Annotated in this window: 53 protein-coding genes, 4 tRNA genes and 2 pseudogenes (2 of these 59 cut by a window edge); 9 read left to right on the top strand and 50 right to left on the bottom strand. The window is 63.3% G+C overall.

Features of this window, described 5'->3' with window-relative positions; all coding sequences use genetic code 11:
• The 29 genes and pseudogenes from aroA to moaA all read right to left on the bottom strand — a co-directional run.
• On the bottom strand, positions 1–1,299 hold the 5' portion of the coding sequence (gene aroA, locus ESZ60_RS02390) for a 3-phosphoshikimate 1-carboxyvinyltransferase (protein WP_134678815.1). Its footprint begins 33 nt before the window's first position; only the first 1,299 of its 1,332 coding nucleotides appear in the window; it begins with the start codon at positions 1,297–1,299; its stop codon lies beyond the left edge, outside the window.
• Between the two features lie 71 nt (positions 1,300–1,370).
• Positions 1,371–2,072 carry a tRNA (guanine(46)-N(7))-methyltransferase TrmB gene (trmB, locus tag ESZ60_RS02395; protein ID WP_134678816.1) on the bottom strand — a complete coding sequence of 234 codons (702 nt, stop codon included), beginning with the start codon at positions 2,070–2,072 and terminating at the stop codon, positions 1,371–1,373.
• Between the two features lie 36 nt (positions 2,073–2,108).
• The gene (locus ESZ60_RS02400; protein WP_134678817.1) at positions 2,109–3,785 is read right to left on the bottom strand and encodes a ribonuclease J; all 1,677 of its coding nucleotides are present in this window, start codon (positions 3,783–3,785) and stop codon (positions 2,109–2,111) included.
• On the bottom strand, positions 3,778–4,557 hold the full coding sequence (locus ESZ60_RS02405) for a type III pantothenate kinase (protein ID WP_134678818.1): 780 nt from the start codon (positions 4,555–4,557) through the stop codon (positions 3,778–3,780). The genes ESZ60_RS02400 and ESZ60_RS02405 overlap by 8 nt, the downstream gene beginning before the upstream one ends.
• Before the next feature lie 5 nt (positions 4,558–4,562).
• The gene (locus ESZ60_RS02410) at positions 4,563–5,321 is read right to left on the bottom strand and encodes a biotin--[acetyl-CoA-carboxylase] ligase (protein WP_209021224.1); all 759 of its coding nucleotides are present in this window, start codon (positions 5,319–5,321) and stop codon (positions 4,563–4,565) included.
• Positions 5,314–6,807: an NADH-quinone oxidoreductase subunit NuoN gene (nuoN, locus tag ESZ60_RS02415; RefSeq protein WP_134678820.1), complete on the bottom strand. Its 1,494-nt coding sequence runs from the start codon at positions 6,805–6,807 to the stop codon at positions 5,314–5,316. Before nuoN ends, ESZ60_RS02410 begins: the two co-directional genes overlap by 8 nt.
• Before the next feature lie 9 nt (positions 6,808–6,816).
• Positions 6,817–8,358 carry an NADH-quinone oxidoreductase subunit M gene (locus tag ESZ60_RS02420; RefSeq protein ID WP_134678821.1) on the bottom strand — a complete coding sequence of 514 codons (1,542 nt, stop codon included), beginning with the start codon at positions 8,356–8,358 and terminating at the stop codon, positions 6,817–6,819.
• A 1-nt stretch (position 8,359) separates the two neighbouring features.
• Entirely contained in the window at positions 8,360–10,534 is a 2,175-nt protein-coding gene (gene nuoL, locus ESZ60_RS02425) for an NADH-quinone oxidoreductase subunit L (protein WP_134678822.1), read from the bottom strand.
• 6 nt (positions 10,535–10,540) lie between these two features.
• The gene (nuoK, locus tag ESZ60_RS02430; protein ID WP_134678823.1) at positions 10,541–10,846 is read right to left on the bottom strand and encodes an NADH-quinone oxidoreductase subunit NuoK; all 306 of its coding nucleotides are present in this window, start codon (positions 10,844–10,846) and stop codon (positions 10,541–10,543) included.
• Between the two features lie 93 nt (positions 10,847–10,939).
• Entirely contained in the window at positions 10,940–11,542 is a 603-nt protein-coding gene (locus ESZ60_RS02435) for an NADH-quinone oxidoreductase subunit J (protein WP_134678824.1), read from the bottom strand.
• Positions 11,539–11,943, bottom strand: coding sequence for a carboxymuconolactone decarboxylase family protein (locus ESZ60_RS02440; RefSeq protein WP_134678825.1), 405 nt, complete (start codon positions 11,941–11,943; stop codon positions 11,539–11,541). Before ESZ60_RS02440 ends, ESZ60_RS02435 begins: the two co-directional genes overlap by 4 nt.
• Positions 11,940–12,431: an NADH-quinone oxidoreductase subunit NuoI gene (gene nuoI / locus ESZ60_RS02445; protein WP_134678826.1), complete on the bottom strand. Its 492-nt coding sequence runs from the start codon at positions 12,429–12,431 to the stop codon at positions 11,940–11,942. The genes ESZ60_RS02440 and nuoI overlap by 4 nt, the downstream gene beginning before the upstream one ends.
• A complete protein-coding gene (locus tag ESZ60_RS02450) occupies positions 12,431–12,613 on the bottom strand; it encodes a hypothetical protein (protein ID WP_134678827.1) in 183 nt (60 codons plus the stop codon). The genes nuoI and ESZ60_RS02450 overlap by 1 nt, the downstream gene beginning before the upstream one ends.
• Positions 12,614–12,617: 4 nt before the next feature.
• Complete coding sequence (gene nuoH / locus ESZ60_RS02455; RefSeq protein ID WP_134678828.1) at positions 12,618–13,655, bottom strand: NADH-quinone oxidoreductase subunit NuoH; 1,038 nt, start codon at positions 13,653–13,655, stop codon at positions 12,618–12,620.
• A gap of 18 nt (positions 13,656–13,673) precedes the next feature.
• Positions 13,674–14,432 (bottom strand): hypothetical protein, encoded by a 759-nt coding sequence (locus tag ESZ60_RS02460; protein ID WP_134678829.1) that lies wholly within the window; start codon positions 14,430–14,432, stop codon positions 13,674–13,676.
• Positions 14,433–14,438: 6 nt separating this feature from the next.
• Complete coding sequence (gene nuoG, locus ESZ60_RS02465; protein ID WP_134678830.1) at positions 14,439–16,460, bottom strand: NADH-quinone oxidoreductase subunit NuoG; 2,022 nt, start codon at positions 16,458–16,460, stop codon at positions 14,439–14,441.
• Positions 16,461–16,599: 139 nt separating this feature from the next.
• Positions 16,600–17,040 (bottom strand): hypothetical protein, encoded by a 441-nt coding sequence (locus ESZ60_RS02470; protein WP_134678831.1) that lies wholly within the window; start codon positions 17,038–17,040, stop codon positions 16,600–16,602.
• Positions 17,041–17,048: 8 nt separating this feature from the next.
• The gene (locus ESZ60_RS02475; protein ID WP_134678832.1) at positions 17,049–17,453 is read right to left on the bottom strand and encodes a DUF5333 domain-containing protein; all 405 of its coding nucleotides are present in this window, start codon (positions 17,451–17,453) and stop codon (positions 17,049–17,051) included.
• Positions 17,454–17,621: 168 nt separating this feature from the next.
• Positions 17,622–18,917: an NADH-quinone oxidoreductase subunit NuoF gene (nuoF, locus tag ESZ60_RS02480; RefSeq protein WP_134678833.1), complete on the bottom strand. Its 1,296-nt coding sequence runs from the start codon at positions 18,915–18,917 to the stop codon at positions 17,622–17,624.
• 7 nt (positions 18,918–18,924) lie between these two features.
• The gene (locus ESZ60_RS02485; protein WP_209021225.1) at positions 18,925–19,191 is read right to left on the bottom strand and encodes a DUF5337 domain-containing protein; all 267 of its coding nucleotides are present in this window, start codon (positions 19,189–19,191) and stop codon (positions 18,925–18,927) included.
• Entirely contained in the window at positions 19,191–19,853 is a 663-nt protein-coding gene (locus ESZ60_RS02490; protein ID WP_134679006.1) for a hypothetical protein, read from the bottom strand. Before ESZ60_RS02490 ends, ESZ60_RS02485 begins: the two co-directional genes overlap by 1 nt.
• Before the next feature lie 84 nt (positions 19,854–19,937).
• Positions 19,938–20,630 (bottom strand): annotated as a pseudogene (nuoE, locus tag ESZ60_RS02495) (NADH-quinone oxidoreductase subunit NuoE); the annotation flags it as partial.
• On the bottom strand, positions 20,630–21,868 hold the full coding sequence (locus tag ESZ60_RS02500) for an NADH-quinone oxidoreductase subunit D (RefSeq protein ID WP_134678835.1): 1,239 nt from the start codon (positions 21,866–21,868) through the stop codon (positions 20,630–20,632). The gene ESZ60_RS02500 and the pseudogene nuoE, both read right to left, overlap by 1 nt.
• Before the next feature lie 49 nt (positions 21,869–21,917).
• Positions 21,918–22,532: an NADH-quinone oxidoreductase subunit C gene (locus ESZ60_RS02505; RefSeq protein ID WP_134678836.1), complete on the bottom strand. Its 615-nt coding sequence runs from the start codon at positions 22,530–22,532 to the stop codon at positions 21,918–21,920.
• Between the two features lie 3 nt (positions 22,533–22,535).
• Positions 22,536–23,069 (bottom strand): NuoB/complex I 20 kDa subunit family protein, encoded by a 534-nt coding sequence (locus ESZ60_RS02510; protein WP_010392952.1) that lies wholly within the window; start codon positions 23,067–23,069, stop codon positions 22,536–22,538.
• Positions 23,060–23,425 carry an NADH-quinone oxidoreductase subunit A gene (locus ESZ60_RS02515; RefSeq protein ID WP_134678837.1) on the bottom strand — a complete coding sequence of 122 codons (366 nt, stop codon included), beginning with the start codon at positions 23,423–23,425 and terminating at the stop codon, positions 23,060–23,062. The genes ESZ60_RS02510 and ESZ60_RS02515 overlap by 10 nt, the downstream gene beginning before the upstream one ends.
• A 195-nt stretch (positions 23,426–23,620) precedes the next feature.
• Positions 23,621–23,995 (bottom strand): DUF4260 domain-containing protein, encoded by a 375-nt coding sequence (locus tag ESZ60_RS02520; protein WP_134678838.1) that lies wholly within the window; start codon positions 23,993–23,995, stop codon positions 23,621–23,623.
• Positions 23,992–26,850 (bottom strand): excinuclease ABC subunit UvrA, encoded by a 2,859-nt coding sequence (gene uvrA, locus ESZ60_RS02525; protein WP_134678839.1) that lies wholly within the window; start codon positions 26,848–26,850, stop codon positions 23,992–23,994. Before uvrA ends, ESZ60_RS02520 begins: the two co-directional genes overlap by 4 nt.
• Before the next feature lie 133 nt (positions 26,851–26,983).
• Entirely contained in the window at positions 26,984–27,991 is a 1,008-nt protein-coding gene (moaA, locus tag ESZ60_RS02530) for a GTP 3',8-cyclase MoaA (protein WP_134678840.1), read from the bottom strand.
• Positions 27,992–28,138: 147 nt separating this feature from the next.
• On the opposite strand from moaA, the gene ESZ60_RS02535 reads away from it, so the two are divergent.
• A complete protein-coding gene (locus ESZ60_RS02535; protein ID WP_134678841.1) occupies positions 28,139–28,675 on the top strand; it encodes a hypothetical protein in 537 nt (178 codons plus the stop codon).
• Here ESZ60_RS02535 and ESZ60_RS02540 read toward each other — a convergent pair.
• The 6 genes from ESZ60_RS02540 to ESZ60_RS02565 all read right to left on the bottom strand — a co-directional run bounded on the left by ESZ60_RS02540 (position 28,663) and on the right by ESZ60_RS02565 (position 33,323).
• Complete coding sequence (locus tag ESZ60_RS02540; RefSeq protein ID WP_134678842.1) at positions 28,663–29,352, bottom strand: DNA alkylation repair protein; 690 nt, start codon at positions 29,350–29,352, stop codon at positions 28,663–28,665. The two genes, ESZ60_RS02535 and ESZ60_RS02540, sit on opposite strands and share 13 nt — an antisense overlap.
• An 82-nt stretch (positions 29,353–29,434) precedes the next feature.
• Positions 29,435–30,724, bottom strand: a complete 1,290-nt coding sequence (locus ESZ60_RS02545; RefSeq protein WP_134678843.1) for a PQQ-dependent sugar dehydrogenase — start codon at positions 30,722–30,724, stop codon at positions 29,435–29,437.
• Between the two features lie 93 nt (positions 30,725–30,817).
• Entirely contained in the window at positions 30,818–31,426 is a 609-nt protein-coding gene (locus tag ESZ60_RS02550) for an SCO family protein (RefSeq protein WP_134678844.1), read from the bottom strand.
• Positions 31,413–32,378 carry a DUF1775 domain-containing protein gene (locus tag ESZ60_RS02555; RefSeq protein ID WP_134678845.1) on the bottom strand — a complete coding sequence of 322 codons (966 nt, stop codon included), beginning with the start codon at positions 32,376–32,378 and terminating at the stop codon, positions 31,413–31,415. Before ESZ60_RS02555 ends, ESZ60_RS02550 begins: the two co-directional genes overlap by 14 nt.
• 48 nt (positions 32,379–32,426) lie before the next feature.
• Entirely contained in the window at positions 32,427–32,852 is a 426-nt protein-coding gene (locus ESZ60_RS02560; protein ID WP_134678846.1) for a hypothetical protein, read from the bottom strand.
• Positions 32,853–32,915: 63 nt separating this feature from the next.
• Positions 32,916–33,323, bottom strand: a complete 408-nt coding sequence (locus ESZ60_RS02565) for a metallopeptidase family protein (RefSeq protein WP_134678847.1) — start codon at positions 33,321–33,323, stop codon at positions 32,916–32,918.
• A gap of 77 nt (positions 33,324–33,400) precedes the next feature.
• Between ESZ60_RS02565 and gltX the strand changes: the two genes are divergently transcribed.
• The 4 genes from gltX to ESZ60_RS02585 all read left to right on the top strand — a co-directional run bounded on the left by gltX (position 33,401) and on the right by ESZ60_RS02585 (position 37,537).
• The gene (gene gltX / locus ESZ60_RS02570; protein ID WP_134678848.1) at positions 33,401–34,726 is read left to right on the top strand and encodes a glutamate--tRNA ligase; all 1,326 of its coding nucleotides are present in this window, start codon (positions 33,401–33,403) and stop codon (positions 34,724–34,726) included.
• 214 nt (positions 34,727–34,940) lie between these two features.
• Positions 34,941–35,017, top strand: a tRNA-Met gene (locus ESZ60_RS02575).
• Positions 35,018–35,312: 295 nt separating this feature from the next.
• On the top strand, positions 35,313–35,642 hold the full coding sequence (locus ESZ60_RS02580; protein ID WP_134678849.1) for a hypothetical protein: 330 nt from the start codon (positions 35,313–35,315) through the stop codon (positions 35,640–35,642).
• Positions 35,643–35,725: 83 nt separating this feature from the next.
• Positions 35,726–37,537 carry a sulfotransferase family protein gene (locus tag ESZ60_RS02585; RefSeq protein ID WP_134678850.1) on the top strand — a complete coding sequence of 604 codons (1,812 nt, stop codon included), beginning with the start codon at positions 35,726–35,728 and terminating at the stop codon, positions 37,535–37,537.
• Here the strand turns inward: ESZ60_RS02585 and ESZ60_RS02590 are convergent.
• The 10 genes from ESZ60_RS02590 to rpmH all read right to left on the bottom strand — a co-directional run bounded on the left by ESZ60_RS02590 (position 37,534) and on the right by rpmH (position 45,235).
• Complete coding sequence (locus ESZ60_RS02590; protein WP_134678851.1) at positions 37,534–38,052, bottom strand: SixA phosphatase family protein; 519 nt, start codon at positions 38,050–38,052, stop codon at positions 37,534–37,536. The genes ESZ60_RS02585 and ESZ60_RS02590 overlap by 4 nt on opposite strands.
• Positions 38,053–38,135: 83 nt before the next feature.
• Positions 38,136–39,035, bottom strand: a complete 900-nt coding sequence (gene argB, locus ESZ60_RS02595; RefSeq protein ID WP_134679007.1) for an acetylglutamate kinase — start codon at positions 39,033–39,035, stop codon at positions 38,136–38,138.
• Positions 39,036–39,088: 53 nt separating this feature from the next.
• Positions 39,089–39,739 (bottom strand): ribosome biogenesis GTP-binding protein YihA/YsxC, encoded by a 651-nt coding sequence (yihA, locus tag ESZ60_RS02600; protein ID WP_134678852.1) that lies wholly within the window; start codon positions 39,737–39,739, stop codon positions 39,089–39,091.
• The gene (locus ESZ60_RS02605) at positions 39,736–40,500 is read right to left on the bottom strand and encodes an MOSC domain-containing protein (RefSeq protein ID WP_134678853.1); all 765 of its coding nucleotides are present in this window, start codon (positions 40,498–40,500) and stop codon (positions 39,736–39,738) included. Before ESZ60_RS02605 ends, yihA begins: the two co-directional genes overlap by 4 nt.
• A complete protein-coding gene (gene yidC / locus ESZ60_RS02610) occupies positions 40,497–42,401 on the bottom strand; it encodes a membrane protein insertase YidC (protein ID WP_134678854.1) in 1,905 nt (634 codons plus the stop codon). Before yidC ends, ESZ60_RS02605 begins: the two co-directional genes overlap by 4 nt.
• A gap of 71 nt (positions 42,402–42,472) precedes the next feature.
• Positions 42,473–43,333, bottom strand: coding sequence for an EAL domain-containing protein (locus ESZ60_RS02615; RefSeq protein ID WP_134678855.1), 861 nt, complete (start codon positions 43,331–43,333; stop codon positions 42,473–42,475).
• Between the two features lie 59 nt (positions 43,334–43,392).
• Positions 43,393–44,295, bottom strand: a complete 903-nt coding sequence (gene ttcA, locus ESZ60_RS02620) for a tRNA 2-thiocytidine(32) synthetase TtcA (protein ID WP_134678856.1) — start codon at positions 44,293–44,295, stop codon at positions 43,393–43,395.
• A 60-nt stretch (positions 44,296–44,355) separates the two neighbouring features.
• Entirely contained in the window at positions 44,356–44,592 is a 237-nt protein-coding gene (gene yidD, locus ESZ60_RS02625; protein ID WP_134678857.1) for a membrane protein insertion efficiency factor YidD, read from the bottom strand.
• A complete protein-coding gene (gene rnpA / locus ESZ60_RS02630; protein ID WP_134678858.1) occupies positions 44,589–45,068 on the bottom strand; it encodes a ribonuclease P protein component in 480 nt (159 codons plus the stop codon). The genes yidD and rnpA overlap by 4 nt, the downstream gene beginning before the upstream one ends.
• A gap of 29 nt (positions 45,069–45,097) precedes the next feature.
• Entirely contained in the window at positions 45,098–45,235 is a 138-nt protein-coding gene (gene rpmH / locus ESZ60_RS02635; RefSeq protein ID WP_017998233.1) for a 50S ribosomal protein L34, read from the bottom strand.
• A 241-nt stretch (positions 45,236–45,476) separates the two neighbouring features.
• On the opposite strand from rpmH, the gene ESZ60_RS02640 reads away from it, so the two are divergent.
• The 3 genes from ESZ60_RS02640 to ESZ60_RS02650 all read left to right on the top strand — a co-directional run bounded on the left by ESZ60_RS02640 (position 45,477) and on the right by ESZ60_RS02650 (position 47,264).
• Complete coding sequence (locus ESZ60_RS02640; RefSeq protein ID WP_134678859.1) at positions 45,477–46,907, top strand: sensor histidine kinase; 1,431 nt, start codon at positions 45,477–45,479, stop codon at positions 46,905–46,907.
• A gap of 90 nt (positions 46,908–46,997) precedes the next feature.
• A tRNA-Arg gene (locus ESZ60_RS02645) sits at positions 46,998–47,074 on the top strand.
• A 113-nt stretch (positions 47,075–47,187) separates the two neighbouring features.
• Positions 47,188–47,264, top strand: a tRNA-Arg gene (locus ESZ60_RS02650).
• A 103-nt stretch (positions 47,265–47,367) separates the two neighbouring features.
• Here ESZ60_RS02650 and ESZ60_RS02655 read toward each other — a convergent pair.
• The 3 genes from ESZ60_RS02655 to ESZ60_RS02665 all read right to left on the bottom strand — a co-directional run bounded on the left by ESZ60_RS02655 (position 47,368) and on the right by ESZ60_RS02665 (position 55,438).
• Positions 47,368–51,252, bottom strand: a complete 3,885-nt coding sequence (locus ESZ60_RS02655; RefSeq protein WP_134678860.1) for a M10 family metallopeptidase — start codon at positions 51,250–51,252, stop codon at positions 47,368–47,370.
• A gap of 652 nt (positions 51,253–51,904) precedes the next feature.
• A complete protein-coding gene (gene ptsP, locus ESZ60_RS02660) occupies positions 51,905–54,148 on the bottom strand; it encodes a phosphoenolpyruvate--protein phosphotransferase (RefSeq protein WP_134679008.1) in 2,244 nt (747 codons plus the stop codon).
• A 33-nt stretch (positions 54,149–54,181) separates the two neighbouring features.
• A complete protein-coding gene (locus ESZ60_RS02665) occupies positions 54,182–55,438 on the bottom strand; it encodes an aspartate kinase (RefSeq protein ID WP_134678861.1) in 1,257 nt (418 codons plus the stop codon).
• Positions 55,439–55,612: 174 nt separating this feature from the next.
• On the opposite strand from ESZ60_RS02665, the pseudogene ESZ60_RS02670 reads away from it, so the two are divergent.
• Positions 55,613–55,931 (top strand): annotated as a pseudogene (locus tag ESZ60_RS02670) (integrase core domain-containing protein); the annotation flags it as partial.
• A gap of 88 nt (positions 55,932–56,019) precedes the next feature.
• Here ESZ60_RS02670 and ESZ60_RS02675 read toward each other — a convergent pair.
• Both ESZ60_RS02675 and ESZ60_RS02680 read right to left on the bottom strand, forming a co-directional pair.
• A tRNA-Pro gene (locus tag ESZ60_RS02675) sits at positions 56,020–56,096 on the bottom strand.
• 54 nt (positions 56,097–56,150) lie between these two features.
• On the bottom strand, positions 56,151–56,334 hold the 3' end of the coding sequence (locus tag ESZ60_RS02680) for a DUF192 domain-containing protein (RefSeq protein WP_134678862.1). 311 nt of this gene lie beyond the right edge of the window; 184 of the gene's 495 nt are visible here — the last part of the coding sequence; its start codon lies off the right edge, out of view; its stop codon occupies positions 56,151–56,153.

Below are 56,334 nucleotides of genomic sequence, written 5' to 3' on the forward strand. Positions count from 1 at the left end.
CGGCAGGAAGTCGGGGAAGGAGGTCGCGATCGGGCTGCCGTCATCGACGCTGATCGGCTGCTCGGAGGCGAGACCCGCGACAAGGAAGGACATGGCGATGCGGTGGTCGATATGGGTGACCGCAGTCGCCCCGCCCTTCAGCCCGCCGCTGCCTTGGACGGTCATGCTGTCCTCGGTCGAGGTGACGCTTGCGCCATTGGCGATAAGGCCCGCTTCCATCGCGGCGATCCGGTCGCTTTCCTTGACGCGAAGCTCATGCACGCCCTGCATCACCGTCGTGCCCTCGGCAAAGGCCGCGATCACCGACAGGATCGGGAATTCGTCGATCATGCTGGCGGCGCGCTCGGCGGGCACGGTCACGCCTTTCAGGGGCCCGTGGCGCACGATCAGGTCGGCGACAGGCTCGCCGCCCTCTTCGCGCGGGTTTTCAAAGGTGATATCCGCGCCCATCTCCAGAAGCGTGACGTAAAGCCCGTCGCGGGTCGGGTTACGGCTGACACCCGGCACACGGATTTCCGAGCCCGGCACGAGCAGCGCGGCGGCGACCGGGAAAGCGGCGCTGGAGGGATCGCGCGGCACGGCGACGGGTTGCGGTTTCAGTTCCGGACGGCCGGTCAGGGTGATGACATGGCCCTCATCCGTAACCTCGGTGGTGATGGTCGCGCCGAAGCCCGCCAGCATCCGCTCGGTATGGTCGCGGGTCGGTTCGGATTCGATGACGACGGTCTGGCCCGGTGCGTTCAACCCGGCCAGCAAAACAGCGGATTTGATCTGCGCGCTGGCGACCGGGGTCTTGTAACGGGCGGGAACCGGCTCGGCCGCGCCCTTGATGGTGACCGGCAGGCGCTTGCCCTCGCGCGAGGTGACCTCGCAGCCGAAAAGCTCCAGCGGGTCGGTGACGCGACCCATCGGGCGGCGCGACAGGCTGGCATCGCCGGTGAAGGTCGCGGTGATCGGGCTGGTCGCCATCGCGCCCATGATCAGGCGCACGCCGGTGCCGGAATTGCCGCAATCGATCACGCCCTCGGGCTCGGCAAAACCGCCAACGCCGACGCCGTTGACCTTCCATTCGCCGATCCCCAGGCGCTCGACCTGCGCGCCGAAGGCCTGCATGGCCTTGGCGGTGTCGAGCACGTCCTGGCCTTCGAGCAGCCCGGTGATATGGGTCTCGCCGACCGCGAGCGCGCCAAGGATCAGCGCGCGATGGCTGATCGACTTGTCGCCGGGAACCTTCGCCTCGCCCTTCAAGGGGCCAGAGCGGCGGGCAATCATCGGCAGCGGTTCGGCAGAATGTGACATGGAAAGGCCCCTCAAGTGATCGCCAAGGTGATAGCGGTCACGCAAGGGGCTTGCAATCTACGCCGTGAGTTTCAGCCCTGACGGCGGAAGGTCACATAATGCGGCGTGCGGCCTTCGCGCAGCGCCTTTTGCTCATAGCGCGTCGAGTACCAGTCATCCCAAGCCTGCGGACCTTCATAGACCAGATCGAAACCTGCCCCCGGCACCTCTTCCAAGGTCTGGCGGATGTAGTCGGGAATATCCGAAGCGACGCGGAATTCGGCACCCGGCTTCATCACGCGGGCAAGCGGGATCAGGTGCTCGGGCGTCACGAAGCGGCGGCGGTGATGGCGCGCCTTGGGCCAAGGATCGGGGTAATTCAGGAACGCCTTGTCGATCGAGTTTTCCGGAAAGACATCCATCAGGTCACGCGCATCGCCGGGATGGACCGAGACATTCTCGACCCCCGCCGCGCGGATCTTGCCCAGAAGCATGGCCACGCCATTGATGAAGGGCTCGCAGCCGATGATGCCGATCTCGGGATAGCGCGCGGCCATATGGACCATGTGCTCGCCGCCGCCGAAGCCGACCTCCAGCCAGACCGGGCGGTCATCGCCGAAGATCGTGCTGGGGTGGACCACAGCACGTTCGGGATTGTCCTGCAGCGTGATGCCGCGCGGACGCAGGGTGCCGAGGTCCTCGGACAGGTAGCCCTTCTGGCTTTGCCGCAGGGTCTTGCCGTGACGGCGGCCATAGAAATTGCGGCGCGGGGGATTCGGATCGAATTCGCTCATGCCGCGCCCATAAAAAGGGCGCGGCATAAGGTCAAGTCATTCCGCAGCGAGACGCGAAATGATGACCTGAACTTCGGGCTTCTTGCCGATTTCTTCCATCGAAACCTGCCGCGTCACTTTGCGGATGGCTTCTTCGAGGCGGCTGTCATCCATCACCGTGCGATCATCGGCACGCTCGAGGAATTCCGCCAATTCGCTTTCGATGCTTCCCGCCAAGGGAACCCCGGCGCGACCGCTTTCCGGCAGGCCCGAAAGCTCGACCCAAGCATCGGGCAGCGGATTGTCATCCTCGTCGATGATGACCGAAACCATGACCTTGCCGTTCAGCGCCATGCGGATGCGGTCGCGCACGACCCCGTCCATCGCGCCGATCAACACCGTGCCGTCCAGATACAGGCGACCGGTATCGATCTGATCGACGATGCGAGGTTTCGGCCCGGTGACATCGACCATCGTGCCATTGGTCGCGATGACCGCTTCAAGGCCGCGTGCTTCCGCAAGCTTCGCGTGTTCACGCAGATGCATATGCTCGCCATGCATCGGGATCACGATCTGCGGCTTCAGCAGTTCATGCACCGCCTCGATATCGGGCCGGTTCGCGTGGCCCGAGACGTGATACAGCCCGTCATCGGCATCATAAAGATCGACGCCCATTTCGCTCAGCTGGTTCTGAATGCGGATCACCCCGCGCTCATTGCCGGGAATGGTGCGCGAGCTGAACAGGAAGCTGTCGCCCTCTTTGAGTTCGATCCCCAGATAGCGCCCGCGCGACAATTGCGCACTGGCGGCGCGGCGCTCGCCCTGGCTGCCGGTGACGACCAGCATGACCTTGTTGCGCGGGAGTTCGGCGGCCTCTTCGGGCGAGATGACCGGCGGGAAACGGTCAAGAATGCCCGTCTCCATCGCCACGGTGATCATCCGGCGCATGGCGCGGCCCAGAAGGCAGATCTTGCGGCCCGAGGCGATGCCGGCCTCGGACAGGGTGCGCAAGCGCGCGATGTTGCTCGCGAAGGTCGTCGCCACGACCATCTGGCGCTGCGCCATGACCCAGTCGAGGATCGGGTTCGCCAGCACCGCTTCCGAGCGGCCCGGATGGGTCGAGAAGATGTTGGTCGAATCGCAGGTCAGCACCTTGACCCCGTTCCGCTCCTTGGCAATCTCGTGCCACAGGATCGGGTCGAAGGCCTCGCCCACCACCGGCGTCCCGTCGAGTTTGAAATCGCCGGTATGGACGATCCGGCCCGCAGGCGTGTCGATGATCAGGGCCGAGCTTTCCGGGATCGAATGGCTGACCGGAACGAATTGCACCTCGAAGGGCCCGGCCGAGATCACCTCGGGGCGCGCGGCGTGGATATGGATCTGGTCGATGGGCTGGCCCATCTCTTCCATCTTCAGCCGAGCGATCGCGCCGGTGAAGCGGCGGCAATGGATCGGCTTCTGGATCTTGCCCCAAAGAAGCCCCAGTGCGCCGACATGGTCCTCATGCGCGTGGGTGATGAAGATCGCCTCGATGCGGTTGCGGTTCTCTTCCAGCCAGGCCACGTCGGCCATGATCAGGTCGATGCCCGGCGCGGTGTCCATATCGCCGAAGGTGACGCCCAGATCGACGACGATCAGGCGTTCCTTGCCGGGTTCGCCGTAGCCGTAGACATAGGCATTCATGCCGATTTCGCCGGCTCCGCCGAGCGGCAGATAGATCAGGCGTTCAGCCATGCCCCATCTCCTTGTTGTAATCGTGGATCAGGCGCAGGCCGTGCATGGTGAGGTCATCCTCGATCGCGTCGAACAGATCAAAACCCTGATCGAAAAGCGGCGCAAGCCCGCCAGTGGCGATGACTTTCATCTCGCGACCGCGTTCTTGCCGGATCTTGGCGACGATCCCCTGCACAAGGCCGATATAGCCCCAGAAAATGCCTGACTGAATGCAGGCGACGGTATTGGTGCCGATGACCCTCGCGGGCATCGTCACGTCGACATGCGGAAGACTGGCCGCACCCATATGCAATGCTTCGAGCGACAGGTTGACGCCCGGAGAAATCACGCCGCCGACATAGGCCCCATCGGTATCGACCACGTCGAAGGTCGTCGCGGTGCCGAAATCGACGACAATCAGATCAGGCCCGTGACGGTCAAAAGCGCCGACGGTATTCACCAGCCGGTCGGGGCCGACAGTCGTGCCCTGATCGACGCGCGGCGCAACCGGCAGCAGGCAATCAGGCTTGCCGACGACCAACGGCCGCGTGTCGAAATAGCGGTTGCAGAGCACGCGCAGGTTGAAAACCACCCGGGGCGCGGTCGCGCTGATAATGCAATCCGTGATGTTCAGATCGAGCTTTTGCAGGCTCATCAGCGTCGAGAGCCAGACGAAATACTCATCCGCCGTGCGGCGGTGATCGGTGGCAATGCGCCACATCGCCCGAAAGGACGTGCCATCCCAGACCGAGAAAACCGTATTGGTATTGCCGGTATCGATGCAGAGAAGCATCTCGCCTAGCCTCCGAAAAAGACATCGGCGGCGGGAAGAACCTGCCGACCGGAGGAGGTATTCAGGACCAGCGCCCCTGTCTCGTCGATGCCCTCGAAGACGCCATGGCTCTCAGTCCCGGCCATGCGGGCCACGATCGGCTCGCCAAGCTTCGCGGCGCGGGCGAGCCATGCCTGCCGGATCGGCGCAAAACCATAGGTCTCGAATTGGGCAAGCCAGCGCGCGAAAGCGGGGGCGAGCAGGTCGAGAAATTCCTCGGCCCCGACGGAGAAGCCGGTCTCGCCCAGCACGGAAACCGGGGCGATGGCGCGGGCTTCGACCGCGGCGGCCTCCGGCGCGGCGGAGAGATTCACGCCAATGCCGACGACCAGCCCCGAAACCTCACGGCCCGATCCCACGCTTTCCAGAAGGATGCCCGCGACCTTGCCACCATTCAGCAGCACGTCATTGGGCCATTTGATTGAAAGCCGCGCGGCAGGCCCGCAGGCATCGCCAAGCGCGTCATAAAGCGCCAAAGCCGCGACAAAGGATATCTGCGCGGCGCTCGCGGCCCCTCCCTTGGGCCGCAAGAAAAGCGAGCCGGCGAAGTTCCCCGCCGGCATCACCCATTCTCTTCCGCGGCGGCCACGTGCGGCCGCCTGCTGATGTGCCATGACCCACACGGGACCGCTCAGCTGTGGAGCGAGGCGCATGGCCTCGCTATTCGTGCTGTCGGTGCGGGCCAGCACATGCCGACCCACGCCCTCGGGCCAGGTGTCACTCAACGCGTTCGGGCTCGGCCGGCAGCGTGACCGGGGCAGCCTCGGCTGCGGGGTTGACCAACGCCTCGGCGGCGCGGCCTGCGGCAGCATCGACGCCCAGCATGTTGATCGCACCAAACAGCATCGCTGCGGCCGGGATCATCAGCGCAAGATATTGCACCATGCCCATGCGGCTGGTCACGCCATCATTCTCGGCACCGAAATACATGTAGTAAACGATGCGGAGGTAATAGAAGGCACCGATGACCGAGGCGATCACGCCCAGCACCGCAAGCCAGCCCATGCCCGCATCGACAGCCGCGTTCAGCACACCGAACTTGGCGAAGAAGCCGAGCGTCGGCGGCACACCCGCGAGGCTGAACATCAGGACCAGCATGGCCAGCCCCTTGGCCGGATCGGTCCATGCAAAGCGGTTCAGCGAGGCGAGATCGGTGACCGGGGTCCCGTCACGCTCCAAGGACAGGATAAAGGCGAAGGTGCCGACATTCATCACCGCATAGATGGTCATGTAGATCAGCATGGCCTGCACGCCGAGCGTCGTACCCGAAGCGAGGCCCACCAGCGCGAAGCCCATATGCGCGATCGAAGAATAGGCCATCAGACGTTTGACATTGGTCTGGCCGATACCGGCGATCGAACCAAGGAACATCGACATCACAGCCAGAGCCGCGACGATCTGGCTCCAGTCGCCGATGACCTGACCGAAGGCGTCAAAGACCAGTCGCGCGATCAGCGCCATGGCCGCGACCTTCGGGGCCGAGGCGAAGAAGGCGGTGACCGGCGTCGGCGAGCCTTCATAGACGTCCGGGGTCCACATGTGGAACGGCACGGCCGAAACCTTGAAGGACAGGCCGACCAGCATAAACACGAGGCCGAACAGCACGCCCATCGACAAGTGGCCCGACTGGACCGCGTTGATGATGCCTTGGAAGTTCGTCGTGCCCGAGAAGCCGTAGACCAGCGAGGCACCGTAAAGCAGCAGGCCCGAGCTGAGCGAACCCAGAACGAAATACTTCAGACCGGCTTCCGAAGAGCGCGCCGAGTCCTTGCGCATGGCCGCGACGACATAAAGCGACAGCGATTGCAGCTCGAGGCCCATGTAAAGCGTCAGCAGATCGCCCGCCGAGACCATCAGCATCATGCCGATGACCGAAAGGGTGATGACGATCGGGAACTCGAATCGCAGCATCTTGCGGCGGTCGAGATAATCGACGCTCATCGCGAGGACGGCGGCAGCCGAAACCAGCATCACCACCTTGGCGAAGCGCGAGAAGCCGTCATCGATGAACATGCCGTGGAAGGCCAGCGCATCGACGCGGCTGCCAAGGCCGATCATGGCGGCGACGATCAGGAAGGCTGCTACCGTGGTCCAGAGCAAAGTCCGTGCCAGCTTGTCCTTGCCGAAATAGGCCCCTGCCATCAGGGCCGCCAGCGCATAGGCGGCCAGCAGCGCCTCGGGCAGAATGGTCGTGAAATCGAGCGAGGTCATCTCCGCCCCCTAGTGGCTTGTCACAGCCGCGGCGGTTTCCACCACCGGCTGGGCTTGGTTGTAGTCATTGAGCAGCGCGGCAACGGCCGGGCCGGTCACGTCGGTCACGAGGCGCGGATAGACGCCAAGGATCAGCGTCATCGCGATCAGCGGAACGAAGATCCAGCGCTCACGCGGCGTCATGTCGGCGATCGTCTTCAGGCTTTCCTTGATCAGCTGGCCCAGCGTCACGCGGCGGTAAAGCCACAGCGCATAGCCCGCCGAAAGGATCACACCCGAAGCGGCGACCAGCGCGACCCAGGTATTGACCCGGAACGTGCCCATCAGCGTCAGGAATTCACCGACAAAGCCCGAAGTGCCCGGCAGGCCCACGTTCGCCATGGTGAAGAACATGAAAACCAGCGCGTATTTCGGCATCCGGTTCACGAGGCCGCCATAGGCGTCGATCTCGCGGGTATGCATGCGGTCATAGATCACGCCGACGCAAAGGAAGAGCGCGCCCGAAATGAAACCATGCGACAGCATCTGGAAGATCGCGCCATCGACGCCGACCTGATTGAAGGCAAAGATCCCCATGGTCACATAGCCCATATGCGCAACAGACGAATAGGCAATCACCTTCTTCATGTCCGACTGCGCCAGAGCCACCAGCGAGGTATAGACGATGGCGATGGCCGACATCCAGAACACGACCGGCTGCATGATCTCGGAAGCGACCGGGAACATCGGCAGGCTGAAGCGCAGAAAGCCGTAGCCACCCATTTTCAGCAGAACAGCAGCCAGCAGGACCGAACCCGCGGTCGGGGCCTGAACGTGCGCGTCGGGCAGCCAGGTATGGACCGGCCACATCGGCATCTTCACCGCGAAGCTGGCGAAGAACGCGAGGAACAGCAGCATCTGCATCCCGCCAATCACCGTCACGCCCAGCAGGCGGAAGGTCTCATGCGGGAAGTCAAAGGTCAGCAGCGTCGGAATGTCGGTGGTGCCCGCCATACGATACATGGCGATCATCGCGACCAGCATCAGCACCGAGCCGAGGAAGGTGTAAAGGAAGAACTTGAAGGACGCATAGATGCGATCCTTGCCGCCCCAGATGCCGATGATCAGGAACATCGGGATCAGGCCTGCCTCGAAGAACAGGTAGAACAGGACCAGATCCAGCGCGGTAAACACGCCGATCATCAGGCCTTCCAGCACGAGGAAGGCGATCATGTATTCCTTGACCTTGGTCTTGACCTCCCAGCACGACAGGATCGTGATGGGCATCATGAAGGTCGTGAGCATGACGAACAGGACCGAGATCCCGTCGACGCCCATCTTGTAGCGCAGGCCCATGATCCAGGCCTTGTCCTCGACGAATTGGAACCCGGTATTCTGCGGGTCGAAACCGAAAAGGACGAAAAGCGAGATCAGGAAGGTGGCCGTGGTCGCCAGCAATGCAAGCCATTTGGCATTGCGCGCGGCGGCCTCGTCCTGTCCCCGAAGGAACAGGGCCATGATCCCTGCCGCGACGATGGGCAGGAAGGTGATGATGGAAAGAAGGTTCGTCATGTCAGTGCGCGCCCCGCATCATCACCCAGATCAGAAGACCCACGATGCCGACGACCATGGCGAAGGCGTAGTGGAACAGATAGCCCGATTGCACCCGGACCGCGGCGCGCGTCAGACGCGGCACGAGACCCATGGCAACCCCGTTGATCGTCCCGTCGATGACGGCCCCATCGCCCTTTTTCCAAAGGATGCGACCAAGGCACTGCGCCGGGCGGACGAAGATGAAGTTGTAGATTTCGTCGAAGTACCACTTGTTCAGCAGGAACTGGTAAAGCGCGGGCTGGGCACTCGCCAGTTTCGCCGGAAGCTCCGGGCTGCGGATATAGAAGATCCAAGCCGTGAACAGACCGATCAGCATGGCGATGAAGGGCGAGACCTTGACCCAAGCGGGTGCATGGTGCGCTTCGTCCATGATGTGGTTGTCGGGTGCCATATAGATCGCACCTCCGACCGGGGCAGCAACCTCGGCATGTTCGGTCGCGCCATGCTCGGCCGCAGCCGGGGCAGCATGAGCGTCAGCAACGGGTGCAGCATGCTCGGTCGCAGCCGGAGCAGCGTGCTCGGCACCCGCCGTGTCAGCCGCGACATGCTCAACCGGGGCCGCACCATGCTCGGCGGGGGCCGCTTCGCCCTCGGCGGTCTCATGCGCACCGGGGATGTGGAAATAGCTCGTCACCTTGTGGTGGTCGCCGAAGAAGGGACCATACCAGACCATACCGGCAAAGACCGCGCCGACAGCCAGAACTCCCAGCGGGATGGTCATGATGGCCGGGCTCTCATGGGCATGTTCATGCGCATGGTGATCGCCGCGTTCCTTGCCAAAGAAGGTCAGGAAGATCAGGCGCCACGAATAGAAGCTGGTGAAGCAGGCCGCGATCACGAGCATCCAGAAGGCATAGGTATTGCCCGCATAGGCGCTTTCGATGATGGCGTCTTTGGACAGGAAGCCCGCAAAGCCGATATGGGTCAGCGGAATGCCGACGCCGGTAATGGCGAAGGTGCCGATCATCATGGCCCAGAAGGTCAGCGGGATCTTTTTGCGCAGGTTGCCATAGTTCCGCATGTCCTGCTCGTGATGCATCGCGTGGATGACCGAACCGGCACCAAGGAACAGCATGGCCTTGAAGAAGGCATGGGTCAGCAGGTGGAACATGGCGGCGGAATAAACGCCGACGCCAGCGGCCACGAACATGTAGCCCAGCTGCGAACAGGTCGAATAGGCGATGACGCGCTTGATGTCGTTCTGCACCAGACCAACGGTCGCGGCGAAGAAGGCGGTCGTCGCGCCGACGATCACGATGAAGTTCTTCGCATCCGGCGCGAATTCATAAAGCGGCGACATGCGGCAGACGAGGAAGACGCCCGCGGTCACCATCGTGGCGGCGTGGATCAGTGCCGAAACCGGGGTCGGGCCTTCCATCGCGTCCGGCAACCAAGTGTGCAGCAGAAGCTGCGCCGATTTACCCATCGCACCCACGAACAGCAGGAAGCCCAAGAGGTTCGCGGCGTTCCATTCGGTCCACAGGAAATGCATCTGGGTCTGCGCGATTTCCGGCACTTGCGCGAAGATCGCATCGAAGCCGATCGATCCGGTCAGCCAGTAGAGGCCGAAGATGCCCAGCAGGAAGCCGAAATCGCCGACGCGGTTGACGATGAAGGCCTTCATCGCGGCGGCGTTGGCGCTGGCTTTCTTGTAGTAGAAGCCGATCAGCAGATACGAGGCGACACCGACGCCCTCCCAGCCGAAGAACATCTGCAGCAGGTTATCCGCCGTCACCAGCATCAGCATGGCGAAGGTGAAGAACGAGAGATAGGCGAAGAAGCGCGCCTTGTAATGCTCGTGATGGTGGTCCCAGTTATCGTCATGGGCCATGTAGCCCAGCGAATACATGTGAACCAAGGCCGAGACGGTCGTCACCACGATCAGCATGATCGCGGTCAGGCGGTCCAGACGGATCGCCCATTCGCTGACGAAATCGCCCGAAACAACCCAGTCCATGACCGGAATGTGGCGCGGCACGCCGTCAAAGCCCAGAAACAGCACCCAGCTGAGCAGGCAGCACAGGAACAGGATTCCCGTGGTCAGATATTGCGCGGCTTTCTCGCCGATGAACCGCCAGCCAAAGCCTGCGATCAGCGAGCCCAGCAGCGGCGCGAAGAGGACGATCTTTTCCATGCCGTCTTAACCCTTCATCACGTTGACGTCTTCCACCGCGATCGTGCCGCGGTTGCGGAAGAAGACCACGAGGATGGCAAGGCCGATGGCGGCCTCGGCGGCAGCGACGGTGAGGATGAACATAGTGAAGACCTGCCCCACCAGATCGCCCAGATGGGTCGAAAAGGCGACGAAGTTGATGTTCACCGCCAGAAGCATCAGTTCGATCGACATCAGGATGACGATGACGTTCTTTCGGTTCACGAAGATCCCGAAAATGCCGGTGACGAAAAGTATCGCCCCGACAACTAGGTAATGTGTCAATCCGATCATCTTCCTGGTCCCTCCGGGTCTTCACCCGTTGAAAAATCCGTTCGCTGGACGGACCGCGCGGCGCGGTCCCAATTGGCTTGGATGCGGGGGGCCTTACAGGCCCTGCCCCGGCTTCACGTCTTTCATTTCCATGGTCTTGGCCGGATCGCGCCACATCTGTTCCAGCACGTTCTGGCGCTTGATGTCGCGGCGGTGACGCATGGTCAGCAGGATCGCCCCGATCATCGCGACCAGCAGGATCAGCCCCGCGATCTGGAAGTTCAGCAGGTAGCGATCATAGATCAGCATCCCCAGACCTTGGGTGTTCTGAACGCCCTCGACGATGGGGGCGACACGCTGGCTTTCGGCCACTTCAGCAGGCGTCCAGCCCGAGAAAGCGATGCCCAACTGCGCCAGCAGCACCACGCCAATGATCAGCGCCAGCGGCAGATAGCGCGCCAATTCACCTTTCAGCGCGGCGAAATCGACGTCGAGCATCATCACGACGAAAAGGAACAGCACCGCCACCGCGCCGACATAGACGACGATCAGCAGCATGGCGACGAATTCCGCGCCCTGCAGGACGAACAGGCCCGAGGCGGAAAGGAAGGCAAGGATAAGCCACAGCACCGAATGCACCGGGTTGCGGCTGATCACGACCATGAAGCCTGCGACGCAGGCACTGATCGCGAACAGGTAGAAAGCGAAGGTCATCATTCCTCGTTCTCCTCGGCATAGACGCTCTGGGCGATCTCGAGCGCCTTCTGCATCGCAGGCAGCCCGCCGAACATGCTCATCTGAAAGATCGTCTCGGCGATCTCGTTTTTGGTAGCACCGACTGCAAGCGCCTGACGGATCGTCATGCGCAATTGCGGCTCGGCCAGCGCGCCCTGAACGGTAATCGCGCCGATGGTGAGAAGCAGACGCGTTTTCGCGTCCAGCCCCTCGCGGTTGAAAGTCTTGCCGAACCACATCTCAAGCATGTCCGCCGGCATGACGGGCACCAGCTTTTCCATCGCGCGCATGTCGAAATGTTCCAGCGCGGGGTTCCACGCACGGGCCATTTCCTGGCTCGAGGCCAGCATCTGCGCGAAAAGCTTGGTGAACGCGTCGCTCATCTGTAGGGCGCATCCAGTTGCAGGTTGCGCGCGATTTCCGATTCCCAGCGCTCGCCATTGGCCAGCAGCTTTTCCTTGTCATAGAAAAGCTCTTCGCGGGTTTCGGTCGCGTATTCGAAATTCGGACCCTCGACGATGGCATCGACCGGGCAAGCCTCTTGGCAGAAACCGCAATAGATGCATTTCGTCATGTCGATGTCGTAGCGCGTGGTGCGGCGCGAGCCGTCCTCGCGGGGTTCGGCATCGATGGTGATGGCCTGAGCCGGGCAGACCGCTTCGCAAAGCTTGCAGGCGATGCAGCGTTCTTCACCGTTCGGATAGCGGCGCAGCGCGTGCTCACCGCGGAAGCGCGGCGAGATCGGGCCCTTTTCATGCGGGTAGTTCAGCGTCGGCTTGGGCGAGACGAAGTAACGCATCCCAAGGCCGAAACCCTTGATGAAATCCCACATGAGGAAATATTTGGTCGCCCGCGCGAAATCGAAGGCCATCAGAATTGCTCCCCTTTTCTGGGTGCCGCGAAGCGGTCGAAGGCGGCGACATAGTCGCGCACGCGCGCGCCGTCCTTCGATTGTTCCGCCGTGTCGAGATTATTGGCGAGGAAATGGGCCAGCTCGATCTTGTCGGTCTCACTGGCTTGGGCGAATGCCTCGGCTAGCTTGTTGGAATACATCCTCTCAGCCTCCGATCGCGTAGCGGGCCCAGAAGCCGCCCAGGATTTCGTAGCGGGCAAGAATCGCGACCAGCACCACCCAGCCCAGCGACAGCGGCAGGAACACTTTCCAGCCAATGCGCATCAACTGGTCGTAGCGGTAGCGGGGCACGATCGCCTTGACCATCGCGAACATGTAGAACCAGAACCACATCTTGATGACCATCCACCACCAGCCATCGGCGATGAACGGGACGGGCGACAGCCAGCCGCCGAAGAACAGCAGCGAAAGCAGCGCGCACATCAGGTAGATGGCGATATATTCACCGGCCATGAACAGCAGGTAGGGCGTGGACGAATATTCGACCATGTGGCCCGCGACCAGCTCCGATTCAGCTTCTGCCAAGTCGAAGGGCGGGCGGTTCGTTTCGGCGAGCGCCGAGACGAAGAACAGCACGACCATCGGCAGATGCGGCAGCCAGTACCAGTTCAGAAGCCCCCAATCACCCTTTTGCGCATGGACGATCTCGGTCAGATTCATCGAACCCGAAGAAATGATGATGCCGATGATGATCAGGCCCATCGAGACTTCATAGGAGATCATCTGAGCCGCCGAACGCAGCGAGGCGAGGAAGGGATATTTCGAGTTCGAGGCCCAGCCGCCCATGATCGAGCCGTAAACCTCAAGCGAGGAGGCCGCGAAGACGAACAGGATGCCGACGTTGATGTTGGCCATGACCCAGCCCTCGTCGAAGGGAATCACGACAAAGGCGAACAGCGCCAGCATCATCGACAGGAACGGGGCCAGGAAGAAGACGAACTTGTCCGCCCCGGCCGGGATCACGATTTCCTTGACGATATATTTCAGGGCGTCGGCAAAGGTCTGAAGCAGGCCCCAGGGACCGACCACGTTCGGGCCGCGCCGCATCTGCACGGCCGCCCAGATCTTGCGGTCGCCGTAAACCATGAAGATCAGCGATCCCATGACGAAGGCAATGACGGCCAGACCCTGCAACAGCAAGGTCAGCGCGAAACCGGTGGATGAGGCCCAAAACTCAGCCATGATCTTTCGTCCCTCTCATCACGCTGCGGGAATGCCGCGCGACTTGCATTCCTGCAAGGTGTCTTTCGTTGTCATCACCGTCAGCCCCATCGGTCTTTTCTCTGACAGAGTAAAAACCGAGCCGACGATCATCTTGCCATTGCGTTTGTCGCGCAGGGTCCGGATGTGGCGCGCGTAGGGGGTCCCCTTCGCATCCGCCCAATTGGCCAGCGCGCATGTGGCATAGGCGAACGCCGTGTCGGCGTCCACCCCACTGCGCAGATTTGCCGTCACTTCCACGAGGCTTTCCCCGGACTTGCGCTTGCTGGGCCATGCCGTGACGCTCGCGCCCTGGAAATCCGTGGGTTCGGCCTCGAAACTGGCGGGCAGGTTCAGCCGCAAAGGCTTGGTGCGGGCCCGGAAAGCGGCCAAGGCCTTTTCCTGCGCGGTCATCCCGCGCGAGCGCACCGGACCCATATCCGGCACGCCGGACAGGTCCAGACCCAGATTCTTGTTGAGCAACGCGATATCGGCCTCGCTCAGCGCGAATGCCTCCTGCCCCGCATCGGTCTCGAGGTTGACCTCGCTGACCGAGCCGTCCGGCTCAAGGATCAGGATCTCGCCCGATTTGGTCGAGATCCGCCCCTTGGACAACACCTTCTTGTCCGGCGCACCGGCATCGCTTTGCAGAACGGCCACTTCCAGTTCTGACGGCTTCTGGGGCGGCCGTTCGCTGTCATTGCCGCAACCGGCCAGCAAAAGCCCGATCCCGAAAATTCCTGCGAGGCGAACCGCCATATGTCCTTACTCCGCTGCCATCGAGGGCGCATTGCGCGCCGCCGCCATTGCCGAAAGCTCACCCATCAGCGGCGAGGAGCGCGCGATCGGGTTGGTCAGGTAGAAGTCCTTGATCGCAAGGCGGAACTCCGCGCGGCCCATGTCGAACCGGGTGAGCGGCTGCCATTCGTTCTGCGGCACGGTGTCGATCGCGGCCAGATGCGGCACCGCCTCGATCAGCTTGCGGCGCAGACCCGCCAGGCTGTCCCAAGGCAGGGTCGCGCCCAGCTCGGCGGAAAGTGCGCGCAGGATCGCCCAGTTTTCCTTGCCCTCGCCCGGCGCAAAATTGGCGCGCATGGCGATTTGCGGACGGCCTTCGGTGTTCACGAACAACCCGCTTTCCTCGGTATAGCAGGCGCCCGGCAGGATCAGGTCGGCGCGATGCGCACCGCGATCGCCATGGCTGCCCTGATAGATCACGAAGGCACCGGCATCGATATCGACCTCGTCGGCGCCCAGGTTGTAGATCACCTCGGCGCCGTCGATGGCAGCGATCAGCCCGCCCTCGGTCACAGCGCCGACATCCAGCGCGCCAACGCGACCGGCTGCGGTATGCAGGACCAGCAGCTTGCAATTCGCGATTTCGCAAAGGCGCATCGCATTGGCCAAGACGGCCTCGCCGTCGGCTTCGCGCAGCGCGCCTTGGCCGACGATAATCAGGCCCGGCAGTTCAGTGCCTTCCGAGACTTTCGGATCGTCCAGAAGTGCCGCCAAGGCCGCGCGGTCGCCGCCCAAATGCGCATAGTCGAAGGTCAGATCGACGGCTTCGCCGATCAGCGCGACATCCGCGCCATTGGCCCAAGCGCGACGCAGGCGCGAGTTCAGCACCGGCGCTTCTTCGCGCGGGTTGGTGCCGATCAGCAGGATGCGCTTGGCGCTGTCGATATCTTCGATCGCGGCATTGCCGACATAGGCCGAGCGATTGCCCGCAGGCAGGCGCGCGCCATCGACACGGGCCTCAACCTTGCCACCCAGACCTTCGATCAGCTGTTTCAGGCTGAAGGCGGCCTCGACCGGGACCAGATCGCCGATCAGACCGGCGACTTTCTTGCCCTTCATGGCGCGGGCGGCGGTGGCCAGAGCCTCGGGCCAAGTGGCCGGGCGCAGCTTGCCGTTCTCTCGGATATAAGGCTTGTCGAGACGCTGACGGCGCAGACCGTCCCAGACGAAGCGCGTCTTGTCCGAAATCCATTCCTCGTTCACGCCGTCATGGTTGCGCGGCAGAATGCGCATGACTTCGCGGCCCTTGGTGTCGATGCGGATGTTCGAGCCAAGCGCGTCCATCACGTCGATCGACTCGGTCTTGGTCAGTTCCCACGGGCGGGCGGTGAAAGCATAGGGCTTGGACACGAGCGCACCGACCGGGCACAGGTCGATGATGTTGCCCTGCATGTTCGAGACCAGCGTCTGGTTCAGGTAGCTGGTGATCTCGGCGTCTTCGCCACGGCCGGTCTGGCCCATCTGGGTGATGCCCGCGACCTCGGTGGTGAAGCGCACGCAGCGGGTGCAGCTGATGCAGCGGGTCATGTGGGTCTCGACCAGCGGGCCGAGATTCAGGTCCTCGGTGGCGCGCTTCGGCTCGCGGTAGCGCGAGAAATCGACGCCGTAGGCCATGGCCTGATCTTGCAGGTCGCATTCGCCGCCCTGATCGCAGATCGGGCAGTCGAGCGGGTGGTTGATCAGCAGGAACTCCATCACGCCTTCGCGTGCCTTCTTGACCATCGGCGAGTTGGTCTTGATTTCCGAGGGCGCGCCATCCGGACCGGGGCGCAGGTCCTTGACCTGCATCGCGCAGGAGGCGGCGGGTTTCGGCGGGCCGCCCACGACCTCGACAAGGCACATGCGGCAGTTGCCAGCGATGGACAGCCGCTCGTGATAGCAGAAACGCGGCACCTCGACTCCGGCCACTTCACAGGCCTGAATCAAGGTCATGTTCGGATCGACCTCGATAATCCTGTCGTCGATCTTGAGCTTGCGAAGATCCGCCATCTTGTCTTTCCTTATCCGTCGCGGTGGCGAAGCATCGCCTTGCCGGAACGATCTCCGGCGGTTTCCGCACGATTCAAATGCTGGCCGAAGGCTGGCCCGGTTTTCAGTTCCGCTGTCTTGTCCATCTGCCCACGTCTCATCACTTCACCCTGACGAAGGAACGGTGCAGGACTTTCTGGATTCGCTCGCGAGAGCCGCGACGCAGGACCACGGTCATCGCATCGCTGTTCCGGTTGAAGCTGACCGTGCCGTAGATCGCCTCTCCGGTATTGTAGTAAAGCGCGCGATTGGCATCCGTGGTGTAGCGGCTGCCATCCGAACGCCAGCAGTCGATCCGCGCATCGCTTGCATTGCCGGTAATGCGCAGGATCGGCTTGCCGGCAAGATTGCGCGTGACCCAGCTGCGAACGCCCGGCCCGGTCGCGTCGCAGTCGATATCGGTCGGCGCGAGCGTGTCGAACTCGAGATAGAATTTCTCCGCAGTCGCCACGAACGGGTCCGACGGCTCGCCCGCAAAAGCATCCGCCGCGATCATCGCGGCGGCGGATGCGGCCATCAAGGTCAGCCCGATGCGGTTCATCCAGCGCTTCATTTCGCCACCAACAGGCTGCCGATCACGCTCTTGCGCGCGATCTCGTCACGGCCCAAGCGGCAGAAGCTCTCGGCGTCGCCGGACCTTGCGCCCTTGCGGGTCAGATAATCCTCGGCCACGGCATAGATGCGCTTCTTCTGGGACTTGTCATCCAGGAAGGCCTCGATCTGCTTGGCTGAATAGCCCTTGCTCTGGGCATAGGACTTGAGCTTGCGCGCCTCGCCATAGGCATAGAACAGGCGGGCGTCGATATTCGGGCAGGTCCGCCGGATGCGATCCGCGATGCGGGCGGCGATCAGGCGGTCATTGATGTATTTTTCCTGTGCCAGCGGCTCGAGGGCGGCGGCGGGGCCCGCGGCCAGGAGCGTGGCCGCAATCAGCGCAAGGGCGATCGGTTTCATGGCATATACCTCCTTGTCATGGCGCATCGTCATAACATGGGGGGCCTTGCCTTCCGGCACACCTTGGCGCGAGAGGGCCGTGATTCCCCCGTTCCGGGCGCGCAAACGCGCGGGGTCCCCCGAGGGGGACCGCCTTGCCGGAAATTTGAGGGAAAAGGCCATTGGCGCTTACTCCGCGGCCATGGCGCCCATGCGCCCGGTGCGTTTTGCCTTGATGCGATCCTCGATCTCCTCGCGGAAATTGCGGATCAGGCCCTGGATCGGCCATGCGGCCGCATCGCCGAGCGCGCAGATGGTGTGGCCCTCGACCTGCTTGGTCACGTCGAAGAGCATGTCGATCTCTTCGACCTCGGCCTCGCCGCGCACGAGGCGGTCCATGACGCGCATCATCCAGCCGGTGCCTTCGCGGCAGGGCGTGCACTGGCCGCAGCTCTCATGCTTGAAGAACTTGGACAGACGCCAGATCGCCTTGATGATGTCGGTGTCCTGATCCATCACGATCATGCAGGCCGTGCCGAAGCTGGAACGCAGCTCGCGCATGCCGTCATAATCCATGATGGCGTTTTCGCATTGCTCGGCGGTCAGCACCGGGCAGGAAGCGCCGCCGGGGATCACGGCCTTGAGGTTCTTCCAGCCGCCGCGAACGCCGCCGCCATGTTTCTCGATCAGCTCGCGCATCGGGATCGACATCGCCTCTTCGACGACGCAGGGCGTGTTGACGTGGCCGGTCATGCCGAACAGCTTGACGCCTGCATTGTTCGGGCGGCCGAAGCCCGCGAACCATTCGCCGCCGCGACGCAGGATGGTCGGGACCACCGCGATCGATTCGACGTTGTTCACCGTGGTCGGGCAGCCGTAAAGGCCCGCGCCCGCCGGGAACGGCGGCTTCATCCGGGGCATGCCCTTCTTGCCTTCGAGCGATTCGATCAGCGCGGTCTCTTCGCCGCAGATATAGGCGCCCGCGCCGTGATGCAGGTAGAGGTCGAAATCCCAGCCCGAACCGGCGGCGTTGCGGCCCAGGAGGCCCGCGTCATAGCATTCGTCGATGGCCAGCTGCAGCGCCTCGCGCTCGCGGATGAACTCGCCGCGGATGTAGATATAGGCCGCATGCGCGCCCATTGCGAAGCTGGCGATCAGCGCGCCTTCGATCAGCGTATGCGGATCGTGGCGCATGATCTCGCGGTCCTTGCAGGTCGCGGGCTCGGATTCATCGGCATTGATGACCAGGTAGGACGGGCGGCCGTCCGATTCCTTCGGCATGAAGGACCATTTCATGCCGGTCGGGAAGCCTGCGCCGCCACGGCCACGCAGGCCCGAGGCCTTCATCTCGTTGATGATCGAATCGCGGCCGCGCTGGATGATCCCGGCGGTGCCGTCCCAGTGGCCGCGCTTACGCGCCCCGGCCAGGCTGCGATCGCCCATGCCGTAGATGTTCGTAAAGATCCGGTCCTGATCGTTCAGCATCCCAAATTCATCCTTGTCCCTGCGAGGGCGCATTGCGCCGCCGCCAGATCCGCCAGGTCACCAGAAGCGACCAGATCAAGGCCCCCATCGCCGCGAGATCGGCGAGAAAGGCGTATTTCGCGGGCCAGCCCATCCGGCCCCCCATCCATTGCAGCCCGAGCCAGACCAGCATCGTGACGGCGATCACCACCGCCACCAGCCGCATCTGGCCCGCAGCCGATACCGTCGCGGGTCGTTTCGCGCGCGACGAGCTATCCCTTGTCGGGCCGGTCATCAAGTGGCCTCGCCCCTTTCCACCGCGCGAGAATGCGCGGTGTCGCCCCCGGCCGCCAATAGCCGGGCCTGTCCGACCCAGTCATCGGTCTCGATCCGGCTGCCCATCCGGCCCAGCCTGCCGGCGAAATCGGCAGCCTCTTGCGCGTCCCAGCGGGCGATCTGCTCAAAACGCGTCACGCCGTTATCGTTCAGCCAAAGGGCGAGCTTTGGCCCCACGCCCTTGATCCTGCGCAGATCGTCCGCGCCCGATGGTTCCGCGACATCCCCGGCGCGGGTTTCATCCGCGACCAGATCGGCATAGGCCATGACCGGGACCTGCTCGCGCGTGGGCTTCGGCGCGGGCATCGCACCCGCGACGATCGGCATTTGGCTTGCCGAGGTCACCGGATCCGCCAGACCGGCCGAGACCAGCATCGCCTCGGGCTCATGCTCGGCCGCTTCGCGCCGCCAGTCGCGGGCGGAAACAGCCTGCCACATCTCGGGGCGTCCGGCGCAGACCAGCCAGACCAGCATCGCGCCGAACAACCAGAAGGTCAGCAGACCAAGGAACAGACCCCCGAAAAACCCCAGATCGCCGATCCCGGCGGTGAACAGCAGGACCACGACCCCCGCGATCGCGCCCGAGATCCAGCAGTTCCTGTTGCAGACCGTCCGTTCCATCACCGCCGTTCTCCTGTCTGTCCGAGGCGCGGCCCCTGTTCGCTAGCCGTTAGATAACATCCTTTGCCTGTCCGGTCACTTCGCCCAGGGCGTCGTGATCGGAACCTCGGTGCCGTCGATGCGCTTCACCGTGTCGCCGAGGCTGACCGCGATGGCGACGCTGCCATTATGCGCCTCGCCCGATTCCGCGGTCAGCGTGGTCGCGCCACCCAGCGGCTCGGCCGAGAAGCGGCCGTTCTGCGGGCCGGGAACCGGCACTTCGCCCGCGGCGAAGCTGTCGATCAGCGCGGCCAGTTTCTCGACGGTAAGGTCCTCGTAGAAATCCTTGCCGATCTGGGCCATGGGCGCGTTGGTGCAGGCGCCGAGGCATTCGACCTCTTCCCAGCTGAAGCGGCCGTCTGCCGACAGCGTGTGCGGGGCCGGTGCGATCTTTTCCTTGCAGACCCGGATCAGGTCTTCCGCGCCGCAGATCATGCAGGTCGTGGTGCCGCAGATCTGGATATGGGCGACGGTGCCGACCGGGTAGAGCTGGAACATGAAGTAGAAGGTCGCCACTTCCAGCGCGCGGATATAGGGCATCCCGAGCAGGGTCGCGCAATATTCGATCGCCGGACGCGACAGCCAGCCTTCCTGTTCCTGCGCACGCCACAGGACCGGAATGATCGCCGATTGCTGGCGACCTTCCGGATATTTGGTCATCTGGGCTTGCGCCCATTCAAGGTTCTTGGGGCTGAACTCGAACGAGTCCGGCTGAACAGGGGAAAGACGGCGCAGCATCAGCGGTCAACCTCTCCGAAAACGATATCAAGTGTGGCGATGATCGCCGGTACATCTGCCAGCATATGGCCCTTGGACATCCAGTCGATCGACTGGAGATGGGCAAAGCCCGGAGCCCGCAGCTTGGCGCGCCAGGGCTTGTTGGTGCCGTCCGAGACCATATAGACGCCGAATTCGCCCTTGGGCGCCTCGACGGCGGCATAGACCTCGCCCGCTGGGACCTTGAAGCCCTCGGTATAGAGCTTGAAGTGATGGATCAGGCTTTCCATGTCGCGCTTCATGTCCGAGCGCTTCGGCGGCGTCAGCTTGCCACGGGCCAGAACGTCGCCCGCGGGTTCCGCGCGCAGCTTTTGGATCGCCTGCTTCATGATCTTGGTCGATTCGCGCATCTCGGCCATGCGGCAGAGGAAGCGGTCATAGCAGTCGCCGGTCTTGCCGACCGGGATCTGGAACTCGAACTCGTCATAGCACTCGTAGGGCTGGCTGCGACGCAGGTCCCATGCGAGGCCCGAGCCGCGCACCATGACGCCGGTATAGCCCCAGTTCAGGCAGTCTTCCTCGGTCACGATGCCGATGTCGACCAAACGCTGCTTGAAGATCCGGTTCTCGGTCAGCAGCGTGTCGAGGTCATCGACGAGGCGCGGGAAGCGCTCGCACCATTCCTCGATATCGTCCAGCAGATCCGGCGGCAGGTCCTGGTGAACGCCACCCGGACGGAAATAGGCCGCGTGCAGACGCGCGCCGCAGGCACGTTCGTAGAACACCATCAGCTCTTCGCGGGCCTCGAAGCCCCAGAGCGGCGGAGTCAGCGCGCCGATGTCCAGCGCGCCGGTCGTCAGGCCCATCAGGTGGTTCAGGATCCGGCCGATTTCCGAGAAAAGCACGCGGATGAGGCTGGCGCGGCGCGGAATCACCGTGCCGGTCAGTTTCTCGATGGCCAAGCACCATGCATGTTCCTGGTTCATCGGCGCCACATAATCGAGGCGGTCCAGATAGGGCAGGTTCTGCAGGTAGGTGCGGCTTTCCATTAGCTTCTCGGTGCCGCGATGCAGCAGGCCGATATGCGGGTCCGCGCGCTCGACGATCTCGCCGTCGAGTTCCAGAACCATGCGCAGCACGCCGTGGGCCGCAGGGTGCTGCGGGCCGAAGTTGATGTTGAAATTGCGGATGCTCTGCTCGCCGGTCAGGGCGTCGACAGAGCCGTCATCATAGCTGTTCTTGTGGATGTCGCCGTCCATGGTCATCCCTTACATGCGATGCGTGGCGCGCAGATCTGCGCGGCTGCGGTCACTTCTTCGCCTCGGGCGCCTTCTCGTCACCCGGAAGCACGTATTTCGCGCCCTCCCACGGGGACAGGAAGTCGAACTGGCGATATTCCTGAACGAGGCTCACGGGCTCATAGACCACGCGTTTCTCGTCGTCATTCCAACGGACCTCGACATAACCAGTGGTCGGGAAGTCCTTGCGAAGCGGATAGCCTCGGAACCCGTAATCGGTGATGATCCGGCGCAGGTCCGGATGGCCCGAGAACAGGATCCCGAACATGTCGAAGACCTCGCGCTCGTACCAGTTCGCGCCGGGGAAGACACCGGAGAGCGAGGGGACGATCTCGTCCTCGCGCACCTGAACCTTCACGCGGATGCGGTGGTTCTGATACATCGACAGCAGATGCACGACCAGATCGAAGCGCGCCGGGCGCGCCGGGTTGTCCACCGCCGTGATGTCGATCAGCGTCGAGAAGCGGCAATTCGTGTCATTGCGCAGGAACTCGATCAGGCCGACCAGCCCGGACAGCGTCGCGTTGACGGTCATTTCGCCGAAAGCCAATTCGGTCGAGACGACGTCGTTCGGACGGCGCAGCGAAATGTGATCGGCCAGTTCCAGCAGGGCTTCGTCAGACATGGCTTACCTCACCAGAGTGCCGGTGCGCCGGATGCGGCGCTGAAGTTGCAGGATGCCGTAAAGCAGGGCCTCGGCGGTGGGGGGGCAGCCCGGAACATAGATGTCCACCGGAACGATCCGGTCGCAGCCACGCACCACGGAATAGGAATAATGGTAATAACCGCCGCCATTGGCGCAGCTGCCCATCGAGATCACGTAGCGCGGCTCGGGCATCTGGTCATAGACCTTGCGCAGAGCCGGGGCCATCTTGTTGGTCAGCGTGCCTGCGACGATCATCAGGTCCGACTGACGCGGGGACGCGCGCGGCGCGGTCCCGAAACGTTCGAGGTCATAGCGCGGCATCGAGGTCTGCATCATCTCGACCGCGCAGCAGGCCAGACCAAAGGTCATCCAATGCAGCGAGCCGTTGCGCGCCCAGTTGATGATGTCCTCGGTCGTGGTCAGCAGGAAGCCCTTGTCCTGCAGTTCGCGATTCAGTTCGGCGGTGGCGAATTCACGATCCACGCCGGCCGTATTGGCACCGGTCATCACGCCCATTCCAGCGCCCCTTTCTTCCATTCATAGGCAAAGCCAATCGTCAGCACACCCAGGAAGACCATCATCGACCAGAAGGCAACTTCGGTCAGGCCCTGAAAGGCGACGGCCCAGGGAAACAGGAACGCAACCTCGAGGTCGAAGATGATGAACAGGATCGACACCAGATAGAAGCGGACGTCGAATTTCATCCGCGCGTCGTCGAAGGCGTTGAAGCCGCATTCATAGGCGCTGACCTTTTCCGGGTCGGGATTGCGGATCGCGACAATGGCGGCGGCCAGAATCAGCACGATCGCCAGAGCGGAGGCCATTCCCAGAAAAACCAGGATCGGCAGATATTCTTGCAGCAGGTATTCCACTGGATTTGGGCTCCCTTTCGCTCGCAGGAACCCGGTTGGCGGCCCGCGATGGGTTTGGCTGACGCCCCTTTAGCCCCGCCGAAAGGAAGGGTCAACGGTGCGGGCCGCAATGTTCGGCATTGTAACCACAAGGAAGCGGCGAGGCCACCGGATTGCCTTCATGCCAGGCTTTGGCCCATGCGAAAACAAACTATTTCACTCGGTCTTTGACGTGCCGAGGCGACCCAGATGGGTGTGGCGAAAGCCCGTAGGCAGCTTCAGGCCAAAGCCCAAGGCCCGGTCCGCGCCGATATGCGCGAGCCAGAGCCCACCGGCCGAGATCAGACCGGTCTGCCCCGAGGCCACGCCCATCATCATCAGCAGGAACGGCATCGCATAGAGATGCGCGAGGTTATAGGTGAAGGCCCCAGCCCGCTTGCCAAGCGCGTAGCCCGCCATCGACAGGTCGGGCGCCAGAAGTGCCGCGACCCACGCCCAACCCGGCCAGCCGGGCGAGGCGAAACCGGCGACCATGATACCACCGAGTGCGAGCCCCGCACCCTCGACCTGCTGCCAGAGCTTCGCGCTCACTCGGCTGCCCGACTGCGCGCGGCGTCCAGCATCGGGCCAAGATAGCGCCCGGTATGGCTTTCGGCGATTTGCGCCACATCTTCGGGCGTGCCGGTCGCGACGATGCGGCCACCGCCATCGCCACCCTCGGGGCCGATATCGATGATCCAGTCGGCGGTCTTGATGACATCTAGGTTATGCTCGATCACCACAACCGTATTGCCCTGATCGACAAGGCTGTGCAGCACTTCCAAGAGCTTGCGCACATCCTCGAAATGCAGGCCAGTGGTCGGCTCGTCGAGGATATAGAGCGTCTTGCCGGTGGCGCGGCGCGACAGTTCCTTGGACAGCTTCACCCGCTGCGCCTCGCCGCCCGAAAGCGTCGTCGCCTGCTGGCCGACCTTGATATAGCCAAGGCCAACCTCGACCAGCGCGTCCATCTTTTCCCGGATCGAGGGCACGGCGCGAAAGAATTCCTGCGCATCCTCGACCGTCATGTCGAGCACGTCGGCGATCGACTTGCCCTTGAACTGGACCTCCAAAGTCTCGCGGTTGTAGCGCTTGCCCTTGCAGGTCTCGCAGGTGACATAGACGTCGGGCAGGAAATGCATCTCGATCTTGATGACGCCGTCGCCCTGACAGGCCTCGCAGCGCCCGCCCTTGACGTTGAAGCTGAAGCGACCGGGCTTGTAGCCCCGCGCCTTGGCCTCGGGCAGGCCCGCGAACCAGTCGCGGATCGGGGTGAAAGCCCCGGTATAGGTCGCTGGGTTCGAGCGCGGCGTGCGCCCGATCGGGCGCTGGTCGATGTCGATCACCTTGTCGAGCAGTTCGAGCCCCTTGATCGTCTCGCAGGGCGCGGGTGTCTGGCGCGCGCCGTTCAGCCGCAGCGAGGCGGTCTTGAACAGGGTCTCGATGGTCAGGGTCGACTTGCCGCCGCCCGAAACCCCGGTGACGCAGACGAACTTGCCCAGCGGGAATTCGGCGGTGACGTTTTTCAGGTTGTTGCCGGTCGCGCCGATCACCTTGACCGCCTTGCCCTTGCCCTTGCGGCGCTCGTCGGGGACATGGATCTCGCGCGTGCCCGACAGGTACTGCCCGGTCAGGCTGGATGGGTCCGAGGCGATCTCGGCCGGCGTGCCACGTGACACCACCTGCCCGCCATGCACCCCCGCACCCGGCCCCATGTCGAAGACATAATCGGCATGGCGAATCGCATCCTCGTCATGCTCGACGACGATGACCGAGTTGCCCTGATCGCGCAGCCCCTTCAGCGTGTCGAGCAGCCGGTCATTGTCGCGCTGGTGCAGACCGATCGAGGGCTCGTCAAGCACGTAAAGCACGCCGGTCAGACCCGAACCGATCTGGCTGGCGAGGCGGATTCGCTGGCTTTCGCCGCCCGAAAGCGTGCCCGCCGCGCGCGAGAGCGTCAGGTAATCGAGGCCGACATTCACGAGGAAACCCAGCCGCTCGCGGATCTCCTTGAGGATGGCATGGGCGATCTCGTTCTTCTGCTTCGAGAGATGCTTCGGCGCGTCGGTGATCCAGGCCAGGGCCTCGCGGATCGACAGTTCCGTGACATTGCCGACATGCGCGCCCGCGATCTTCACCGCCAAGGCCTCGGGCTTCAGCCGATATCCCGCGCAGGCGCCGCAGGGGCGGTTGTTCTGGTATTTCTCGAATTCCTCGCGCACCCATGCGCTGTCGCTTTCGCGCAACCGGCGCTCCATGTTCGGGATGATCCCCTCGAACTGGCGCGAGACCTCGTAAACGCGGCCCGCATCGTCGAAGCGGAAGGGGATTTCCTCTTTGCCCGAGCCATTCAGGAACATGTCCTGCACCTCTTTGGGCAGGTCCTTCCACGGGGTCTTCTTGTCGAAGCCGTAATGCTTGGCCAGCGCGTTCACGGTCTGGGTCAGATAGGCCGATTTCGACTTGGCCCAAGGCGCGAGTGCCCCTTGCGCAACCGACAAAGCCTGATCCGGAACGATCAGGCGCTCGTCGAAGAACAGTTCCATCCCCAGCCCGTCGCAGACCGGACAGGCCCCGAAAGGCGCGTTGAACGAGAACAGACGCGGCTCGATCTCGGGAATGGTGAAGCCCGACACCGGACAGGCAAAATTCTCAGAGAAGGTGATGCGCTCGGCCTCACCCTCGGCGGGTGCGGTCTCGAGCAGAGCGATGCCATCGGCCAGATCCAGCGCGGTACGGAAACTGTCGGCAAGCCGCGTCTCCATCCCCTCGCGCACGACGATGCGGTCGACGACCACGTCGATATTGTGGCGGAACTTCTTGTCGAGCACCGGCGGTTCGTCCAGTTCATGGAACGCGCCATTGACCTTGACACGCTGGAAGCCCTGCTTCCGCAGCTCAAGGAATTCCTTCTTGTACTCGCCCTTGCGGTCGCGGACGATGGGGGCCAGCAGATAGGCGCGCGTGCCCTCGGGCATCTCCATCACCCGGTCCACCATGTCCTGCACCTGCTGCGCCTCGATCGGCAACCCGGTCGCCGGGCTGTAGGGCGTGCCCGCGCGGGCGAAAAGCAGGCGCAGGTAGTCGTAGATCTCGGTCACCGTGCCGACGGTCGAGCGCGGGTTCTTCGAGGTGGTCTTCTGCTCGATGGAAATCGCCGGGGAAAGACCGCTGATATGGTCCACATCCGGCTTGCCCATCATGTCGAGGAACTGGCGCGCATAGGCCGACAGGCTTTCGACATAGCGCCGCTGCCCCTCGGCATAGATCGTGTCAAAGGCGAGGCTGGATTTGCCCGAACCCGACAGCCCGGTGATCACCACCAGCTTGTCGCGCGGAATGTCCATATCCACGTTCTTGAGATTGTGCTCGCGCGCGCCGCGCACCTCGATGAACTTCTGTTCCATCGTCACGTCCTGATTCCGCCAAGGGCAAGAGATAGGCATCACGGGCGAAATGGCAAGTTGGAACGGAACATCACGCGAACATTCGCCAGCTCATTGCCCCCATCGCAGCACCGCGATATGGAAAATGCCGGTTTCAGCCGCCGGTATGGCTCATGTAGCGTGAAACCTGGCCCGAGACATGCTGTCTGGAATAATCGAAATCATGCCCCTTGGGTTTGCGGGTGATCGCCTCGCGGATGGCATTGGACAGATCCGCATCGGACGGGCTGGCGCGAAGGGCCGCGCGCAGATCCGCGCGATCCTCTTGCCCAAGGCACATGAACAGCTCTCCGGTGCAGGTCAGGCGCACCCGGTTACAGCTTTCGCAGAAATTATGCGTGAGCGGGGTGATGAAGCCGACCTTCTGTCCGGTCTCATTGATCCTGACATAGCGCGCGGGCCCGCCCGTCCGCTCGGCCAGAGGGGTCAGCGAAAAGCGCTCGGCGATCCGGGCATTCAGATCGGAAAGCGGCCAATATTGGCCCAGCCGTTGCTCTTCGGTCATCTCGCCCATCGGCATGACCTCGATAAAGGTCAGATCATGACCCTCGGTTGCGCACCAGTCGAGCAGGGGAAACAACTCATCCTCGTTGAAACCCTTCAATGCGACGGTGTTGATCTTGACCCGCAACCCGGCGGAAGTCGCCGCCGCAATGCCTTCCATCACCTGTTCCAGACGCCCCCAGCGCGTGATCCGGGCAAATCGATCATCTTTCAGCGTATCGAGCGAGACATTGACCCGCCGTACCCCGCAATCGGCCAATTCCCCGGCAAAGCGGGCCAATTGGCTTCCATTGGTGGTCAGGGTCAATTCGTCCAGCCCCTGCCCCAGATGACGCGACATGGCGCGAAAGAATTCCATGATATTGCGCCGCACCAGTGGCTCGCCGCCGGTGACGCGCAGCTTGCGCACCCCCAGCCGGACAAAGACCGAGCATAGCCGATCCAGTTCCTCAAGCGTCAGCAGATCCTTTTTCGGCAGGAACTGCATATGCTCGGCCATGCAATAGGTGCAGCGGAAATCGCAGCGATCCGTCACCGAGACCCGAAGATAGGTGATCGGTCGCGCGAAAGGGTCGATCAGAGGGGCCGGCGCATCCATTTCCCCAAGATAAGATGGCGCGCGCATCGGCACAAGGCAGCCGATGGGTTCACAATGCCGCAACCATGATGGCGACAAGCGGTGGACATGGCCCTTGGCAGGCGGCTAGCCTTTCCCCAGAACCGATGAAACGCGAGGGCCGGAACGATGATCACGCCAACGCTGCGCTGTTGCGGCTTTCTGACGATTCTGGCCCTTGCCGCCTGCAACAAGGGGGACAGCGCCCCGACCAGCCCGTCCTCCAGCGCCAGCACATCGCCAGACGCGATCGTGCTGACCGAGCCTGCGGCCATGGCCGGTGCGACCGCCCCACGCAGCGCGGGCCGGACCGTCTCGGCCTCGACCATCGGGGTCGCGGCGGGGCAGTCGGCGGAGGAACTCGACACAACGACGGCCGGCCAAAAGGCGCAAGCCGCAGCCCCCTCGGCCGGAGGGCAGAAACTCGGGACAACCATCGCCTCGCTGGGCGATCCCTCGCAGCCGGGTTTCTGGATCAAGACCCCGCTTGTCGGGGCCGAAAGTCAGGGCCGGATCGTGAACCCGGCAAACGGAAAATCCGCGAATGTCCGGCTGATCCCGCTGGGAGGACCGGCCAGTGGCGGCAGTCAGGTCTCGCTTCCCGCCTTGCAGATGCTGGGCGTCAGCCTGACCGACCTGCCCGCGCTGGAGGTCTATTCCGGCTGATCGGGCAACCGGCGCGCGGCCTCGCGGCGCGCGAATGGCTTCAGCCTCTCTCCATGCGCCGCCAACCAATCCCGCACGCGCTGCGGATCATGCTTTGAAAGCTCGCGCAGCCACCAGCCGATGGCCTGTTGAATGGAGCCGTCGTGATCCTCGGTCAGGCGTTCCAGCCAGCTCAGGATACGTTCGCGCCGGGCCATGTCCTCGGGTTTGGGGTTGCGGATATGGGTCCAGGGCAAGGTCCCGATCAGCGCGGCACGGCGTACCCAGTGACTGGGATGGTCCAGCCATTCCTCGACCTCGTCGAGCCGCCGCGGCTCGGCCAACAGGCGGCGCCCGCCTGCGCTCATCACCTGATCCGCGATCGCCCAGCCGTCAAATTGCGGCACCCAGCTGGCGATCAGCGACCAGGCCTCGTCATCGGGCCGGATTCGCGCCTGCGTGAGCAGCTTGGCCGCCGCCACCCGCGCCTCGTGAATGTCGCTGTCCCAGAGGCGGCGCGCCAGGTCCACGCGTCCGGCAATGTCCAGATCGGCGCGCCACGCGCGGGCGCAGGCGTCGATCACCGGAACCGGTATGCCCAGATATGTCCGGCTGGCCTTGTGATATCGCGCGGCCTCGGCCGCCTTCGCCGGGTCCGCCAGTTGCTGCAATTCCTCGAGCTGCGCGAACCTGTCCATGCGTGTACCTTTCACATCTGTCCCGGCCCCCATGCCCCCGAGGGCCGGCAAATGTCAAATGCTGATCGCGCTGGCGCGCGGATCACGCCGCCGAGACGCGCCAGATCACGTCGCCAACATCATCCGCCATCAAGAGCGACTTGCCGTCCGGCCCGATCGCGACGCCGACCGGACGGCCATAAGAGAAGGATTCGTCCTCGGACAAGAAGCCGGTCAGGATGTCGCGGGGCGGGCCCGAGGGCTGGCCATCCTTGAAGGGCACGAAGATCAGCTTGTAGCCGCTGAGCGTGGCGCGGTTCCAAGAGCCGTGCTGGCCGATCACCATGCCGTCGGGAAAGCCCGGCAGCGTCCCTTCGGGCATCCAACACAGGCCGAGCGATGCGGTATGGCCGCCCAGCGCATAATCGGGGCGGACCGCACGGGACACCTGCGCCTTATCCTGAGGAACGCGGTTATCCACGGTCTGGCCCCAATAGCAATAAGGCCAGCCATAGAACCCGCCATCCTTGACCGAGGTCAGATAATCCGGCGGCGTCTCGTCGCCCAGCCCGTCGCGTTCATTGACCACTGTCCAAAGCGCGCCTGTCACCGGCTCCCAGGCAAGGCCCACGGGATTGCGCAGCCCGCCGGCAAAGATCCGGGCCGCGCCGGTTTCCAGATTCAATTCCCAGATCGCCGCGCGGCCTTCTTCGACCGCCATGCCCTCGTCGCCGATATTGCTGAGCGAGCCGACGCCGGCATAAAGCCGTTTCTTGTCCGCCGAGAGGATCAGGCTGCGGGTCCAGTGGCCGCCGGGCTTGAACTCGACCAGCCGCTTGCCCTCGCCCTGCAGCTTGCCGCTGGACGCATCATAGCCAAAGGCCAGCACCCCGTCGGTATTGCCCAGATAGAAGGTGTCCCCGGCCAGCGCCATGCCAAATGGCTGGTTCTGGTTCTCGACAAAGATCTCGCGGATTTCGGCCACGCCGTCGCCATCGGCATCGCGCCACAGGCTGACCCGGTTCGCGCTGATCCCCACGGCCTTGGCGCGCCGCAATGTCGCGATCATCGCACGATCCAGCATCGAGCGCGGCGGGCGCTCGCTTTGCAGGGCCTCGGCGACCAGCACGTCGCCATTCGGCAGCACCTCGATCCAGCGCGGATGCTGCAAGCCGGTCGCAAAGGCATTGACCCGAAGACCCGGCGCGGCCTGCGGTTTTTCGCCCTCGCGCCAGCCGCGCGCGGTCGGCATCTTCAGCGTCATGATGCCCTGCTCGCGGGCCTGCGGGATCTCGGGATTGCCGCCGATGGCTTGCTGCGCCGGCGAGTTCTTGCGCCGAAGGGCCACCATGACGCCCCCCACGAATGTCGTTGCCTTTTCGATCAGGTCCATGATTGCTCTCCATTTTTCCCGGTCAAGCTAGCCATGCCCCGCCCCACGTCAAGAGAGCGGGGCATGAGCCATGATTTCCGTCAGGGGATTTCCTCAGCCGCCCATGAGCTTGTCGAGCGCGGCCTGGCTGCGCGCGGGGTCCTCCTGATAGCCGATCAGGCCGGAATACTGCCCGTCTTCGTCGAAAAGCAGCGTCATCGCGGAATGATCCATCGTATAGCCGTCATCATTCGGCACCTTGCGGGCATAGACCCGGAACGCCTTGACGGCTTTCGCGATCTCTTCCGGCGGACCGGTGACGCCGGTGACGCCCGGTGCCCAGGACACATAATCGCGCAGCTTGTCCAGCGTGTCGCGCTCGGGATCGACCGTCACGAAAAAGACCCGCAATTCCTTGCCCTGTTGCTTGAGCCGATCCTGCCAGCCCGCGACCTCGCCCAGGGTGGTGGGGCAGACATCGGGGCAATGCGTGAAGCCGAAGAAGACGGCCGAGGGCTGCCCTTTCAGACTATCCTGCGTGAAGGGAGAACCTTCGGTCGTCTGCAGATTATAGGCCCCTCGGCCCAGATGGTCGGTCCCGGATTGCGCGAGTTGATCGAGCCGGGGCGAGATCAGCCAGAACCACGCGCCCGCCAGAGCCGCGATCGCGACCAGCGTCCAGAGTAGCAGCCGGATCCGGCGCAGGGAATCAGTGGCCGCCATGCCCGCCTCCCGCATTCATCGGACCCACGGTCAGGCTGATCTGCGCGATGCCCGCATGTTCGAATTCAAGCTCCATCTCCAGCGTCGCACCCTCGACAAGCGGTTCCTTGAGGTCGAACAGCATCAGATGGAATCCGCCGGGTTGCAACGCCACGCTTTCTCCGGCCGGCAAGACGAGCCCGTCATCGAGCTTGCGCATCCGCATGACCTCGCCCTCCATCGCCATCTCGTGGATCTCGACGCGCCCGGCCAAGGGCGTGCTGGCCCCGATCAGCCGATCCGGATCCGCGCCGGCATTGGTCAGCGTCAGATAGGCTCCGCCGACCGGCGCGCCGGGCGGAGTCGCTCGGCTATAGGCATCAGAGACGACGATTTCGCCCACCCGCGTCTCGGCGGCGGGATGCGATGCGCTGTCGTGATGGCCATGCGCATGGGCCGGTGCCTTGGCCTCGGTCAACCTCAGCGCAGGGGCAGGATTGTCAGCTTCCGCCGCGCCGGTCACGTCGATCCATGCCGCTTTCGCCATGCCGCATTCCTGAATGGTCGGGAAATAGATCGTGCTGCCCGGCACGAGATCCGGGCCGACCGTGCCACGGAAGACGAACTCATCATAGAAATCATCGGGCAAGTCGCCGCCCGACCAGATGATCTCGCGCACGCCCTGGCGGACCTGCCGCCCGTGATCGTCAAAGGGACGCGCATAGTTCCCCGTGACGGTCTTGATGGTCCAGCCGGGCTTGGGCATGGGCTTGGCGCTGTAGAACCCCTCGGGCAGTTGCACACGCAGCGTCTTGGTCGGCTTGCCGTCGCAGCCATGCCCGATGCGGATGACGGCGCGGTAGCTCGACCCGACCGCGGCTTCGGCGGTCTCAAGCGTGGCATGCGCCCGCGCCGGGCCGACAGACAGCAGGGTCGCAGCGCTCAAGGTTGCGGCAATGATATGGTTTTTCATGATATTTCCCGTTCGAAGAAGTCTGCCCCTATCGGGCCTGTGATGGCTTCACGACAGGAGCGGGGGCGCGCGGGCCTCGGGGACAGGGATCGAGCCGGGCGCCGGGACCAGCGCCTTGCGGAGCAAGGGCGCGATGCGCTGCGCCACCGGATGGTGATCCGGGGCAGGATCGCTAGCGTCGGACAAGGCCGGCTGGGTATGGAGCGACCAGATGCATTCGGGCGGTTCCGAGGCCGGGCGGGATTGCTCTGACGCAGGCGTGACCGTGCCATCGGGGGCAACGACCATCTCGACGGGACCGTCGCTGCCGCACAGGACAAGCGTGATCCGGCCTGTCGCATCGCTGGCCGGCATGGTCCCGGCATGGATCAGCGACAGGGCGAGAAAGGGCAGCAGCACCAGGGCGGCGATCGCCCGTGTGGCGCTGCGCCACCGGGGGGTTCCGCGCCCCTTCTGTCCAATCCGCGCTGTCATGCACCTCATCCCCGAAATCAGCCGGAGTGCTGCCAGATTATCCCATGTATGAAAAGTTCGAAATCATTCCCACCAGCGGTCGATCCGGGCAATATCCTCGTCGGACCAACCGAAATGATGCGCGAATTCGTGGATCACGACATGGCCGACCAGCGCGGCCAGCGTCACATCGCCGCGGCTCGCCCATTCATCCAGAATGGCACGGCGGAACAACCAGACGGTGTCGGGGAAATACTGCGGCGCGCTTGCGGATTTCTCGGTCATCGGGACGCCGTCATAGAGCCCGGTCAGCTCGAGCGGGTCGTCGATTTCCAGCTCGTCCAGAAATTCCTCGCTGGCGAAATCCTCGACCCGCAGCACCACCGTTGCCGCCGGGCCCGCAAAGGCCGGGGGCAGACCGGCGACCGCCTTGCGGGCCAGTTCTTCGATAAGCCCTGCATCCGGGGCGACGGCGTCTTTCCATTCGGGCATGTCAATCCTCGTCTCTGGCCCCCGATATGGACAAAAACCAGCATTTGTGAAAGAGCGAAGCCGACAGGAGACCCTCGATGACCATCACCCGTTTCGCCCCCTCTCCCACCGGCCATATCCATGTCGGCAACCTCCGCACCGCGCTGATGAACTACCTCATCGCGCGCAAGAGCGGCGGCACCTTCATCTTGCGGCTCGACGATACCGACCGCGAGCGGTCGAAACAGGAATATGCCGACGGCATCCAGCGCGATCTGGAATGGCTGGGCCTGACCTGGGACCGGATCGAGCGCCAGTCCGACCGCCTCGACCGCTATGCCGAGGCCGCCCAGGGGCTGCGCCGGTCCGGCCGCCTCTACGAGGTCTTCGAGACCCCGGTCGAACTGGACCTGAAGCGCAAGAAGCAGCTCAACATGGGCAAGCCGCCGGTCTATGACCGCGCGGGCCTGAAACTTGGCGCCGATGAGATCGCCAAGCTGCGCGCCGAGGGCCGAGACGGCTATTGGCGTTTCCTGCTCGATCAGGAGCGCATCGAATGGCATGACGGGATCCTCGGCGACATCTCGATCGACGCGGCCAGCGTTTCGGACCCGGTGCTGATCCGCGCCGACGGGCAGGTGCTTTACACCTTCGCCTCGTCGGTCGATGACGCGGATATGGGCGTCACTCATATCGTGCGCGGCGCCGACCACGTCACCAACACCGCGACCCAGATCCAGATCATCCGGGCGCTGGGTTCCCAGCCGCCGACCTTCGCCCATCACAGCCTGCTGACCGGCGCGCAGGGCGAGGAACTGTCCAAGCGGCTCGGCACCCTGTCGATCAAGGACCTCCGCGAGAACGGCGTCGCCCCCGAAGCCCTGCTGTCGCTGATGGCCCGCCTGGGCTCGTCCCAGCCGGTCGAATTGCGCATGTCGCTTGACGATCTTGCGGCGCATTTCGATCCCTCGCAATTCGGCGCCTCGCCGACCAAGTTCGATGCCGAGGATCTCTGGCCGCTGACCCGCGAGGCGAACCAGTCGCGCCCCTTCGAGGTGGTCAAGGATCGCATCGCCGCATTGGGCGTGCCCGCCGAACAGGCCGAGCGCTTCTGGCGCGTCGCCTCGCAGAACATCACCCGGCTCGACGATCTCGCGGGCTGGTGGGAGATCTTCTCGAAAGGCGCCGAACCGCAGATCGATCCCGAGGATGCCGAGTTCATCGCGCAGGCCATGACGCTGCTGCCGCCGCCGCCCTATACCGACGCGACCTGGGCCGAGTTCACCAGCGCGGTGAAAGAGGCCACCGGCCGCAAGGGCAAGGGCCTGTTCATGCCCCTGCGCAAGGCCCTGACCGGCCAAGCCCATGGACCGGACATGTCCGATGTCATGCCGCTGCTGCAGGTCGTGCGCGCCAAGGGCTAAGCCGCAGGACAGATCGGCAATCCCCGAAGGGCGGTCGCGCAATGCGTCCGCCCTTTTCCCATTCCCGATGGGATTTCATCCGTGATTTCCGCATCTTATCCACAGCACAGCGGAAGCTCGCGGCGCATCGAAGAAAATAACGCATTCGCGTCATTTTTCTTTTCCATTGCCCTTGACCCCACCCCCTACTCGCCGTAGATAGCGCGCACTCCGTGGCGGAGTAGCTCAGCTGGTTAGAGCAGAGGAATCATAATCCTTGTGTCGGGGGTTCAAATCCCTCCTCCGCTACCAAAGAATTCCGGCCCATCTTCTCTAGGAAGATGGGCCTTTTCTTTACCTCTCCCCCACCTTGAACGCTTCGGAACACCTGCCCCTGCGGTGCGATGCCAGACCGGGAATGTCGGCTGGTGGCCAAGCGGAATTGTGCCCCGTTTCGTGCAAGTTCCGAAAAACGCGGCCGATCGAGGGGCTTTCACGTCGCTGCAATCTTATTATGCGCTTGTGACTTGACGATCCCTTCAAGGGGTTGGTTAGGTAAATCGCGCCCCAAGGCGTTCAGGCAGCATAGGACCGAGAGGTGAATCTGATGGCCGAAGCAGAAGCGAAAGAAATTCCCGAGATCGAGCTGGCCGAAGGGGTCGAAGGCGAGACGGAAGGCAAGAAGGCACGCAAGCCGCGGGGCGCCGGAAAACGGCTGGCGCGCATCGAAAGCGCCGACACATTGAAGAAGAAGCGCCAGGGTTTGCAGCGTGTCGCATTCACCCTGATTCGCCAGCTTGCCGAAGGCAAGTCCGGCCCCCGCAGCCAGAAGGCGGCGCAGGAAATCATCGCCCAGTTCGACAGCATCAAGGCCGAGGCCAAGGAAGCCAAGCTCAAGAAGAAAGCCGAGGCGGGCGACACCCAGGCCGAGGCCTGACGCGCATCCGAACCGGCTGGCCATCGAGCCGGCCGGTTCAGACTTGCGGTCGGACTCCACGCTTGGCTGAAAGGTTTACCGGATTGACTGCCCTTCTTTTTCTGCGCAATTACGGCCCCAGCGAAGTCGTTTTTGCCGAAAGATTTTCCCGCGCTCTGGGCCAGGAACACGTCCTTCTTGCCGTTCCGGACAAATTCGCCGCAAAAGCTTCCGAGGATGGCTGGCCGGGCGTGATCTCCGTCGCGACGCCGCCCCAGGCGGCAAGCCCGGGCCACGAGATCCTCCATGCCCTGAAAGCCGCGCTGGCAGCCCAGCCCGGGACAGGGGCGCTGCTTTTCTGCCGCGACGACGTTCACATTCCCGACATTCCCGGCCTGGCCGCCGCGCTGGCGCACTACGCAGATAGGGCGCTGATCGCGGGAGGGGTGGAACAGCGCGCGTCCGAGCATGACGAGGACGCATCCACCCGCGCCACCAAGCCTCTGGCACTGGCCCATTTCCCCGCCGCCGGACTTGCGCGCGCGGTCGCGTCGCTCGACACCGGCATGGACATGGCAGGTAGCGACTCCGTTCAGGCGCTGCTCTCCACGATTTTGGCTGATTCCGGATTGGGCGATTTTTTCGAACTCCTTCCAGAATTCTTTGATCGCAGCAGCTTCCAGAGCCGCAGCATTCATCTTCTGGACAGCCAGGCGACGGTCGGACAGAAGGTCTTGTGTCCCGCCCTGACCATCCGCCAGATCACGAGCCAGATCGGGCAGATGGGCGAAAAGAAGCGCCAGCGCCTGGCCTCGCGGCTGGCATCGGCCCGGAACCATCTTTCGCCCCAGCAGAACCTTGTGATCGATGTCGCGCTTGCCTGTCGCGGCGAGGGGAAAGCCCGCGTCCCGACGACCCGCCGCCCGATCCTGCGGGCCAATGGCGTCGCCACGGCCATGGCGAACCGGCACACGCTGCATTCCGGTCCGCGCCGGGCCGGGCAAAGCCGCATCGCCGATTTCGACACGCTTCATCTCGACCATTTCGACCCGAAACGCCAAGAGGCCGTCTGGGTTCGGACGCCGGCGCTGAAGGATCCGCGCGAAGGCGCTTTCTATTACCAGTCGATCAGGCAGCACGCTGCCGAGGCGATCGACGTGCCCTACCGCCATCTTGCGCCCTGGGAAGGGACACTTCCCGCCATTCCCATCTTTGTCTTTTCCATCGGACGTTGCGGCTCGACCCTGTTTTCGCAGATTTCCAAGGCAGCCGGACTTCCGACCTGGTCGGAACCGGACAGCTTCACCAATCTGGTGCGGATGACCGAAATTCGGCGCAATGAGCAATTGCGTCACAAGCTGGCGCGCGTTGCCCTGAACGATCTTGCCCGCAAGGTCCGCAACGAGGGCGGCCCCGACTATTTCGCCGTCAAGCTGCGCTCGCATGTCAGCTTCATCTGCACCCAGCTTGCCGCGCAGCATGCCGATTCCAAGAGCTACTTTCTGGTGCGCGATCCCGTGCCCTGGGCCAAATCCTTTGGCACGCATTTCGGCTCGAATCCGGCGACGCTCGCGAACCGGCTCGATCGCATGATCCGCACGATGCGCCATGCCCGCGACGGAGGCATGGATTTGAGGCTGCTGGATTACGCCGAGATGCTGGAGCAGCCCGAAAGGATCTGCAAGGAACTGGCGGAGTTGACCGGCAGGTCATTCGATCCGGCCCATCTCGGGACGGTCATGGCCGCGGATTCGCAGGCCGGAACCACGATCTCACGCGGGACGGGCCGGGTGCTGGCCGATGATTTCGTGTCGGTCTTCACCGCGGAACTCGAAAGGCTCAATCCGGAACTGCTGAGCGTCCCTCCCGCCGGATGGCTGGGCGAGGCGGGTGACCGCCCCTTGCCGACCGCTTAGTCGCGCCCATCCATGCGCACGAAATCCAGCACGCTGCCCTGACCGGGCTGCAATTCCGACCATTGATCGATCTGGAAATCGACCACCAGCGTCGCGGCGGTCGGGTAGCGGCGAAACTCGGGATCAAGCAGAGGCCGCGCAGGAAGGCTGGCCGCGAATTCGGCAATGCCGGGATTATGCCCCAGCAGCATGACGGTCGGCTCGCGGGCGCTGCGCAGGATATCCATGATCCGCTCGGGCGAGGCCTGATAAAGCCCGGGCTCAAGCCGCAGATGCGGGCGCACTTCAAGCGGCGCGATCGCGACGCGCTCCCATGTCTCGCGGGTGCGTGCCGCAGTCGAGCACAGCACCTCTTCAGGCTCGTAGCCGCGGCTGGCCAGCCAATCGCCCAAAGCCCGCGCCGAACGCCTGCCGCGATCGTTCAGCGGCCGATCATGATCGGCCTGGCCGGGTTCCTCCCAGGAGGATTTGGCATGACGGGTTAGGATCAACCGGCGATGTCCGAGAGGAGTCATGCATATGCCTTTGCCGCCGAGGGGTGTTGCGCCGAGCCTGCCATAGCATTCGGCGCAACGGCAAGGGCTGTTTCCGACCCGCCCTAAAGACCGTGTCCGCCCTGGCGCAGCCCCCGCGGCTTGACGCGCGGCTCGGTCGAGCGGATCAGCGAGCCTGCGCCATGCTCGGTGAAAAGTTCGAGCAGGCAGGCATTCGGCACCCGGCCATCCAGAATGACGACGGCGCGCACCCCTTCTTCGACGGCTTTCAGGGCGGTCTCGGTCTTGGGAATCATGCCGCCCGCGATGGTACCATCGGCGATCATCGCGCGGACCTGATCGGGGCTCATCTGCGTCACCACCTCGCCCGAGCCGTTCTTGACGCCCGCGACATCGGTCAGAAGCAGCAGACGGTCGGCCTTGAGCGCGCCGGCAATGGCGCCCGCCGCGGTATCGCCATTGACGTTGAAGGTCTCGTTATCCTCCATCCCGGTCGCGACGGGCGCGATGACCGGGATCAGTCCGGCATTGTAGAGGTCGCGGATGATCTGGACATTCATCTCGACCGGGCGACCGACGAAGCCCAGTTCCGGATCGTCCGCCTCGCAGACCATCAGGTCGTCGTCCTTGCCCGAGATGCCGACGGCGCGGCCGCCCGCGTCGTTGATCGCCTGCACGATGCGCTTGTTCACGAGGCCCGAGAGCACCATCTCGACCACTTCCACGGTTTCGCGGGTGGTGACGCGCTTGCCGCGCACGAAATTGCTCTCGATGCCCAGCTTGTTCAGCAGGTCATTGATCATCGGGCCGCCGCCATGGACCACGACCGGATGGATGCCGACCTGCCGCATCAGCACGATATCGCGGGCAAATTCGGCCATGGCCTCGTCGTCGCCCATGGCATTGCCGCCGAATTTCACCACGACGACCGCACCGGAATATCGCTGCATATAAGGCAGTGCTTCCGAGAGGGTACGAGCGGTGGCGATCCAGTCACGGTTCATGTTCTGCTTTCTCATCAGAGGTCCCTGTCATCCGCCGATGGGCGGCCCACGGCTTACTCAAGCCCGGCGATGATGGCGCGCAAGGTCGCGATGCCCTCGCCCTTTTCCGAGCTGGTCACGACCAGTTCCGGATAGGCGGCGGGATGCTTCTGCAACGCCTCCTCGACCTGCGCGATGGTCGCGGCCATGGCCTGGCTGCCGATCTTGTCGCCCTTGGTCAGCACGACCTGAAAGGGCACGGCGGCGCGGTCGAGAAGCTTCATGATCTCGTGGTCCACATCCTTCACGCCATGGCGCGAATCGATCAGCGCGAAGGCGCGACGCAGCGTGGGCCGACCCGAGAGGTAGTTCTTGAGCAGCGCCTGCCATTTCGCGACCACGGCGACCGGGGCCTTGGCGAAGCCATAGCCCGGAAGGTCGACGAGATAGGCCTGCTCGCCCAGGGTGAAATAGTTCACCTCCTGGGTGCGGCCCGGCGTGTTCGAGGCGCGGGCAAGATGGTTGCGCCCGGTCAGGGCATTGATCAGGCTCGACTTGCCGACATTCGAGCGGCCCGCGAAGCAGACCTCGGGGCGATCAGCGGGCGGCAAGCCGTCCATGGCGACCACGCCCTTGAGGAAATCGACCGGCCCGGCGAACAGTTTTCGCGCGGCCTCGGCGGTTTCGAAATCGGGTTCGGGGGCGACGGGAAAGGAAACCTTCATGCGCGGATCTCGTCATTGAGGGCGATCTCACCACCGGAGACCACCTCGGCATAGATGCCGAATTGATGATTGCCGAACTGTCCGGTCAGCGCGGCGGGCATGTCGCTGTCGAGGCGACCTGTATTCGTATCGGCGCTGGTCGCGTCGCAACGTCCGATGGCCTCGGTCACACGCAACTCGATCTCGCCGATGGTGAGGATCCGACCGATCAGATCACGCTCGGCATAGGGCTCCCAGCCATCGACCCAGAGATTGCCACGCCAACGCTCGACCCCCAAGGGCTGAGCAAGGCGCGTCTCAAGATCGCGCAGGCTCGAAAGCGACAGGATCGAAAGCCAAGGCTGGTTCACGTCGGTCCAACCGGTCGGGCCCTTCACAAGCCGCGTGGGCGCGGGTTTCTCGGCGGGCCAGAGCGGGGAGACCCATTCGATCAGGCGCTGGCCTTCGGTCTCGGGGTCAAAGGTCAGATCGGGCTGGTCGGGATGGGAAAGGCGGATCGGGCCTTCCGGCGCGCCCTCGCCCCAGCCCCCTGAAACGGCTTGCAGCGCAGCCGAAGCCACGCCGCGCACGAAACAGGATTTGGGCAGCCAGCGCTGGGGCTCTGGCCCCTCGCCCGCGTGCCGCTCACCAGCTTCGGTGAGCAGCCCCCAGATCCGGTCGCCCGGCAGCCGTCGCGCCGCCTGAAGCGACGCGCTGGCCATGTCCTCGCCCCCGAGCGACTTGATCGGGTAGCGCCGGATCCGGGCGATCCGTCCGTTCATTTTCCGTCTTTCGACTTGTCATCGGCCTTGTTCGCGCGGGCGGGCAGGCCGGATTTGATATTGCCGAAGAAGTCCGGGCGGTGCCCATGCATCGACATGATCGTGTATTGCTGCGCGATCGTGATCACGTTGTTGGTGATCCAGTAGAGCACCAGCCCCGAGGCGAAGCCGCCCAGCATCAGCATGAAAATCCACGGCATCCAGGCAAAGATCATTTTCTGCGCCGGATCGGCGGGGGCCGGGTTTAGTTTCTGCTGCATCCACATCGAGATGCCGAGGATGATCGCCAGTACCGGCAGGGTGAAGCTATGCAGGAAGCTGCCCTGACCCGGTGCCGCCCAAGGCAGCAAACCGAAGATGTTCCAGACGCTCGACGGATCCGGGGCCGAGAGGTCATGGATCCAGCCGACCCAAGGCGCGTGACGCAGCTCGATCGTGACGAAGATCACCTTGTAAAGCGAGAAGAAGATCGGGATCTGCAAGAGCACCGGAAGGCAGCCCGCAGCCGGGTTCACCTTCTCGCGCTTGTAGAGCTCCATGACCTCTTTCTGGTATTTCATCCGGTCGTCGCCGGTGCGCTCCTTGATCGCCTCCATCTGAGGCTGCAATTCCTTCATCTTCGCCATCGAGATGTAGGATTTGCGGGCCAGCGGGAAGACCAGCAGCTTCAGCACGAAGGTCAGCGCGATGATTGCCCAGCCCATGTTGCCGATCATGCCATGCAGCCAATGCAGCAGGCTGAAGATCGGCTTGGTCAGGAAGTAGAACCAGCCCCAGTCGATCGAATCGACGAAACGATCGATGCCGGGGGCGTCCTGATAGCCATTGATCGTTTCCCAGACCTTGGCACCGGCAAAGAGATAGCTCGCGGTGGTTGCGGTGGTGCCGGGTGCAACCGACTGGACCGGCATCCGGGTCTCGGTCTGATAGATATCCGCGCCGGGGGCGTATTTCACGACGGCGGTAAAGGAACTGCCGGGTGCGGGGGCCAGCGTCGTCATCCAGTATTTATCGGTAAAACCGATCCAGCCGTTCTCCTGAACCTCGATCAGTTCGGCATGTCCCTCGCCCGCGATCGGGTCAAGCTCGGCGATATTCTTGTATTTCTGCTCCAGCAGCTTGCCATCGGTCATGCCGACAGCGCCCTCGTGCAGGACGAAATAGTTCTGCGTGTCGGGACGGCCATGCCGCGCCAGAATGCCGTAGGGGGCTGCGGCAAAGGCCGCCGAGCCGGTGTTTTCCAGAGTCTGGGTGATGGTGAACAGGAACTTGTCGTCAAGCTCGTAGATGCGGCGGAAGATCTGTCCCGCGCCATTGTCCCAGCGCAGCGTCACGGGTTTGCCCGGGGCAAGGGCGTCGCCGGATTCGATGTCCCACAGGGTTGCAGGGCCCGGGACCAGAGCCGGGTCGGTCCCGGCGGCGGGCATCCAGCCATAGACGGCGTAATAGGGCTTCTGCAGGGTCGGCTCGGGATTGGCGCCCGGCGCGACGGGCGTGCCTTCGGACTGCGTCTTGATCGCGGTGGTCGGCGAGAGCAGGCGGACATAGGCCGAACTGTCATCCAGCGTCTCGCGATAGCCGGTCAGTTCCAGATCATCGATACGCCCGCCGGACAGCGAGATCGAACCCTTCAGCGCGGGCGACTCGATCCGGACGCGCGGTGCGGCACTGCTGGGATCGGCATTGGCCGGGGCGGCACCCAGCGTCGGCGCGGCACCGTTCTGGCCGGCGGCCGAAGGCGTCGCGACCTGACCGGGGACATTCTGGCCCTCGACCTGCTGAACCTGCGCGGCATCCTGCGCCGGAGGCGGCGGTTCCGGCGCGAAAAAGACCGACCAGACGAGAATGACGAGGGCGGATAGCACCATCGCCAGGATGAGATTGCGGTTGTTGTCTTCCATTCCGTCCAGCCCTTCGTCGCGCGACTCCCCAAGGGGGTTCGCGCCGCTTCAACAGAAGCGACCAGCAAAGGTCAAGGGAAATTGGCCATTGCGCGGCATTGCGGCAATTGCTTTGCGCTCTGCGAAGGGGTCGTCACGTCCCTGCATTGGCTGCGCGCGCCCGGCCATGCGGCTCCGCGAAGCTGGTCAAGCAAAAGGCGTTCGACCTCGCAGCTTGTCAAGGGTGCACCCACGGCTGGACCCTGCAATGCCGTGAACCCGATCTGGCTCAGAAAGCCTCTTTCTTCACTTGTCTCCACCCCGTCGCCCAGCGTTTCGAGCCCAAGATGCTCTGCAAGAGCAAGGATCGCCAAAATCATGCGCTGCTGCGCGACGCGGCTGTCGCATCCAGCCAGAAAGCGGCGGCCAACACGCATCCGCCGCGCCTGAACGCGGCGCAGTTCTTCCAATCCGACCCCGGCAATTCCGAAATCTCCCAGAGCGATCCGGCATCCGCTCATGGCCAGTCGACACATGGTCCGCGTCGCCGTTTCACGCGCCGTACCGCGCAAATGGGGATCAATGACCTCAATCTCGAGCCGGTCAGGGGCCAGTTCCTGCCGGTCGATTTCCCATAGGACATCTTCGGCCAGCAGAGGATCGCAAAGCGCCTGCTCGGGCAGCGCGATCGACAGAAAGGAAACCGCGCCCAACCCGTCCCAGCCGCGCAACGCGGCGAGACCATATTGCAAGGTCTCGCGCAGCGCGGACCCATGATCGACACCGCTACGACCGGTCGCGCTCAGCCGAAATGCGGCGATCCGCCCAGAATCGCAGCATATCTGGGGATGGAACAGGAAAGCCGCGGAAGCACGCGCCGAAATCGGTTCGTGCAGGCCACGCCCGGACGCGCGCCGCCCCGGCAGCGTCGCCGCTTTCCATATCCCTGCCATCTTTCGCCCCCGAATCGTCCCGACAGACCCGAGCCTAGGCAAGGAAGCTTTTCGTTCCGTTAAAGTTCGCGCAGCACCGGCACGTCAGCACCGCCCGAATCCTTAGAATTCGACGGATTCGGGATCAGCGAGGCGAAATCGAAAAGCTGCGGATCCGGCAAATGCGAGGGCCGCACATTCATCAACGCGCGGAACATCACATTGCGGCGTCCGGGCGCACGGCTTTCCCATTCATCGAGCAGCTTTTTCACCTGCATCCGCTGCAGGCCTTCCTGGCTGCCGCAGAGATCGCAGGGGATCACCGGATAATTCATCGCGCGCGAAAAACGCTCGCAATCCGCTTCGGCAATGAAGGCCAGCGGACGCAGCACGTTCAGGTCGCCCTCTTCGTTCAGGAGCTTCGGCGGCATCGAGGCCAGTCGCCCGCCATGGAACAGGTTCATGAAGAAGGTTTCGAGAATGTCGTCGCGGTGATGGCCCAGCACCACCGCCGAGCAGCCCTCTTCGCGGGCGATGCGATAGAGATTGCCGCGGCGCAGGCGCGAGCAGAGCGCGCAATAGGTGCGACCCTCGGGGACCTTTTCCTTCACGATGGAATAGGTGTCCTGATATTCGATGCGGTGGGGCACGCCACGCTCGGTCAGGAATTCGGGCAGGACTGTCGCCGGGAAACCCGGCTGACCCTGATCGAGATTGCAGGCCAGCAACTCGACCGGCAGCAACCCGCGCCATTTCAACTCATGCAGAACCGCGAGCAGCGTGTAGCTGTCCTTGCCGCCTGAAAGACAAACCAGCCAGCGATCGCCGGGCTTGATCATGTCATAGGTCTCGATCGCGGCGCGTGTTTCGCGCACGAGGCGCTTTCTCAGCTTGCGGAACTCGGTCGAGGAGGGCGCGCCGCGAAACAGCGGGTGGATGTCCTCGTCATGGGAATCGTCGTCGATCTCGATCTCGTCCCGCATCGGTCCTGTCCTGATCTTGGCGCTGTCGCGCAGGTTCATATCATGGATGACGCGCGGGCGTCAGTCCTGCGGGTCGGTGCCCGGCACCGGGTCGTAACCCTCGCCGCCCCAGGGATGGCAGCGGCAGATGCGCCGCGCGGCCAGCCAGCCCCCCTTCAGCGCGCCATGGCGCTCCAGCGCGGCGAGCGCATAGACCGAGCATGTGGGCTGGAAACGGCAGCCATGACCGACCCAGGGGCTCAGCAGCAGACGATAGGCATGGACCGGCAGGGCCATAAGGCGCGCAACCGGGCTCATGTCCGGCCCCTGCCCTCGGGCTTGCCGCTGGGCTTCCCCTCGCCATGCACGCGCGCAATCGCCTGTTCGAGATCCTGCTTCAATGCGGCGAAATCGCGTTCGATCGTGGCGCCCGGCCGACCGACCAGCACGTAATCCCAGCCCGCGCGGGCGCGGCCGGGAAGGATCTCATGCGCAAGCGCCCGCAAACGCCGCTTGGCGCGGTTGCGGGCCACGGCATTGCCGAGCTTTTTCGAGCAGGTAAAGCCCACGCGGACAGTATCCGCAGGCTCCCCCTCGCCACGGCGGCGGGCTTGCAGCAGAAAACCCGGCATGCCTTGACGGCGTGCCGAGGCAGCGCGCAGAAAATCTGCCCGCTGGCGCAGGATCTCCGGCCTCAAGGACTTCACGCCCCCGGAAACGCCGGAAGCCGCCCTGTCCGGTTGCCCCTCAGGGACATTCCGGTCAGCGGCGGCGTCTTCGGCTGCACTGCTCATCGCTTTAGCCCACGCCTTTCGGCGAGGACTTACGCGCTCAGCGACTTGCGGCCCTTGGCGCGGCGGGCGTTCAGCACGCGACGGCCACCTTTGGTCGCCATGCGGGCACGGAAGCCGTGACGACGGGCGCGAACCAGGTTCGACGGCTGGTAGGTGCGTTTCGACATCTTGTAACTCCGGGTCAGGGCGGGTCAGGGTATGGGCAGAAAGCCCACGCAAGACGCGCCGGTCTATTCGAGGCCCGCTGCATAGTCGGAGCCCGGCTGCGAGTCAACCACATTGCCAATAAATCGGCGCGCATCGGCAAAACGCGGAACCGGTGCCCGGTCACGCAAGTTTGAACTGAAGCGGGTCGATTATTATGTGAAGCCGGCACAGCCGCAGAACTGGAGCAGCAAGAACACCGACATGTCCCTGAATACCCTTTCCGGGCGATTCGCACTGCTTACGGGGATATTTGTCCTTCTGGCCGAATTGCTGATCTTGCTGCCCTCCCTCGCCAATTATCGGCTCGACTATCTCGAATCGCGTCTCGAGCGGGCCCAGATCGCGAGCCTCGCGCTTTTGGCGACAGATGAGTCTCTGGCCTCGGAACTCGAGGCCGAGCTTCTCGAAAACGCCGATGTGTTCAACGTGGTGCTGCGGCGCAACGACGTTCGCCAACTGGTTCTCTCATCGCCGATTCCGGGGCCGATCGCCGCGACCTACGACCTGCGGCACCAGAGCTTCTGGACCTCGGCGCGCGATGCGGTCGCGCAGCTGACCGATCACGAGGATCGCGTGATTCGCGTCATCGGCGCGCCTGTGAACCAGGCCGGGCAACTGATCGAGATCACGATGAATACGGCAAGCCTGCGGCGTGAGATGCTGGATTATGGCTTGCGGCTCTTGGCGATTTCGGCCGCCTTCTCGATCCTGACGGCGCTGCTCTTGAACGTTGCGGCCCAGCGGATGCTGCTGGTTCCGATCCGCCGCGTCATCAATCACATGACCGCCTATGCCAATGCCCCCGAGGATGCGCGTTCGATCATCACGCCGACGGCGCGGCTGGCCGAGTTGAACGAGGCCGAGACCGCCTTGGCCGCCATGCAGCGCACCGTCACCTCGTCGCTGAAGCAAAAGGCGCGTCTGGCGCAGCTTGGTCAGGCCGTGGCCCGGATCAGCCATGACCTGCGCAATATCCTCACCACTGCCCAGATCTTTGCGGACCGGCTGGAGACCAGCGCCGACCCCGCGGTGCGGCGTGCGGCTCCGAAACTGGTGAATTCGATCAGCCGGGCGGTGAACCTGTGCGAGACGACGCTGGCCTTCGGCAAGGCCGAGGAACCCGCCCCGTCTCTGTCGCGCTTCAACCTTGCCGCTTTGGTCGCCGAAGTCACCGAGGCCGAGGCGCTTGCCGCCGCCACCACCGAGGATGCCCCGCCGATCGAATTTCTCACCGATGTTCCGGCTGGCATGATGATCCGCGCCGATCGCGAGCAATTGTTCCGCGTCCTGTCCAACCTCGCGCGGAATGCGCGACAGGCCATCGAGATCACCCGCAAGCCCGGAACCATCGAGATCGGCGCGAGCGAAGATGAAAGCGAATGGCAGATCCGGGTCGGGGATACCGGGCCGGGCCTGCCGCAAAAGGCGCGCGATCACCTGTTCGAGCCCTTCTCGGGCGGATCGCGCAAAGGCGGAACCGGGCTGGGACTCGCGATCGCCGCGGATCTCCTGCGCAGTCACGGGGGCCGGCTCGACCTGTTGCGCAGCGACCAGGACGGGACCCAGTTCTCGCTGCATCTGCCGCGCGACCTTGCCGCGCTGCCGATGCGCGACGAAGCTGGCCTCGTGTAAGTCGTCAAAGTTTTTTTGCCGGTCTTGGGCAAATGGCGATTTTTGGCCTTGCGCCCCCCGGCACCTGTCTCTAAATCACCGCCTCACAGCGGACCCGTAGCTCAGCTGGATAGAGCACCAGACTACGAATCTGGGGGTCGGGCGTTCGAATCGCTCCGGGTCCGCCATAGAATACTTTCTCCGGAATGCCTTGCTTCAAGGTCGTTTCGACAGGATTGATAGAGGCACGGCATCTTGGCTTGCGCAAGCGATGCGATCAAGCTATGCCCCTATCTGTTGCGGACCCGTAGCTCAGCTGGATAGAGCACCAGACTACGAATCTGGGGGTCGGGCGTTCGAATCGCTCCGGGTCCGCCATTTCCCCATCAGACAGAACCCTGGACAGCCGATTGAACCCGCTTCGTATCGGCACGAAAAAGGCGCGGCCGTTTCCAGCCGCGCCCTGTCTCATTGCAAGCGATCAGAGAATGAAATCGCTTGCCATATAGGCTGAGGCAGAGGTTCCGCCATCCGCGATGCGAATGGTCATCTCGGCGTCCGAGTCGCCATCCGTGTTCACCCGGACCCAGGAATGCGCGCCGACATCTTCGACCCAGACCCTCGTGCCGAAGGTCAGTGTGCCCGAATAGACCCCGGCCAGGTCGATCACATCGCCTCCCGCTGCCCCGGCACCATCGAAGCCCGAGATGAAATCATAATTCGCGATATTGGAATCGGTCACGCTGAGGAACTGGAACGTGTCCGCGCCAGTCGAGCCGATCAGCGTGTCGAGCCCCGCACCGCCGATCAAGGTATCGTTGCCGCCATTGCCGACCAGACGGTCATTGCCGTCGCCCCCGTTGAGCACGTCCGTCCCGTCATTGCCCATCAGCGTGTCATTGCCGTCTCGACCGAACAGGCGGTCATTACCGTCATCTCCGGTCATGCTGTCATTGCCAGCGTCGCCGTAAAGCGAGTCATTGCCAGCGCCACCCGCCACAGTGTCATTGCCATCGCCCGCAAAGACTCGGTCCTTGCCGCCGTCCCCGGTCACGCTGTCATCCCCGCCATTGGCGTAGATCCTGTCATTGCCGCCAAGGCCGATAATCGTGTTGGCTGCCGTGCCATTCACGATCAGGGTGTTTGCCGCGTTGCTTCCGGTGACCGAGGCCGCTCCGCCGACGGTCAGGTTCTCGATGCTGATCAGCCGATCCCGGTTTCCGCTAAACGTGGTCCAGCCGGTATCGAGGTTGAAAGCGACGGAACTGACCCAATTCAGGTCGTGGATCAGGGTGTCGCGGCCAGCGCCCCCGTCATAGACATCGTCCTCGGCACCCGATGCGAACATGCTTTCGGTATCGGTAATGACGTCGTTTCCGCCACCGGCAGAGACGGTATCATTGCCGCCGAGGGCATTGATCGCATTCTTGCCACTGCCATTCACGATCAGGACATTCGCGACGGAACTGCCCACGAGGGATGCCGCGCCTGCCACCGTCAGGTTCTCGATATTCAAGAGCCGGTCGCGGTTGCCTCCTGATGTGGACCAGCCCGTCGTCAGGTTGAAGGCGACACCATTGCCCCAGTTCAGGGTATGGACGAGGGTATCGATTCCCCCGCCGCCATCATAGACATCGTCGGTACCCACGCCCATACCTTCGGTATCGGTAATGGTATCATCGCCATCACCGGCATTGACCGTGTCATTGCCGCCAAGCGCATTGATCGCATTCGCACCCGTGCCGTTCACGGTCAGGATATTCGCGACGCTGCTGCCCGTCACCGAGGCGGAACCGCCCACCGTGAGGTTCTCGATATTGAGCAGTCGGTCGCGATTGGCGCCCATCCATGTCGTCCAGCCGGTATTCAGGTTGAAGGCGACCGTGCTGACCCAGGTCAGATCATGGATGAAGGTGTCGATACCCGCGCCACCGTCATAGACATCATCCTCGGCACCGGTCGAGAAAATGCTTTCGGTATCCGTGATGATATCGTCTCCGCCGCCCGCATTAACCGTGTCATTGCCGCCAAGAGCATTGATCGCATTCGCCCCGGTGCCATTCACGATCAGGACATTCGCGGCGCTGCTGCCGGTCACCGAAGCTGAACCACCTACCGTCAGGTTCTCGATATTGAGCAGCCGGTCGCGGTTGCCATTAAAGGTCGACCAGCCGGTATTCAGGTTGAAGGCGACGGTGCTGACCCAGTTCAGATCGTGGATCAAGGTGTCGATGCCCGCGCCGCCGTCATAGTAGTCGTCGTCGCCTGCGCCCATGGCTTGCGTGTCGGTAATGATGTCATCGCCACCGCCCGCATAGACCGTGTCACTGCCCCCGAGGGCGTTGATGCTATTGGCTCCGCTGCCATTCACGGTCAGGATATTCGCGGCGCTGCTGCCGGTCACCGAGGCGGAGCCGCCGACCGTGAGGTTCTCGATGTTCAGCAGACGATCGCGGTTGCCATTATAGGTCGACCAGCCGGTATCGAGATTGAAGGCGACGGTGCTGACCCAGTTCAGATCGTGGATCAAGGTGTCGATGCCCGCGCCACCGTCGTAGTAATCATCGTCGGCCGAACCCATTCCTTCGGTATCGGTAATGACGTCATTTCCGCCGCCCGCATAGACCGTGTCGCTGCCCCCGAGGGCGTTTATCGCGTTGTCTCCCGAGCCGTTCACGATCAGCAGATTCGCGACGTTGCTGCCCGTCACCGATGCGTCACCACCGACCGTGAGGTTCTCGATATTCAACAGACGGTCACGGTTGCCATTATAGGTCGACCAGCCGGTATTGAGATTGAAGGCGACGGTGCTGACCCAGTTCAGATCATGGATGAGGGTGTCGATGCCCGCGCCGCCATCGTAATAGTCGTTCTCGGTGTCGAACATGGCAAGGATATCGACGATGACGTCATTGCCATCCTGGCCATAGACCGTATCCATCCCGGCATTGGCCTGAACGCGGTCGTTTCCGGCCCCAGCCCAGATGGTGTTATTGGCCTGGTTGCCATAGATGGTGTCATTGCCGCTGCCGCCAATCACGTTCTCGATCAGCGAACGTGTATCTCCGTTGTAAAGCAGGGCGTTATAGACATTGCCGCTGGCAAAATTGCCGTCGCCCAGGTTGGCCCGCTGGACCGTGGATACCAGCGAGGATGAGCCCGGATTGAGGTTCACGGTCATATTGGTCGTATAGGCCGAGAAATTGTAGGTATCCGTCCCGCCACCATCCCAGACGGTCATGAAGACCCGGTTGGCACCGGGAGTGATGACAATGTTGCCATTGACCGAGGTGGTGCCCGTGGTCGGGTTCCACACATAGCTGGTATTTCCGGAATTGGTCGAGAAATCAGCGCCATACATATGCTGCAGGGCGGCGATGTCATACATCATATAAGTCTGGGCATAGCCGAATGTCTCGTTCGAATAGCCGCCCACAAGCGGATCGCCCACATAGCTGCGATAGGTCATCACCGTATATTCCATCGCATCCAGATTGGCCGGCATTGCGCCAAAGCCCCAGGTCTCTTGACCGTGCTTCAGCCCAAGCGCATGGCCGATCTCATGCAGGACGGTGTGCCAATGGTAATTGCCCATCACCGGCGTTCTGCCCGAGCCGCCAAAGAAGATATCCCCGCCCTCGACGCTGCTGCTGGGATAATAGCCATAGGCGGTGCTGGGATTGCTGGTATTGGCGAGGCGGATCGTTCCTCCGCCGCCGCTGCCGAAATTGATCGTCAGATTGGTAAAGCCCTCGACCGAGAAGCCGGCGGCCCCGACAGGCTGCGTGAAATTATCCGCGTTCAGCGCGAAATGCGTCGCCATCTGCTGGTCGGCATTCACTTGCTGAAAATTGCTGAACAACTCGTCATGGCCTGCCTGATACTGAGCCGCCGAGGTGGGAAAGGAATAGCTGATGACGCCGTCGCTCCAGCGATTGCCCTGAATCAGTCCGTCGATGCCCTGATTGCCGGTCGCGCCGACAGCAACGACCGGATCACCCGAGCCGTTCTCGGCCCGCGGGTCGGAACCGTCCGTCATGTCCGGGTCCGAAGGTTCGGATTCCTCGGCCGGAGCCGCCGCCATTGACCCCGCGCCCAGAACCTCGCCACCAAAGCCGGGAAATGCGTCCGAGCCGTCGTCTTCAGCAGGCGCCGCGCCCGGGACCGCAGCCTTGGCGGCATCGGAGCCGAGCATTTCCTCTGCGCCGAACAATCCGATCAGGACGTCTTTCCAGTTCCATGCCTTGCCAGAGTCGCGGTTTTCCTCATCCGCCCCGCTCTCTCGGGGGGGATATCCATAGATGGAGTCGTCCAGGCCCCTTCCGCCCAGGACACCATCGCCACTGGTTTCGTCTGAAATAGCCATAATACCCTCCTTGGTCTTTTCGACGAAATCGAAACAGATCCGGCAATCAGGCTAGTCCTGCGCCGTGAAACGGGCGTGAATGAAACTGGAATATTTGCGAAACTTTCGCCCAGAATGCGCAATTGAATTTCATCCTCATGGGCTACCATTCAAGCCAATTGCTTAATCAGCAAGGAATTCCGCATTGCAGCAGCAAACGTCCCGCAGGCCGAGCAGGGCGGCGAGAAATTTTTCGCGGGACGAAGTCCGGAGGACTTGCATGATTTCCACGCCGCTTGATCTCTGCTTCAAGCCTCCCGAAAGGAAGGCCTGATGGGACAACCGCCTGTTTCTGGGAGCCGCAGTTTGGCGGGGGGCGTCGGGTTCGATAATTGGAACACCATGTTCCGGGGCTTTGAACGATGGGCCAAGGGTGGCCGCTTCCGAACGCCTCCGAGATCCGTGGGATGGACTCTCGGCCGGCAGACAAGGCCGACAGCACGGACTGGCGGCTTGCCGCTTGGACGCATGGGGCGCAAGCGCCGTCATCCCACCCAAAGCGAACCGGAAATTCCTGGTCAAAGCCCTGCACTAGGCAAAGACGGCATGGCATTACGCTGTCGGATGATCTCTCGAAGCAACCACCATGGCATCGCGCTGAATAGCCGCGGATCTAGTGCCGGGCGAGCCAGTCGGTCACCGCGGGTCGCAGATTGGTATCGCCGCGCTCGCGCGCCTCGTCCAGCACGCGCCTAAGCTCGTTCAAGTCGATGCGGCGGATAAGATGCTTGACCGGCCCGATCGAGGCCGGACGCATCGACAGGCGGCGGAAACCCAGCGCGGCGAAAGTCACCGCCTCGATGGGCCGGCCCGCATCCTCGCCGCAAAATGAGACCGGAACGCGGGCTTCGGCACAGCGGTCCAGGATCTGCTCGAGCAGGTTGATGAAGCTGGTGCTGAGCGAATCATAGCGCCGACGCACCCGTTCATTCTCGCGGTCGGCAGCAAAGAAGAACTGCTTCAGATCATTCCCGCCCACCGAGATGAAATCGCACATCTCGAAGAATTTCTTCGGGGCAAAGGCCAGCGAAGGGGTTTCCAGCATTGCCCCCACGCGGACATCGGTCGGCACCTCATGACCCAGGCGCTGCTCGCGGGCGAATTGCTCCATCAGCAGGCGGTGGGCCTGTTCGAATTCGCCCATCTCGGTGATGAAGGGGAACATGACATGCAAGGGCCGACCGACCGAGGCGCGGATCAGCGCCTGAAGCTGCATCCGGAGCACCCCGCGCTTGTCAAGGCCGACACGGATCGCCCTCCAGCCCATCGCCGGATTGGGCTCGTCCTGCGGCTTCATGTAAGGCAGCACCTTGTCCGAGCCGATATCCAGCGTGCGGAACAGAACCGGCTTGCCCTGCGCGTTTTCAAGAACGGTGCTGTAAAGCGCCGCCAATTCTCCGCGCCGGGGCACGCGGGTCCGTGCGAGAAACTGCAATTCTGTGCGGAACAGCCCCACCCCCTCGGCCCCCGAACTTTCAAGGCTCGGCAGGTCGGCCATGAGACCCGCATTCATGTAGAGTTGAATCGTCGTGCCGCATGTTCCCGTCGCGGGAAGGTCGCGCAGACCGGCATAGCGTTTCTGCGCCTCGGCCTGCATCGCCATCTTGTCGTGGAAGGCCTTGGTGATGGTCTCTTCGGGGCGCAAATGGACGATGCCCATATCGCCATCGACCAGAATTTCGTCGCCGTTCAGCGCCTCCGAGGTGATGCGATCGGCATGGATGACCAGCGGAATCGCCAGCGCCCGCGCGACCACCGTGGCATGGCTTCCGACCGAACCCTCTTCCAGCACCACGCCGCGCAGTCTGCGGCCGTAATCCAGCAGTTCCGCCGGGCCGATATTGCGCGCGACAAGGATCGGATCGACGGGCATCTCGGCTCCGGTATCCCGGCCCTGCCCGGTCAGAATGCGCAAGAGCCGGTTCGACAGGTCGTCAAGATCATGCAGCCGATCCCGCAGATAGGGATCGGCGGCGCTTTCCAGCCGCGCGCGGGCCTGACTTTGCTCTTTTTCCACCGCGGCCTCGGCCGAGAGACCCAGGTCGATCGCCTCTTCCATCCGACGCAGCCAGCTGCGCGAATGCGCGAACATGCGGTAGGTCTCGAGCACCTCGGCGCTGTCGCCAGATCCCATGTCATGATCCGCCAACAATGTGTCGACGGTCATCCGCAGCATCGCCACGGCCTCGCCCAGACGTGCCTTTTCCTTTTGCGGGTCCTCGCCCACCGGGTTGGTGACAACGACGCGCGGCTCGTGCAGCCAGACACGCCCTTCGGCCACACCCTCTTGCCCGGTGCCGCCGCGGAACATGATCGGAAAATGGTGCTGCAGCGGCATGCCATCCGAGGACGAACCCAGAAAGGCCCCGAGCTCGGCCATTTCGGCCAGGACCATGGCGACGACCTCAAGGCCGTAGACCTCGTCCTCGCTGAACTGGCGGACGTCGCGCGATTGTACGACCAGCACGCCCAGCCTTTCGCCGACGCGCTGGATCGGCACGCCCAGAAAACTGGAAAACACCTCTTCGCCCGTCTCGGGCATGTAGCGGAAGCCGGGTTCGGAGGGCGCGTCCGCCGTGTTCACATGACGGCCGGACCGCGCCACGCGCCCGACCAGCCCCTCGCCAAGACGCAGGCGGGTCTTGTGCACCGATTGCGGGTTCAGCCCCTCGGTGGCGCAGAGTTCAAGCGTTTCGGGATCGCGGAACAGATAGATCGAGCAGACCTGCGTGCCCATCGAATCCGCAATGTGATGGGTGATCTGATCCAGACGCGCCTGCCCGTCTCCGGGCGCGGCCAGGATCTCGCGCAAACGCAGAAGCAGCTTGCGCGAGTCGCTTTCCTTGCGTTCGGGCACGGATCCTCCGATCACGGCCCGAGTACTCATTCTTCAGGCCTGTTCAAGTTCGAAGGCATCATGCAGCGCCTGAACCGCGAGTTCCATATATTTGCGGTCGATCAACACCGAAATCTTGATTTCGCTGGTGGAAATCACCTTGATGTTGATGTTCTCGTCGGCCAGCGCCTTGAACATGTGGGCGGCGACGCCCGCATGGCTGCGCATGCCGATGCCCACGACCGAGACCTTGGCGACCTCGGTATCCACGACCAGCTCGTCATAGGCGATATGGCCTGCGGCCTTGGCCTCTTCCATCGCCTTCTTGGCGCGGGCGACCTGATTGACCGGGCAGGAAAAGGTCATGTCCGTCACGTTGCCGGGGTGATCGTCGTAGTCTTTTTCCGAGATGTTCTGGACGATCATGTCCACATTCACCCCGGCCTCGGCCAGCGGCGCGAAGATCGCGGCCGAAATGCCGGGCTTGTCCTCGACGGTGACCAGCGTGATCTTGGCTTCCTCGCGGGAATAGGCGACGCCGTTGACGACTTTCGATTCCATGATTTCATCCTCATCGCATACCAGGGTGCCGGATTTCTCGTCCGTATCCTCAAAGGACGAGAGCACCCGCAGGCGGACCTTGTAGCGCATGGCCAGTTCGACCGAGCGCGTCTGGAGCACTTTGGCACCAAGGCTTGCCAATTCAAGCATTTCCTCGAAGGCAATCTTCTCGAGCTTGCGCGCTTTCGAGGTGATACGCGGATCGGTGGTATAAACCCCGTCCACATCGGTATAAATGTCGCAGCGCTCGGCATCGAAGGCGGCGGCAAAGGCCACGGCCGTGGTATCCGAGCCGCCCCGGCCCAGCGTGGTGATGCGGCCCTCGGGCGAAAGGCCCTGGAAGCCCGCGACCACCGCGACCTTCATGCCTTCGGCGAATTTCGTGTCGATATTCTTGCGCGGAATATCGACGAAACGCGCCGAGGAATGTTGTGCGGTCGTGTTGATCGGCACCTGCCAGCCCTGCCAGCTGCGCGCGGGAACATCCATCTCCTGCAGCGTCAGTGCCATGAGGCCAGCCGTGACGTTCTCGCCCGAGGCGACCACGGCGTCATATTCACGCGCGTCGAACAGAGGCGAGGTCGCCTCGACCCAGCCCACGAGTTCATTCGTCTTGCCCGACATGGCACTGACGATAACGATGACGTCGTAGCCGCGTTCAACCTCGCGCTTGACCTTCATCGCTGCATTCTTGATGCGATCGAGATCGGCCACCGAAGTGCCGCCGAATTTCATCACCAGAAGCGGCATTCCCTAGCCCCCAGCTGCCACAGTTTATCACCGGGCCTTCTAGGGGCGGCGCTGCAAAAGGGCAAGGGACGAAAGGGCTTGCCGGGAACAGACGGGCCGCCGATGCGGTCGGCTATGACATGGGCCAGGGCCGTTACGTCACAGCCGGTCCCCGCTCCGGATGTTCGACCCGCCGAATTCATTGCCGTAGCCGTCCGAAGCTGGATCGTCGCGGGCGGCGCGAAAACGGCTTTCATCAAACCCCGAAGCCCTTGGCATGCAGGAGGAACAGGAAACAATCCGGGGACTTTTTCTGGGACGCCGGGGATTGCGAGAGCTAAAACCCCAAGTGCCGCGACCAGTTGCTCTACGCACCCCGCGCCGAGTACAATACGAAACGCCCGCACTCCTCGCTTGGCTACCGGCCTGCGACTCCCGAGGCTCTGCGATGGCCAGCTTCGTTGCGCCTGCCACACCAGCCGTAGTTCCAAGACCCGTCATGCACCAAGAATGAAACCGGACCACCCTATTTGGGCAGGCCAGTTTGTGGGCAGGACAAGCAATCTCTTGCAAACCGCCTGCCGTCAAAGCTCGCTAAGTGCTGGTCGGGGCGAGAGGATTCGAACCTCCGGCCTACGGTACCCAAAACCGTCGCGCTACCAGGCTGCGCTACGCCCCGAACGGATGCCTGTCTAGCGCCTCCACGGCGCGGGGGAAAGGGCTAATCGCCCGCTCAATCGCCGCAATGCGCGCGCGCCGTGACGGCCGGGACAGCGGGATGGGCCAAGGCCATGCCGGAACGAAGTCCCAGCCGCTTTGCGTCCCCGCCAGGAACCTCGAGAACCATCAGCCGCTCGGGCGCGGGATCCCCGACGACGGCGCCGGGGATGGAAGTCTCATCCAAGGGCCGCGCACCG

This window comes from Paracoccus ravus, assembly GCF_004522175.1.
Taxonomy (GTDB): domain Bacteria; phylum Pseudomonadota; class Alphaproteobacteria; order Rhodobacterales; family Rhodobacteraceae; genus Paracoccus; species Paracoccus ravus.

What these genes read in the sequence shown, in the direction of transcription:
- trmB (WP_134678816.1), bottom strand. Translation starts at nt 2,072, where the DNA reads ATGAGCGAATTCGATCCGAATCCCCCGCGCCGCAATTTCTATGGCCGC.
- ESZ60_RS02400 (WP_134678817.1), bottom strand. Translation starts at nt 3,785, where the DNA reads ATGGCTGAACGCCTGATCTATCTGCCGCTCGGCGGAGCCGGCGAAATC.
- ESZ60_RS02405 (WP_134678818.1), bottom strand. Translation starts at nt 4,557, where the DNA reads ATGCTTCTCTGCATCGATACCGGCAATACCAATACGGTTTTCTCGGTC.
- nuoN (WP_134678820.1), bottom strand. Translation starts at nt 6,807, where the DNA reads ATGACCTCGCTCGATTTCACGACCATTCTGCCCGAGGCGCTGCTGGCC.
- ESZ60_RS02420 (WP_134678821.1), bottom strand. Translation starts at nt 8,358, where the DNA reads ATGACGAACCTTCTTTCCATCATCACCTTCCTGCCCATCGTCGCGGCA.
- nuoL (WP_134678822.1), bottom strand. Translation starts at nt 10,534, where the DNA reads ATGGAAAAGATCGTCCTCTTCGCGCCGCTGCTGGGCTCGCTGATCGCA.
- nuoK (WP_134678823.1), bottom strand. Translation starts at nt 10,846, where the DNA reads ATGATCGGATTGACACATTACCTAGTTGTCGGGGCGATACTTTTCGTC.
- ESZ60_RS02435 (WP_134678824.1), bottom strand. Translation starts at nt 11,542, where the DNA reads ATGATGACCTTCGCTTTCTACCTGTTCGCGATCAGTGCCTGCGTCGCA.
- ESZ60_RS02440 (WP_134678825.1), bottom strand. Translation starts at nt 11,943, where the DNA reads ATGAGCGACGCGTTCACCAAGCTTTTCGCGCAGATGCTGGCCTCGAGC.
- nuoI (WP_134678826.1), bottom strand. Translation starts at nt 12,431, where the DNA reads ATGGCCTTCGATTTCGCGCGGGCGACCAAATATTTCCTCATGTGGGAT.
- ESZ60_RS02450 (WP_134678827.1), bottom strand. Translation starts at nt 12,613, where the DNA reads ATGTATTCCAACAAGCTAGCCGAGGCATTCGCCCAAGCCAGTGAGACC.
- nuoH (WP_134678828.1), bottom strand. Translation starts at nt 13,655, where the DNA reads ATGGCTGAGTTTTGGGCCTCATCCACCGGTTTCGCGCTGACCTTGCTG.
- ESZ60_RS02460 (WP_134678829.1), bottom strand. Translation starts at nt 14,432, where the DNA reads ATGGCGGTTCGCCTCGCAGGAATTTTCGGGATCGGGCTTTTGCTGGCC.
- nuoG (WP_134678830.1), bottom strand. Translation starts at nt 16,460, where the DNA reads ATGGCGGATCTTCGCAAGCTCAAGATCGACGACAGGATTATCGAGGTC.
- ESZ60_RS02470 (WP_134678831.1), bottom strand. Translation starts at nt 17,040, where the DNA reads ATGAACCGCATCGGGCTGACCTTGATGGCCGCATCCGCCGCCGCGATG.
- ESZ60_RS02475 (WP_134678832.1), bottom strand. Translation starts at nt 17,453, where the DNA reads ATGAAACCGATCGCCCTTGCGCTGATTGCGGCCACGCTCCTGGCCGCG.
- nuoF (WP_134678833.1), bottom strand. Translation starts at nt 18,917, where the DNA reads ATGCTGAACGATCAGGACCGGATCTTTACGAACATCTACGGCATGGGC.
- ESZ60_RS02485 (WP_209021225.1), bottom strand. Translation starts at nt 19,191, where the DNA reads ATGACCGGCCCGACAAGGGATAGCTCGTCGCGCGCGAAACGACCCGCG.
- ESZ60_RS02490 (WP_134679006.1), bottom strand. Translation starts at nt 19,853, where the DNA reads ATGGAACGGACGGTCTGCAACAGGAACTGCTGGATCTCGGGCGCGATC.
- ESZ60_RS02500 (WP_134678835.1), bottom strand. Translation starts at nt 21,868, where the DNA reads ATGGACGGCGACATCCACAAGAACAGCTATGATGACGGCTCTGTCGAC.
- ESZ60_RS02505 (WP_134678836.1), bottom strand. Translation starts at nt 22,532, where the DNA reads ATGTCTGACGAAGCCCTGCTGGAACTGGCCGATCACATTTCGCTGCGC.
- ESZ60_RS02510 (WP_010392952.1), bottom strand. Translation starts at nt 23,069, where the DNA reads ATGGGCGTGATGACCGGTGCCAATACGGCCGGCGTGGATCGTGAATTC.
- uvrA (WP_134678839.1), bottom strand. Translation starts at nt 26,850, where the DNA reads ATGGAACAGAAGTTCATCGAGGTGCGCGGCGCGCGCGAGCACAATCTC.
- moaA (WP_134678840.1), bottom strand. Translation starts at nt 27,991, where the DNA reads ATGGATGCGCCGGCCCCTCTGATCGACCCTTTCGCGCGACCGATCACC.
- ESZ60_RS02535 (WP_134678841.1), top strand. Translation starts at nt 28,139, where the DNA reads ATGATCACGCCAACGCTGCGCTGTTGCGGCTTTCTGACGATTCTGGCC.
- ESZ60_RS02540 (WP_134678842.1), bottom strand. Translation starts at nt 29,352, where the DNA reads ATGGACAGGTTCGCGCAGCTCGAGGAATTGCAGCAACTGGCGGACCCG.
- ESZ60_RS02545 (WP_134678843.1), bottom strand. Translation starts at nt 30,724, where the DNA reads ATGGACCTGATCGAAAAGGCAACGACATTCGTGGGGGGCGTCATGGTG.
- ESZ60_RS02550 (WP_134678844.1), bottom strand. Translation starts at nt 31,426, where the DNA reads ATGGCGGCCACTGATTCCCTGCGCCGGATCCGGCTGCTACTCTGGACG.
- ESZ60_RS02555 (WP_134678845.1), bottom strand. Translation starts at nt 32,378, where the DNA reads ATGAAAAACCATATCATTGCCGCAACCTTGAGCGCTGCGACCCTGCTG.
- ESZ60_RS02560 (WP_134678846.1), bottom strand. Translation starts at nt 32,852, where the DNA reads ATGACAGCGCGGATTGGACAGAAGGGGCGCGGAACCCCCCGGTGGCGC.
- ESZ60_RS02565 (WP_134678847.1), bottom strand. Translation starts at nt 33,323, where the DNA reads ATGCCCGAATGGAAAGACGCCGTCGCCCCGGATGCAGGGCTTATCGAA.
- gltX (WP_134678848.1), top strand. Translation starts at nt 33,401, where the DNA reads ATGACCATCACCCGTTTCGCCCCCTCTCCCACCGGCCATATCCATGTC.
- ESZ60_RS02580 (WP_134678849.1), top strand. Translation starts at nt 35,313, where the DNA reads ATGGCCGAAGCAGAAGCGAAAGAAATTCCCGAGATCGAGCTGGCCGAA.
- ESZ60_RS02590 (WP_134678851.1), bottom strand. Translation starts at nt 38,052, where the DNA reads ATGACTCCTCTCGGACATCGCCGGTTGATCCTAACCCGTCATGCCAAA.
- argB (WP_134679007.1), bottom strand. Translation starts at nt 39,035, where the DNA reads ATGAACCGTGACTGGATCGCCACCGCTCGTACCCTCTCGGAAGCACTG.
- yihA (WP_134678852.1), bottom strand. Translation starts at nt 39,739, where the DNA reads ATGAAGGTTTCCTTTCCCGTCGCCCCCGAACCCGATTTCGAAACCGCC.
- ESZ60_RS02605 (WP_134678853.1), bottom strand. Translation starts at nt 40,500, where the DNA reads ATGAACGGACGGATCGCCCGGATCCGGCGCTACCCGATCAAGTCGCTC.
- yidC (WP_134678854.1), bottom strand. Translation starts at nt 42,401, where the DNA reads ATGGAAGACAACAACCGCAATCTCATCCTGGCGATGGTGCTATCCGCC.
- ESZ60_RS02615 (WP_134678855.1), bottom strand. Translation starts at nt 43,333, where the DNA reads ATGGCAGGGATATGGAAAGCGGCGACGCTGCCGGGGCGGCGCGCGTCC.
- ttcA (WP_134678856.1), bottom strand. Translation starts at nt 44,295, where the DNA reads ATGCGGGACGAGATCGAGATCGACGACGATTCCCATGACGAGGACATC.
- yidD (WP_134678857.1), bottom strand. Translation starts at nt 44,592, where the DNA reads ATGAGCCCGGTTGCGCGCCTTATGGCCCTGCCGGTCCATGCCTATCGT.
- rnpA (WP_134678858.1), bottom strand. Translation starts at nt 45,068, where the DNA reads ATGAGCAGTGCAGCCGAAGACGCCGCCGCTGACCGGAATGTCCCTGAG.
- rpmH (WP_017998233.1), bottom strand. Translation starts at nt 45,235, where the DNA reads ATGTCGAAACGCACCTACCAGCCGTCGAACCTGGTTCGCGCCCGTCGT.
- ESZ60_RS02640 (WP_134678859.1), top strand. Translation starts at nt 45,477, where the DNA reads ATGTCCCTGAATACCCTTTCCGGGCGATTCGCACTGCTTACGGGGATA.
- ESZ60_RS02655 (WP_134678860.1), bottom strand. Translation starts at nt 51,252, where the DNA reads ATGGCTATTTCAGACGAAACCAGTGGCGATGGTGTCCTGGGCGGAAGG.
- ESZ60_RS02665 (WP_134678861.1), bottom strand. Translation starts at nt 55,438, where the DNA reads ATGCCGCTTCTGGTGATGAAATTCGGCGGCACTTCGGTGGCCGATCTC.